The sequence below is a fragment of the Streptomyces sp. SS8 genome, assembly GCF_054072955.1.
The window spans coordinates 230,687-287,920 of the sequence record NZ_JBSVCZ010000002.1 but is presented as its reverse complement, the minus strand read 5'-3'; the positions used below and the strand labels follow the sequence as shown (position 1 = coordinate 287,920).

50 protein-coding genes, 1 tRNA gene and 1 other RNA gene (2 of these 52 only partly in view) are annotated in these 57,234 nt (G+C 72.5%); 16 read left to right on the top strand and 36 right to left on the bottom strand.

What is annotated here, in order from left to right:
* Positions 1–947, top strand: the 3' portion of a protein-coding gene (locus ACW69E_RS03170; RefSeq protein ID WP_457496618.1) for a hypothetical protein. The gene continues 508 nt to the left of window position 1, outside the view; 947 of the gene's 1,455 nt are visible here — the last part of the coding sequence; its start codon lies beyond the left edge, outside the window; it ends in the stop codon at positions 945–947.
* 23 nt (positions 948–970) lie between these two features.
* Here the strand turns inward: ACW69E_RS03170 and pglW are convergent, their stop codons facing one another.
* Positions 971–5,410 (bottom strand): BREX system serine/threonine kinase PglW, encoded by a 4,440-nt coding sequence (pglW, locus tag ACW69E_RS03165; protein WP_457496617.1) that lies wholly within the window; start codon positions 5,408–5,410, stop codon positions 971–973.
* A 181-nt stretch (positions 5,411–5,591) separates the two neighbouring features.
* Here pglW and ACW69E_RS03160 point away from each other — a divergent pair, with 181 nt between their 5' ends.
* Genes ACW69E_RS03160 through ACW69E_RS03145 form a run of 4 tightly spaced genes read left to right on the top strand, consistent with a single transcriptional unit; the run spans position 5,592 to position 14,078 of the window.
* On the top strand, positions 5,592–7,244 hold the full coding sequence (locus ACW69E_RS03160) for a TIGR02677 family protein (protein WP_457496616.1): 1,653 nt from the start codon (positions 5,592–5,594) through the stop codon (positions 7,242–7,244).
* Positions 7,241–8,566, top strand: coding sequence for a TIGR02678 family protein (locus tag ACW69E_RS03155; RefSeq protein WP_457496615.1), 1,326 nt, complete (start codon positions 7,241–7,243; stop codon positions 8,564–8,566). The genes ACW69E_RS03160 and ACW69E_RS03155 overlap by 4 nt, the downstream gene beginning before the upstream one ends.
* Positions 8,563–12,801, top strand: a complete 4,239-nt coding sequence (locus tag ACW69E_RS03150; RefSeq protein WP_457496614.1) for a TIGR02680 family protein — start codon at positions 8,563–8,565, stop codon at positions 12,799–12,801. The genes ACW69E_RS03155 and ACW69E_RS03150 overlap by 4 nt, the downstream gene beginning before the upstream one ends.
* Positions 12,798–14,078, top strand: a complete 1,281-nt coding sequence (locus tag ACW69E_RS03145; RefSeq protein ID WP_457496613.1) for a TIGR02679 family protein — start codon at positions 12,798–12,800, stop codon at positions 14,076–14,078. The genes ACW69E_RS03150 and ACW69E_RS03145 overlap by 4 nt, the downstream gene beginning before the upstream one ends.
* A gap of 53 nt (positions 14,079–14,131) precedes the next feature.
* Here ACW69E_RS03145 and ACW69E_RS03140 read toward each other — a convergent pair whose 3' ends face one another.
* From ACW69E_RS03140 to ACW69E_RS03085, 12 genes are all read right to left on the bottom strand, one after another.
* Entirely contained in the window at positions 14,132–14,539 is a 408-nt protein-coding gene (locus tag ACW69E_RS03140) for a PIN domain-containing protein (RefSeq protein WP_457496612.1), read from the bottom strand.
* Entirely contained in the window at positions 14,536–14,763 is a 228-nt protein-coding gene (locus tag ACW69E_RS03135; RefSeq protein WP_093851651.1) for a type II toxin-antitoxin system VapB family antitoxin, read from the bottom strand. Before ACW69E_RS03135 ends, ACW69E_RS03140 begins: the two co-directional genes overlap by 4 nt.
* A 185-nt stretch (positions 14,764–14,948) precedes the next feature.
* Positions 14,949–16,271: a 7-cyano-7-deazaguanine synthase gene (locus ACW69E_RS03130; RefSeq protein ID WP_457496611.1), complete on the bottom strand. Its 1,323-nt coding sequence runs from the start codon at positions 16,269–16,271 to the stop codon at positions 14,949–14,951.
* Positions 16,268–17,056, bottom strand: a complete 789-nt coding sequence (locus ACW69E_RS03125) for a hypothetical protein (RefSeq protein WP_457496610.1) — start codon at positions 17,054–17,056, stop codon at positions 16,268–16,270. The genes ACW69E_RS03130 and ACW69E_RS03125 overlap by 4 nt, the downstream gene beginning before the upstream one ends.
* Before the next feature lie 428 nt (positions 17,057–17,484).
* Complete coding sequence (locus ACW69E_RS03120) at positions 17,485–18,042, bottom strand: Pycsar system effector family protein (RefSeq protein WP_457496609.1); 558 nt, start codon at positions 18,040–18,042, stop codon at positions 17,485–17,487.
* Positions 18,043–18,130: 88 nt separating this feature from the next.
* A complete protein-coding gene (locus ACW69E_RS03115) occupies positions 18,131–19,552 on the bottom strand; it encodes a DUF4407 domain-containing protein (RefSeq protein ID WP_457496608.1) in 1,422 nt (473 codons plus the stop codon).
* Positions 19,545–20,618, bottom strand: coding sequence for a hypothetical protein (locus ACW69E_RS03110; protein WP_457496607.1), 1,074 nt, complete (start codon positions 20,616–20,618; stop codon positions 19,545–19,547). Before ACW69E_RS03110 ends, ACW69E_RS03115 begins: the two co-directional genes overlap by 8 nt.
* The gene (locus tag ACW69E_RS03105) at positions 20,615–22,909 is read right to left on the bottom strand and encodes a hypothetical protein (RefSeq protein WP_457496606.1); all 2,295 of its coding nucleotides are present in this window, start codon (positions 22,907–22,909) and stop codon (positions 20,615–20,617) included. Before ACW69E_RS03105 ends, ACW69E_RS03110 begins: the two co-directional genes overlap by 4 nt.
* Complete coding sequence (locus ACW69E_RS03100) at positions 22,902–23,696, bottom strand: hypothetical protein (protein WP_457496605.1); 795 nt, start codon at positions 23,694–23,696, stop codon at positions 22,902–22,904. Before ACW69E_RS03100 ends, ACW69E_RS03105 begins: the two co-directional genes overlap by 8 nt.
* A gap of 93 nt (positions 23,697–23,789) precedes the next feature.
* A complete protein-coding gene (locus ACW69E_RS03095; protein ID WP_457496604.1) occupies positions 23,790–24,497 on the bottom strand; it encodes a Crp/Fnr family transcriptional regulator in 708 nt (235 codons plus the stop codon).
* A 287-nt stretch (positions 24,498–24,784) separates the two neighbouring features.
* Positions 24,785–25,720 carry a hypothetical protein gene (locus tag ACW69E_RS03090; RefSeq protein WP_457496603.1) on the bottom strand — a complete coding sequence of 312 codons (936 nt, stop codon included), beginning with the start codon at positions 25,718–25,720 and terminating at the stop codon, positions 24,785–24,787.
* 98 nt (positions 25,721–25,818) lie between these two features.
* Positions 25,819–26,187: a peptidase inhibitor family I36 protein gene (locus ACW69E_RS03085; protein ID WP_457496602.1), complete on the bottom strand. Its 369-nt coding sequence runs from the start codon at positions 26,185–26,187 to the stop codon at positions 25,819–25,821.
* A 239-nt stretch (positions 26,188–26,426) separates the two neighbouring features.
* On the opposite strand from ACW69E_RS03085, the gene ACW69E_RS03080 reads away from it, so the two are divergent.
* Positions 26,427–27,470 carry a helix-turn-helix domain-containing protein gene (locus ACW69E_RS03080; RefSeq protein ID WP_457496601.1) on the top strand — a complete coding sequence of 348 codons (1,044 nt, stop codon included), beginning with the start codon at positions 26,427–26,429 and terminating at the stop codon, positions 27,468–27,470.
* A 263-nt stretch (positions 27,471–27,733) separates the two neighbouring features.
* On the top strand, positions 27,734–28,954 hold the full coding sequence (locus ACW69E_RS03075; protein ID WP_457496600.1) for a cytochrome P450: 1,221 nt from the start codon (positions 27,734–27,736) through the stop codon (positions 28,952–28,954).
* A gap of 133 nt (positions 28,955–29,087) precedes the next feature.
* On the opposite strand, the gene ACW69E_RS03070 is transcribed toward ACW69E_RS03075, so the two are convergent.
* The 5 genes from ACW69E_RS03070 to ACW69E_RS03050 all read right to left on the bottom strand — a co-directional run bounded on the left by ACW69E_RS03070 (position 29,088) and on the right by ACW69E_RS03050 (position 33,628).
* On the bottom strand, positions 29,088–30,398 hold the full coding sequence (locus ACW69E_RS03070) for a cytochrome P450 (protein WP_457496599.1): 1,311 nt from the start codon (positions 30,396–30,398) through the stop codon (positions 29,088–29,090).
* A complete protein-coding gene (locus tag ACW69E_RS03065) occupies positions 30,395–31,006 on the bottom strand; it encodes a GTP-binding protein (protein ID WP_457496598.1) in 612 nt (203 codons plus the stop codon). Before ACW69E_RS03065 ends, ACW69E_RS03070 begins: the two co-directional genes overlap by 4 nt.
* Positions 30,987–31,346, bottom strand: coding sequence for a DUF742 domain-containing protein (locus tag ACW69E_RS03060; RefSeq protein ID WP_457496597.1), 360 nt, complete (start codon positions 31,344–31,346; stop codon positions 30,987–30,989). Before ACW69E_RS03060 ends, ACW69E_RS03065 begins: the two co-directional genes overlap by 20 nt.
* Positions 31,343–31,762 carry a roadblock/LC7 domain-containing protein gene (locus ACW69E_RS03055; RefSeq protein WP_237877442.1) on the bottom strand — a complete coding sequence of 140 codons (420 nt, stop codon included), beginning with the start codon at positions 31,760–31,762 and terminating at the stop codon, positions 31,343–31,345. Before ACW69E_RS03055 ends, ACW69E_RS03060 begins: the two co-directional genes overlap by 4 nt.
* Before the next feature lie 129 nt (positions 31,763–31,891).
* Positions 31,892–33,628: a sensor histidine kinase gene (locus ACW69E_RS03050; RefSeq protein WP_457496596.1), complete on the bottom strand. Its 1,737-nt coding sequence runs from the start codon at positions 33,626–33,628 to the stop codon at positions 31,892–31,894.
* Between the two features lie 222 nt (positions 33,629–33,850).
* Here ACW69E_RS03050 and ACW69E_RS03045 point away from each other — a divergent pair, with 222 nt between their 5' ends.
* Positions 33,851–34,327 (top strand): hypothetical protein, encoded by a 477-nt coding sequence (locus tag ACW69E_RS03045; protein ID WP_457496595.1) that lies wholly within the window; start codon positions 33,851–33,853, stop codon positions 34,325–34,327.
* A 59-nt stretch (positions 34,328–34,386) separates the two neighbouring features.
* On the opposite strand, the gene ACW69E_RS03040 is transcribed toward ACW69E_RS03045, so the two are convergent.
* The 7 genes from ACW69E_RS03040 to ACW69E_RS03010 form a co-directional block, all read right to left on the bottom strand.
* On the bottom strand, positions 34,387–35,064 hold the full coding sequence (locus tag ACW69E_RS03040; protein WP_457496594.1) for a hypothetical protein: 678 nt from the start codon (positions 35,062–35,064) through the stop codon (positions 34,387–34,389).
* Positions 35,065–35,158: 94 nt separating this feature from the next.
* Positions 35,159–36,073, bottom strand: a complete 915-nt coding sequence (locus ACW69E_RS03035; RefSeq protein WP_457496593.1) for an SURF1 family protein — start codon at positions 36,071–36,073, stop codon at positions 35,159–35,161.
* 80 nt (positions 36,074–36,153) lie between these two features.
* On the bottom strand, positions 36,154–37,521 hold the full coding sequence (locus tag ACW69E_RS03030; protein ID WP_457496592.1) for a hypothetical protein: 1,368 nt from the start codon (positions 37,519–37,521) through the stop codon (positions 36,154–36,156).
* Positions 37,518–38,108 (bottom strand): SigE family RNA polymerase sigma factor, encoded by a 591-nt coding sequence (locus tag ACW69E_RS03025; protein ID WP_457496591.1) that lies wholly within the window; start codon positions 38,106–38,108, stop codon positions 37,518–37,520. The genes ACW69E_RS03030 and ACW69E_RS03025 overlap by 4 nt, the downstream gene beginning before the upstream one ends.
* Positions 38,109–38,645: 537 nt before the next feature.
* Positions 38,646–39,740, bottom strand: coding sequence for an aspartate-semialdehyde dehydrogenase (locus ACW69E_RS03020; protein ID WP_457496590.1), 1,095 nt, complete (start codon positions 39,738–39,740; stop codon positions 38,646–38,648).
* On the bottom strand, positions 39,737–41,008 hold the full coding sequence (locus ACW69E_RS03015) for an aspartate kinase (RefSeq protein ID WP_457496589.1): 1,272 nt from the start codon (positions 41,006–41,008) through the stop codon (positions 39,737–39,739). The genes ACW69E_RS03020 and ACW69E_RS03015 overlap by 4 nt, the downstream gene beginning before the upstream one ends.
* Positions 41,009–41,213: 205 nt before the next feature.
* The gene (locus tag ACW69E_RS03010; protein ID WP_457496588.1) at positions 41,214–41,813 is read right to left on the bottom strand and encodes a Uma2 family endonuclease; all 600 of its coding nucleotides are present in this window, start codon (positions 41,811–41,813) and stop codon (positions 41,214–41,216) included.
* A 206-nt stretch (positions 41,814–42,019) separates the two neighbouring features.
* On the opposite strand from ACW69E_RS03010, the gene ACW69E_RS03005 reads away from it, so the two are divergent.
* Positions 42,020–42,496 carry a hypothetical protein gene (locus tag ACW69E_RS03005; RefSeq protein WP_457496587.1) on the top strand — a complete coding sequence of 159 codons (477 nt, stop codon included), beginning with the start codon at positions 42,020–42,022 and terminating at the stop codon, positions 42,494–42,496.
* On the top strand, positions 42,493–43,662 hold the full coding sequence (locus tag ACW69E_RS03000; RefSeq protein WP_457496586.1) for a zinc-dependent alcohol dehydrogenase: 1,170 nt from the start codon (positions 42,493–42,495) through the stop codon (positions 43,660–43,662). Before ACW69E_RS03005 ends, ACW69E_RS03000 begins: the two co-directional genes overlap by 4 nt.
* Before the next feature lie 25 nt (positions 43,663–43,687).
* On the opposite strand, the gene ACW69E_RS02995 is transcribed toward ACW69E_RS03000, so the two are convergent.
* The 5 genes from ACW69E_RS02995 to ACW69E_RS02975 all read right to left on the bottom strand — a co-directional run bounded on the left by ACW69E_RS02995 (position 43,688) and on the right by ACW69E_RS02975 (position 47,667).
* Entirely contained in the window at positions 43,688–44,263 is a 576-nt protein-coding gene (locus tag ACW69E_RS02995; protein WP_457496736.1) for a Uma2 family endonuclease, read from the bottom strand.
* Positions 44,264–44,319: 56 nt separating this feature from the next.
* Complete coding sequence (locus tag ACW69E_RS02990; RefSeq protein WP_457496585.1) at positions 44,320–45,213, bottom strand: hypothetical protein; 894 nt, start codon at positions 45,211–45,213, stop codon at positions 44,320–44,322.
* A gap of 380 nt (positions 45,214–45,593) precedes the next feature.
* Positions 45,594–46,793 carry an RNA polymerase sigma factor gene (locus tag ACW69E_RS02985; RefSeq protein WP_457496735.1) on the bottom strand — a complete coding sequence of 400 codons (1,200 nt, stop codon included), beginning with the start codon at positions 46,791–46,793 and terminating at the stop codon, positions 45,594–45,596.
* A 121-nt stretch (positions 46,794–46,914) separates the two neighbouring features.
* On the bottom strand, positions 46,915–47,301 hold the full coding sequence (locus ACW69E_RS02980; protein WP_457496584.1) for a YciI family protein: 387 nt from the start codon (positions 47,299–47,301) through the stop codon (positions 46,915–46,917).
* Between the two features lie 183 nt (positions 47,302–47,484).
* Positions 47,485–47,667, bottom strand: a complete 183-nt coding sequence (locus ACW69E_RS02975; RefSeq protein WP_457496583.1) for a DUF397 domain-containing protein — start codon at positions 47,665–47,667, stop codon at positions 47,485–47,487.
* A gap of 124 nt (positions 47,668–47,791) precedes the next feature.
* Here ACW69E_RS02975 and ACW69E_RS02970 point away from each other — a divergent pair, with 124 nt between their 5' ends.
* The 4 genes from ACW69E_RS02970 to ACW69E_RS02955 all read left to right on the top strand — a co-directional run bounded on the left by ACW69E_RS02970 (position 47,792) and on the right by ACW69E_RS02955 (position 51,835).
* Positions 47,792–48,037 (top strand): hypothetical protein, encoded by a 246-nt coding sequence (locus ACW69E_RS02970; RefSeq protein ID WP_457496582.1) that lies wholly within the window; start codon positions 47,792–47,794, stop codon positions 48,035–48,037.
* On the top strand, positions 48,034–48,249 hold the full coding sequence (locus tag ACW69E_RS02965) for a hypothetical protein (RefSeq protein ID WP_457496746.1): 216 nt from the start codon (positions 48,034–48,036) through the stop codon (positions 48,247–48,249). The genes ACW69E_RS02970 and ACW69E_RS02965 overlap by 4 nt, the downstream gene beginning before the upstream one ends.
* Complete coding sequence (locus tag ACW69E_RS02960) at positions 48,246–48,479, top strand: DUF7848 domain-containing protein (protein WP_457496581.1); 234 nt, start codon at positions 48,246–48,248, stop codon at positions 48,477–48,479. Before ACW69E_RS02965 ends, ACW69E_RS02960 begins: the two co-directional genes overlap by 4 nt.
* A 245-nt stretch (positions 48,480–48,724) precedes the next feature.
* Positions 48,725–51,835 (top strand): FG-GAP repeat domain-containing protein, encoded by a 3,111-nt coding sequence (locus tag ACW69E_RS02955; protein WP_457496580.1) that lies wholly within the window; start codon positions 48,725–48,727, stop codon positions 51,833–51,835.
* 110 nt (positions 51,836–51,945) lie between these two features.
* Here the strand turns inward: ACW69E_RS02955 and ACW69E_RS02950 are convergent, their stop codons facing one another.
* From ACW69E_RS02950 to ffs, 5 genes are all read right to left on the bottom strand, one after another.
* A complete protein-coding gene (locus ACW69E_RS02950; protein ID WP_457496734.1) occupies positions 51,946–52,635 on the bottom strand; it encodes a DUF5063 domain-containing protein in 690 nt (229 codons plus the stop codon).
* A 4-nt stretch (positions 52,636–52,639) separates the two neighbouring features.
* A complete protein-coding gene (gene recR, locus ACW69E_RS02945; RefSeq protein ID WP_457496579.1) occupies positions 52,640–53,239 on the bottom strand; it encodes a recombination mediator RecR in 600 nt (199 codons plus the stop codon).
* A gap of 125 nt (positions 53,240–53,364) precedes the next feature.
* Positions 53,365–53,700: a YbaB/EbfC family nucleoid-associated protein gene (locus ACW69E_RS02940; RefSeq protein ID WP_093851813.1), complete on the bottom strand. Its 336-nt coding sequence runs from the start codon at positions 53,698–53,700 to the stop codon at positions 53,365–53,367.
* A 196-nt stretch (positions 53,701–53,896) separates the two neighbouring features.
* The gene (locus ACW69E_RS02935) at positions 53,897–56,224 is read right to left on the bottom strand and encodes a DNA polymerase III subunit gamma and tau (protein WP_457496578.1); all 2,328 of its coding nucleotides are present in this window, start codon (positions 56,222–56,224) and stop codon (positions 53,897–53,899) included.
* Positions 56,225–56,301: 77 nt separating this feature from the next.
* Positions 56,302–56,398, bottom strand: an RNA gene (ffs, locus tag ACW69E_RS02930) — signal recognition particle sRNA small type.
* A 106-nt stretch (positions 56,399–56,504) separates the two neighbouring features.
* On the opposite strand from ffs, the gene ACW69E_RS02925 reads away from it, so the two are divergent.
* Positions 56,505–56,589, top strand: a tRNA-Ser gene (locus tag ACW69E_RS02925).
* Between the two features lie 219 nt (positions 56,590–56,808).
* On the opposite strand, the gene ACW69E_RS02920 is transcribed toward ACW69E_RS02925, so the two are convergent.
* Positions 56,809–57,105: an aminotransferase class IV gene (locus ACW69E_RS02920; RefSeq protein WP_457496577.1), complete on the bottom strand. Its 297-nt coding sequence runs from the start codon at positions 57,103–57,105 to the stop codon at positions 56,809–56,811.
* A 32-nt stretch (positions 57,106–57,137) separates the two neighbouring features.
* Between ACW69E_RS02920 and ACW69E_RS02915 the strand changes: the two genes are divergently transcribed.
* A protein-coding gene (locus ACW69E_RS02915; protein WP_457496576.1) for a hypothetical protein crosses the window boundary here: on the top strand, positions 57,138–57,234 show its 5' end (the start). 638 nt of this gene lie beyond the right edge of the window; 97 of the gene's 735 nt are visible here — the first part of the coding sequence; it begins with the start codon at positions 57,138–57,140; its stop codon lies off the right edge, out of view.

Below are 57,234 nucleotides of genomic sequence, written 5' to 3'. Positions count from 1 at the left end.
CCCGGGACAGCGGCGAGACGCGCGTGCTGCTCTTCGACGCCCTGGACCACCTCCACGCCGACCGCAGGACCGCCGACCGGCTGGTGTCGGCGCTGTTCCAGGTGGCGCTGGAACTGCGACTGACCACAGGGGCGCTGCGCGCCAAGATCTTCGTACGCCCGGACATGTACGACAGCGCGCCCAAGACGTTCCCGGACGCCTCGAAACTGGGGGCCAACGCGGCTGATCTGACGTGGAGCCGAGAGAACCTCTACGGGCTGCTCTTCCACCGGCTGGGCAATCATCCGAGCAGCGAGGCCGAGAAGTTCCGGGCGCAGTACGGCACGTGGGAGGTGCAAGGTGAGGGGCGGTTCATCGCACCGGTCGACCTGATCGCCGACGAGAAGTGCCAGGAGCAGGCTTTCATCACCTTGGCCGGGCCCTACATGGGAACCGACCGGCGCAAGGGCCACACCTTCACCTGGGTGCCGAACCACCTCCAGGACGGCAAGGGACGGGTGAGCCCGAGGACGTGGCTGCTCGCCCTGCGCACGGCCGCGGACCTGACGGCGGAGCGATATGCCACACAGTCGTACCCGCTGCACTACGAGGCGCTCCGCGAGAGCCTGCACGAGGCGTCGCGGGTCCGGGTGGACGAGCTGAAGGAGGACATCGGCTGGGCCGCCACCGCCATAGAGCAGCTGGAGGGCGGACAGGTACCCATGGAGCCGTCTGTCGTCCGCCAGTACTGGGCGCAGGGCGGACTGGCGGAGATCCTGCGCCGTATGCGGGAGAACGACGACGAGAACAGCGGCCCCCGTGCCACCGACGATCCCTTCGCGCTGATAGAGGAACTGGTGGAACTCGGCGTCCTGACCAAACGCACCAGCGGCGCCCTGGACCTCCCCGACGTGTACCGGCTGGCGTTCAACATCGGCCGCAAGGGCGGGGTGCCCCGCAAGTCCTGAACCGGCGGCCTGGACCCGCTGCGTCAGCCGGTGGCTGCCGGCACCCGCAGCGAGTCCAGGAACTCCTTGTCCAAGTGCTCCCGTTCGCCATCGCCGCCGATCACCTCCACCGTCCGGCCGTCCAGTTTCGGCTCCTGGGCGCGTGTCTCGACCGTGCACAGCAGCCACAGGCCGTGCGGCGCGTCGGCGGGGCGGCGGGCCGCGTTCTGGAGCCGGACCAGGAAGGCGTGACCGCCCTCGTCCCAGTACCGGGCGACCAGGCCGGCGTCGTGGAGGAACAGCACGGTGCGCGGCACGTCGGCGCGGGCCAGCACCGCCTCCTCCACGTGCTGCCAGACCACCCGGACGAAGGACGCCAGCCCCGGCTTGATGTTGCCGGGAGCGGAGAGGCTGTCGGCGCGCAGGACCTTCTGCCAGTCCTGTCCCTTCTCGGCGGCCAGGGCGCGGAAGGCGGTGAGGAACACGGCCGACAGGTCGACGGCCTCGACGGGGAAGGCGGCTGCCACGGTCTCCGCCGCTCCCGCGAACGCCTTCGCCTTCACCGTGAGGGCGAGGAAACCGCCCCGCCCCGCCACGGCGGTGAGTCGCTCCCGTAGCGGGCCGTGCGGGTCCTCCCGGTCGGCCCGGGTGATGGGGGTGGGCGGCTGGTAGCTGGTGAGGGCGCCGGTGGAGCTCCACGGGCCCCGCGACTCCGGCACTCGGGGGAAGAACTTCTCCGCCTCGTCGTCGTAGACGAGGTCGAAGCGCGCCCCTTCCAGGGCGTCCAGCAGTTCCACATGGGTGGGTTCCCGGGAACCCGACACCAGGTCCAGGCCCGGGAAACGGGCGCGCAGCCGCGCCACCAGCTCGGCGACGGTGATCCCCCGGTCGCGGCGGACGCCCGCGCCCGCCTGGGAGATGCGCAGCGCCCGCTCCAGGCTCAGGTCACGCGGGTACAGCTCCAGCCGGGGCGTGGCCGCGACGCCGGGGGCCGTCGCGGCGGCCAGGGACACCAGACGGGTGTCGGCGAGCGGAGCGAGACCGTCGGGTGCGGCCACGGAGCGCAGGACGCGCAGGACCTCGCCGCGGCCGGGCAGCGGGTCCTGCCGTGCCAGTCGTTCGGCGGCCTGGCCGAGGAGCGCCGCGTAGTCCGCCAGCTCCCGCGGGCTGGGGTCGTCCGCGCCCGGCAGGGACTCGGCGGCGAGCAGAACCGTGTCACCCCGCCGGTGCACGGCGAACCGGGGCTCGTGCTGCCCGGCGGGATCCTCGTCCGGGCGCTCGGTGGTTTCCGCGTCGGCGGCGGCCCGGACGACGGCCAAGGCCCTGGCGAGCGTCCGCTCGGGCGTGTCCGCCCCCGCGCCGTGACGGGCCCGGAGTTCGACCGCGGCCTCATCTGCGGTCATCACCCGGCCCACGGACTGGATGATCTCGGTCAGCTCGGTGCGGACCGGGGGCAGCCAGTCCGCCTCCGCCCACTTCTTGATCTCATTGCGGTGGTGCCGGGAGACGGAGGTCTGCTTGATGCCCAGGTGGTCGGCGACACGGGCCTGCACGGGCCAGGCGCCGAGCGGCGAGAGTCCGCCGTCGTCCGGGGGCAGGCCCAGGGTGAGGCGTACGACGTCGGCACGGTGGGACCCCTTGCGGCCCGGCTCGGGGGCGAGGAGCGCGGCCATGTCGTCTATCGACAGGATGCGGGCCTCGTCGGCGCCGGGGGCGGACTGCTTCAGGGCGGCGTCGTCCGACGCCTGCCGACGGGGTGCGTACGGCGCCGCCGGGCGCAGCGCGGTGACCCACTGCTTGCGGCGCCGGTTGAGTTCCTTGCGGACGAGGGCGCCGGCGCCACGCGCCTTGGAGATGGCGTACGGCTGGATGTCCAGCAGTTGCCCGACCGTCGTCGCGCCCAGTCCGCCCGCCACCGATACGGCACGCGGGGACAGGCCGGCGGCGTCCAGCGGTGTCGTCAGGTCGGCCGCCGCCGCGGCGCGGTCGCGGGCCTCCTCCGGGTCGTCGGAGGGGTTGCCGACGGTGGAGGGGGTCGTGGCGGGCGCGGCCGCGTCGGCCGCGCGGAACACCGCCCGCCATGCGTCCCACATCTGCCGCAGCGTGTCGAAGCGCTGCTCGGTGTCGCGGTGCAGCGCACGCTGGAAGAAGGCGGCGAGTCCGTCGCGCAGTGCGGGCTCGAACAGCTCGGTGGCGACGTGAAGTTCGGCCGACTCGTTGGTCAGCGGATCGAGCTGCCCCTCGCCCCACAGCGGACGCTCCCCGCTCGCCATCTCGTGGAGGGTGACGGCGGCGGCGTACCGTTCCGCGTGGTCGTCGTAGTGGGCGCGGCGCATCGAGCCGAGGAACGGGTCGAGGTAGCCCCGCGTGCCGGCCTTCACGTCCCGGTCGGAGGCGTCCGTCAGGGAGAAGTCGAACAGCTTGAGCTGCCAGGTGCGGTCCTTGCGGCGCTGGATGCCGAAGTTGTCCGGTTTGATGTCGCGGTGACGGACGCCCTGCGCGGCGAGCTGGTCCAGGGCGTGGAACAGGTCGTCCGCGAAGCGCTCCAGCTCGTGGTAGGTGAGTTGCCCCTTGCCGCGCAGCCGCTCGCCGAGCGACTGCTCGCCGGCGTACTCCAGCTCCAGGACGGTCCGCCCGCCGAGCTCCCGCAGCCCCTCGCCGCGCAGTTGGGCGACGGAGCCGCCGCCGACCTTGCGGAGCGCCCGTTCCTCGGCGCGCAGCCGCCCCGCCTTCTCCTCGTCGAGGGCGACCTTGAAGACGTGCTCGTCGATCTGGGTGCGGCCGTCCTCGTCCTCGGTGGCCCGCTCCACGAGCAGTGCGCGGGCGGTGGCGCCGGTGCCGAGAACCCGGCGTACCGTCCACTCGGCGTCCAGCGCCTGCCCGGGCACCGCTTCGAGCGGGTCGACGCAGGTCGCCGTCGGTGAGTCGGGGAGGATGCTGGCGCGTTCCGCCTCGTCCAGCAGGTCCAGAAACGCCTCGGCCGAACCGAGCCGTTCGTTGACGTCGGCGCGGGTCGCCCGGAACACCAGGTCGTCGAGGGCGTCGGGCAGGCCGTCGGCCACCGCGAACAGGCGCAGCCCCCCGTCATTGCGGAGCCGTTCGGCGAGGTCGCTGCGCTGGGTGCCCGGCGGCCGACCGGTGAGGATCAGGTAGGCGAGTGCGCCGAGACCGAAGATGTCGAGGTCAGCAGGGTCGGCATACGGCTGATCCGATTCGGGGGCGAGGTAGATGCGGCCCGCGTCCTCGATGAGGGCGGCGTCGAGGGCGGAGCCGCCGATGGAGCGGAAGAACGTGGCGTTGCTGTCGAAGTCCCGCGCCGCCGTCTGCCAGTCGGTGATCCGCAGCTCGGGATTGGCCCCGTCGGCCCGGAACGACACGTAGACGGAGCGGGCCGCGAGCGCCCGGTGATAGAGGGAGCGGTTGTGCGCATAGCGGACCGCCTCGGCGAGCTGCCGGACCAGGTCCAGGCGGACCTCGGGCGTGAGCCTGCCGCCGTAGGTGTCCAGGTACTGGTCGAGGCGGAGATCGCCGTGGCGGTGGCGGAAGAGGATCGCCGGTCCGCCCTGGTGCTCGCGGTAGTCGAGCGCGTCGACGATGCCGCGGTGGGTGATGCCCTGCAGCACCTGGTACTCGCGGAGCGCGGCGCGTTCAGTGGCTCTGCGGGCCGCCTCCGTCGCCATCTGGCTCACCAGATAGATACGGACCCGGCCCTCCTCCTGCACGAGGCCGTCGTCCCGGGTGGCCAGGCGGTCCTCCCAGGACGGTCCGGCATCGAGCGGGTGCGCCTCCATCTTCCAGGCGTCACCGAAGCGGAGGTGGGCTGTGGACTGGCGGATCCCGATCGCCTTGAGCAGCTGCGGCAGGGTGTGCCGCGAGAACTCCGGCGTGATGCGCCGGTCGGGACGGTCCGGAGGCAGACCGAGGAAGTCCTGCCAGATCCGCTTCAGGCCGCTGCCGCCGTCGTCACGGCCGTAGACCTTGATCTGCTGGACCTCGTCCAGGTGGCTTTCCAGGTCGGGCGACGACAGGAACACGGCGGGCTCGACGCGCGGGACCACCCGCTCGGAGAGGCCCAGTTTGCGAGCCGCCCACTGGAGCTGGCTCTTCAGCTCCTTGGACTTCAGGTCGGTCAGGTGCAGGGGGTTGTTGATGGTCCGCATACGGTCGGGTCCCTGGAAGTTCCAGGTCGACCCGGTGTTGCGGAGCTGCCCCGGATGCCCCTTGATCTCGATGAGGAAGAGGCCGGCGGGAACGGCGACCAGCAGGTCGCACTCGTTGACGCGGCCGGACATCGCGGTGAAGGAGAACGTGGCCCAGGCGCGGAAGGGCTCGGCCTGCGGCATGAGAACACGCACATGCTCCAGCGCGTCCTGCTCCCACGGGTACGGCGAGGGACGCTCCTGAAACCACTGCCGGGCGGGGCGCGGCGGACCGGGCTTGGGCGCGCCGGGCCTCGGTGCCGACGTGCCTGACTGAGCTGTCACCGTCCGGCCTCCCCAGGCTTTCCTCACGGGCCACGATGCAAAAGTGCCTGGTCGAGCCTATCGCGAGAGGAAGCGGCCGAAACCGGTTTGTGGACGGGAGCGGAGCCCCTGCTGGGCAGGAGCCGGGGCATTTTCAGCCACTCACCGGTGGCAGGCGAACGCGCCGCGTAACCTCGCAGGCATGGAGCCACCCGCACCCGGGGCAACGCGGGACGCCGTACCGCAGGATCAGGCAGCGCAGGACGCTCACAGCGAAGCTCGTCGGCGGCTGGACGCGTACACCTACCTCAGCGCGCCCGAGCGGCTGGAGCACGTCGCGATCATGCGGGTCTTCTGTGGGACCCTGCTGGCGGACCTGGCCGTCCCGGACATCGTGGCGAAGCTGCGCGAGGCCGGTGGCCCTGGTGCGGGGCTCGACGCCGACACCCTCACGGACCGGCTGGAGAAGCTGGTGCAGTGGGGAAACCTGTTGCGCAGCAGCCACACGGTGAAGGCGTCCAGCATCAGCGAGTACCAGCGGTCCCGCTCGCGCTACCAGTTGTCGAAGCTGGGCGAGCGCATCCAGCGGGACGCCGACGGGGTCCTGGCCGAGGCCGACGCCGCCCGTGAGGTGAGCAACGAACTGCTGGCACTGGTCGAGCGCGGGCTCCGGGAGCTGGCCGAGCTGGTGACCGCGCCCGGCGGCATCGAACCGCAGGGCGGGCTGGAGCGAGTCAGCACACTGTTCGTGCAATTCGCCGAGTTCGCGGACTCCGTCCGGGACTTCTACGCCTACCTCGGCCAGGTGCTGGCCCGGTACGACCTGGACAGCGCCGAGTACCAGGGCTTCAAGGAGCTGCTCCTCGACTACGTCGAGGCGATCACGGAGGACGTGGCGTTCCGCGCACCCCGTATCTCGGGGGCGCTGGACACCCTGTGGCCGCACCTTCCGGGCCTGTTGGCCCGGCTGGACGCCCACGCGCAGGGTCTCGCCGGGCTGTCGCCTCAGGGCGACGGCCGTCCGGAGACGCGGATCCAGCGCAGCCGTGGGCGCGAACTGGCGGACTGGGAGGGCCTGCGCGGCTGGTTCAGCGACACCGACGGCCACGGCAGCCAGGTCGACCAGCTGCGGGACGCCACCCTGCGGGCGTTGCAGTCGCTGCTCGCCAACGCCAAGCGGATGCTGAGGTCGGCCACCGGGGAGATGTCCCGGCGCAGGGATCTGCTGCGGCTGGCCCGATGGTTCGACGAAGCGGCACCGCAGGATGCGCACGACATCGCCGTCGCCGCCTTCGGGCTGTACGGCGCCCGTCACCTGGGCATACCCCCGGCCACCGACGAGGTGGTGCCCGCTGCCACGAGCTGGTGGACCGGCCCGGTCGTCGAGGTGCCGGTGGCCCTGCGCGAAAGGGGCAGCCGCGCCCCGCGGGGCCGGACGTCCTCGGCGGAGGACCACTCCGCGCAGAAGCAGCGGCTGCGGGAGGCCGCCCGTCAGCGGGCCGCGGACCGGGCAGCGGCGGCGGACGAACTGCGCAGCGCCTCGGGCCGGTTCACCGAGGTGCGTCTCACCTCGGCAGCGCTCGGACTGCTCCTGGAGCTGCTGGCCACCGCACTCGGGAACGCTCAGCTCCGGCGTCACGCCGGCCCGGACGGGGAGCGGGCGACGGAATTCGACCTCGACGCGGCGCACAGCGAGGACGCCGAGCTGGGCATCCGGCTCACCGTGCGACGCACCGCGGGGACGCGGTGCGTCCTGCACTCGGCCGACGGCGATCTGCTGCTGGAGGATCTGGAGCTCGACATCGGCCGCATCTCCGCCACGGCCGACGGCGAAGCCGAGGTGAGCGTGTCATGACCCTCCCCTCGGCACACGACGTCGCCCTGGCCGCCGAGCGCCGCAGCGCCGCCCGGCTGCTGCTCGCCCACCCGCTGGTCACGTCGGACGGTCCCCACGCCGACCTCTTCCCGCTGATCCGCAGGCATGCCGACTGGCTGGGCAAGCGTTTCCAGCAGGTGCTCGGTTACCGTCTGCTGGTGGACAGCTCCTACGCCCGGCTGTTCAAGGCCGGCCTGGGGGCGGGCGCGGGACACCGGCTGGAGCGCTCCACCGGCACCCCCTTCACCCCTCACACGTACGCCTGCCTGGCGCTGGCCCTGTCAGTGCTGGTGACCGCCCCCGAGCAGATGCTGCTGTCACAGCTGGTGGCCGACATCAGGGCCGCTGCGGCAGACGCGGGCATCGAGCTGGAGGAGACGGGCCGGGCGGCCGGGAAGCGGACCTTGGTCGCGGCGCTGCGTCAGCTGGTCCAGTGGGGCGTCCTCATCGAGATCGAGGGCCATGTGGCCGCGCTTGTGCAGGAAGCGGGCGGAGAAGCCCTGATCACGGTCGATCGGGAGCTGGCCCGCGTCGTCGTCGCCGGGCCGCTCTCCCAATCACGCGACGGAGCCGATCTGGTCCGGCGGGCAGCGGACCCGGGGTTCGGCGGGCCGCGCACCTATGTGCGCCGGATGCTCGTCGAGACACCCGTCGTCCATCTCGACGAGCTGACCGATGCCGAACGCGACTGGCTGCGCACCCGGCAGCGCCGGGAGGCCCAGGCGTTCTCCGAACTCCTCGGTCTGGAGATGGAGATCCGCGCCGAGGGAGTGGCGCTGGTGGACCCCGAGGACGAGCTGACGGATCTGCACCTGCCGGGCACCGGGACCGTCGCGCAGGCCGCGCTGCTGGTGGTGGAGCGGCTCGTGGAGCGGCTTCGGCCGCAGGAGCCCGGACATCCGGCGACCGGAGGGACGCTCGTCATCGGAGTGGCTGTCCCGGACGGCCTGGTGGATGAGCTGCTGGCCGAGCTGATCGCCGAGTACGGGCGGCGCAGCAACTGGCAGCGCGGCTACCTGGAGGACATTCCCGCCCTGCGGGAGGCCGTGCTGGACCTGCTGGTCCGCATGCGGCTGATGGCCCGCGCCGGCCGGCTGCGCGCCGAGGGAGAAGGGCTGCCGGAGGGGTACGCCGAAGAGGCGCCGGAAGGGCGCACGGTGACCGATGTCCGCGGGGCGCGGCCCGGCGGCGATGGCTGGGTGCTGCTGGCCGCGGCGGCACGCTACGCCACCCACGTCACCGTGCGCCCGGCCACCGCAACCGGCAAGGGCGCCGACATCCAGGAGGAGTTGCCGCTATGACCGCCGATGCACGTGCCCCTGTCCCGCTGCCGCGTTCCGGCTCCGCGACGACCGCCGGCACCCGCTTCCGGTTGCACCGCGCGGGCATCCACAACGTCTGGCAGTACGACGAGCAGGAGTTCGCCTTCGGCGACGGGCGGCTGCTGCTGCGCGGCAAGAACGGCGCGGGGAAGTCCAAGGCCCTGGAGATGCTGCTCCCGTATCTGCTGGACGGCGACTCCCGGGCACTGGATGCCACGGGCACCGGCCGGACCACTCTCGCCTGGCTGATGCTGGACGGGTTCGAGCAGACCAACCGGCTCGGCTACCTGTGGGTGGAGTTCCGGGGCACGACCGACGACGGCGACCCCCGCCACCTCACGCTCGGTGCCGCCGTCCGTGCCTCGAAGTCGACGCAGAAGGCGCTGCCGACGTTCTTCGTCACCCCGCTGCGCGTCGGCGAGGACCTGCACCTGGTCGAAAACGGCAAGCCCCTGCCGGTCGACCGTCTCAAGGAGATCGTCGGCTCCGACAACACGACCGAACGCGCGGTCCTCCACCGCTCCCGGGTGGCCCGGGAACTGTTCGGCATCACCGACGCCACCCGCTACCGCAACCTCACCCAGCTCCTCCACCGGCTGCGGCGCCCCACCGTCGGGGACCGCATCGAGCACGGGGGCCTGGCCTTGCTGCTGAGCGAGACCCTGCCGGGACTCGACGAGGAGGTGGTCGAGAAGGTGGCGCGCAACCTCCACGACCTCGACACCGTACGCGACGAGCTCGGCCGCCTGGAGCGTACCGATGCGGCGCTGCGCACTTTCCTCACCAGTTACCGCGGCTACCTGGCCGGAGTCCTGCGCACCTTCGCGCAGGCGGTGAGCCGGGAACTGGACGTCCTCGCGCAGCGACGCCGGGCAGCCGGAGACGCCGCACAGCGGACCAGCGAGCTGAGGACACAGGAAGAGGAGTCGGAAGCCCGGCTGGAAACCCTGCGCGAGGAGGAGGAGGCCGCCCGGACCGATCTCGCCGCCCTGCACGCCAGCCGCGCCTACCGCAGCCTGCGCGAACTGTCGGAGCGCCGCAGCACGGTGGAGGCGCTGCACACCGCCGCCGTGGCCTCCTACACCGCCCTCGGCAACGCACATGGCGCAGAAGAAGGCGCGGCCGAGCGGCTGGCCGACGGTGTCGAGCACCTCGGGAGCCGGCTCACCGAACTGGGCACCGAACACCGGGAACTGCTGGCGCAGGCGGAGAAGGCCGGGCTTCCCACCGGCCATCTCGGCGAGGCAGTCGCTCTGCCCCGCACGGTCCGCTCCCAGGCCGTCGAGACCGAGCTGACCGCTCCGGACGGGGAGACGCACATCGTGCAGCACCGGCCGGTTGTCCGCGTGGACACGGCCACGGTGCGGGACGGACTGCGCTCCTGGCAGGCTCAACTGGAGGACGCCGAGACGGTCGTGAAGAACCGGACCCGGATGGTCCAGGAGGTGACGCGTCTCATCAAGCGGGCCGAGGAGGTCCGGATCCGGGCAGCGCAGGCCGATGCCGAGCGGGAACGGCTGGAGGGTGAGGCGGAAGAGGCCGCCGGCCGGCTTGAGGCCGGCCGCGAGAAGGTCGCCGAGGAGAGCGGTGCATATGCCCACCAGGTCGCCGAGTGGGTCACCCGCACGCAGGCCGCCGTCGGACCCGACTGCCCGTCGCTGGACGCCGTCCGCACCGCGGTCACCTGCGAGAGCTCCACCGACGCCCCGTTCGCGGACCGCACGCTCCCGCCCGACATCGACAGCCAGGTGCGGCAAGCCGCTCACGCCGCACTGGAGCCTTACGGCGAGGAACTCACCGGGCACCGGGACGCCCTGGCACTCGCCGCCGGCCGGCTCGGCGAAGAACTCGACCGCCTGGCGAGTCAGAAGCAGGACTGGGAGCGGCGTACCGATCCCGAGCCGCCGGTTCCCTACCACCGCGTCGCCGAAAGGACACCGGGCAGCGGAGCACCCTTCTACCGGCTGGTGGACTTCACGGATGACCTGAATCCCGCCGACCGGGCCGGTCTGGAGGCGGCGCTGGAGGCCGGCGGGATCCTGGACGCGTGGGTCGGCGCGGACGGCGCCCTTGTCGATCCCCGCACCCGTGACACTCTGCTGCGCCCCGGCCCCGCGTTGCCGGACGGGCCGACCCTCGCCTCGGCCCTGCGCCCTGCGCCCCAAGCGGGGTGCGGCGTCACATCCGAGCAGGTAGAACGCCTGCTGGTCGCCATCACGCTCGCACCTGCCGAGGAAACGAACGCTCACGACGCGGTGTACTACGACGGAAGCTGGCGTCTGGGCATCCTCAGCGGCCGGCACCACAAGAAGGTCGCCGAGTACGTGGGAGCCGCCGTACGCGCCGAGACCCGGCGACGCATCCTCGCCGAACTGGAGGAGCGGCTCACGCAGACGCGGCAGCGGCTGGCCGACGCCCGTCACGAACTCGCCGAGGCCGATGCCCGGCGCCGGGCCCTCAGGCGCGCGGAGCAGGACTTCCCCCGGGCACGAGGTCTCGCCGACGCCTGGAACAGAACCGACTCGGACGAGAGGGCACTGCACGACCTGACCGCCAAGGCGACCCGCGCGGCCCGGTCGGCCGAGGAAGCACGCGCTCTCGCCGTAGCGACGCGCGCCGAGGCGAATGCCACCGCCACCGCCCATGACCTGCCCAGCGACCCCGCCGAACTGGAACGCGTACGCACCGCGCTGGCCGCCCTGCTCACCGGCATCGGACATCTGCGCAGGGCAGTCGGCAGCACGGGCGAGCGGCTCGGCGCCCATCACGCCGATGCCGAGCGGTACGAACGCGCCCTTGACGACCGCCTGGCCGCGGAGGAGAACTACCGGCTCCGCCTCACCGGACTGCGTACCGCACAACAGGACCTGCACACCCGCGAGGAGGCCATCGGGGCGACCGAAGACGAGATCCTCACCCGCGAGCAGGAGACCAGGCAACGCATCGCACACGCTGTCCAGGCTGTCCCAGCGGCACGACGAACTCGCGACGAACTCCACGACCTGCGTGTGCGTGCGGAAGAGGAGGAGAAGCGCCTGCGTGGTGATCTGGCCGGCCAGGAGACGGCGGTCATCGGCACCGGCAGCATCCTTCGCGGCGCACTCGGCCGGCCGGAGGTGGTACGCGGCGCCGGACTGGACCGGTCCGCGCTGCCCGAGGACGTGGCGGACGATCCCGGCTCGGACGTCCGCAACCGTCTACGCGCGCTACAGGCTCTGGCCGACGCGGTGGAACAGGCCCTCGGCCGCCCGAAAGGCGAAGTGTCGGACAGCACCCTGCTCAACCGGCACACCGACCTGCGCGACCAACTGGCCGGCGGGTTCGACGCACAGCTGGAGGAACGCGACGGGATCAAGGTGTGCCGTCTGATCGACGACCACGGTTCCCACGATGTCGCGGCCGTGGGCGAGCGGATCGCCGTCCAGGCCGCCGAGGCCCGGGGGCGGCTCACCGAGCGCGAACGTGAGGTGTTCCAGCGGTTCCTGACCGGCGAGCTCGGCGACCACCTCTCGGCCCAGGTCGTCACCGCGGCGAATCTGGTCGCGGCTCTCAACGACACCCTGCGGACCGTACGCACCTCCCACGGTCTCGGTGTGGAACTACTGTGGAAGCTGGACGAGGACGTGGACGCGGACGTGAGGGCCGCCGTCGAGCTGCTGCGCAGCCCGTCGAGTCTGCGCACACGCGAGCAGACCGAACAGCTCCGCGAGGTACTGCAACGCCGGATCGAGGACGCCCGACGGGCCGATCCGTCGGCCGGTTACGCCGCCCATCTGCGGACCGCGCTGGACTACCGCGACTGGTTCCGCTTCCACACCTTCGTGGTCGAGGACGCCGCCCCGGGGCGCAGGCGCAAGCTCACCGGCCGCACCGGGCTCAGCCAGGGCGAGCAGCGAGTGCTCTCCTACCTCGTGCTCTTCGCCGCGGCCGCCGCCCACTTCACCAGTCTCGCGGAGTCGGCGCCGCAAGCACCGCGGCTGATCCTGCTCGACGACGCCTTCGCCAAGGTCGACGAACCCACCCACGGGCGACTGGGGCGCATCCTCGTCGACCTCGATCTCGACTTCGTCCTCACCAGTGAACGGCTCATGGGCAACTGGCCGGAGGTGCCGTCCCTGCACATCTACGAGTGCCTCCGTGATCCCCATGCGCGCGGGGTGGCCACTCTGCACTACACCTGGAACGGCCGGCATCGGCGTCTGGTGTCTGTATGAGCAAGCTGCCCGCCACGACACGGGACTGGCTGGCCGGTCCCGGGCTCACCCGGCTCTGGGAGTCGGTACGCAAGCGCCTGGAAGGCAACGGCCTACAGGCCACCGGTTCCCTCCGGCTGACCTCGGTGACCCCCCGGGAGCGCAACGACCTGTCCCTCCTGCTGGGCAAACCCCTCACGGGTGCCGCCGTGACCGTGCACCTCGACACGCTCGACGCCCGACTGCGCGCCTCGGCCGCCGGACTCGGGCTCACAGGAGTCCTTGAGGAACTGGGCCCGCCGCTCACCGACCGTCGTGCCGTCCGCGCGGGCATCGCGGCCCGGCGCGAGCACGTCTGGTCGTCGCTCACCTCGGCACTGGACGCCTCTCCGCTCGCCGACCAGGACTGGGCCCGGCAGTGGTACGGCCTGCTGCGCTGTACCGGCGTTCCGAGAGGAGTGCCGCCCGAAACGGCGGTACGAACGCTTCAGCAGGCGGTCCAAGTCCTGACCGTCCTGCTCGGCCCGGAGCGGGGTGGCACCCGAGGCCGAGGAGAACTCGCCGCCATGACGACCGGCTCCGCGCACGGCCTGGACGACGGCACCTGGCTCGCACGTCTCGTCCAGCGCGGCATCGCCCTCGCCCATGGCACCGAGTTCCCCGGCGACGCGGCCGGCCGGCGCGCACTGTGGCGGCTGGTGTCCGTCACACCGGACGAGGTCTCCAGCACAGTGCTGACCTACGGGCTGCGGCCCGTCGGCGGGGGCTGGCGGGAGCAGGCCCTGCGGGAGCGAGCCGCCCATCACGCCGAAACCCACCTCACACTGCGCGATCTGCACGGCCTGCGGCTGCGACTGCCCGCCGGAACAGCGATCCACGTCTGTGAGAATCCGCGCGTGGTGGAGGCCGCGGCCGACGCGGCTTGCGTCCGCCCCCTGGTGTGCACTTCCGGCAGCGCCACCACGGTGGTCCTCACACTCCTCGACGCCCTCGCCGCCACCGGCTGCCGTTTCGCGTACCACGGAGATTTCGACTGGCCGGGCATCGCTCTGGCGAACCGGATCATCCGCCGCTACGGAGCCCAGCCATGGCGCATGGGTGCCGAGGACTACGAGCACCTGGCCGCTCACAGCCAGACCGAGGGAATCCCTCAGCTGCCGCTCGACGGCCAGCCCGTCAACGCGACCTGGGATCCGGGTCTCGCCCCCGCCATGACCGCCTTCGGCGTCGCGCTCCACGAGGAGGCCACCCTCGACCTTCTGGTGGACGACCTGTCGGCCGGAGGCAGGAACGCCTGAAGGCGCACAGCAGATGCTCAGGGTGCGAGCCCGGGGCTCCGGAAGCCGGCCGCCTACCTGATGTCGATCATCCGGACCGGCTGCCCGGTGGTGCGGGCGATGGTTTCGAAGTCTCGGTCGTAGTGCAGCAGTGTGAGTCCTGCTTCTTCCGCGGCCGCGGCCACGAGAAGGTCGACGGCTCCGGCGCTGCGATGCTCCCCCTTGGCCGTGAGCCCGCGCTGGACGACGCGGGCGCGCCGGTAGACGCCGTCGGGCATGGGGCACCAGGTGAACTGGTTCAGTCGTCCCTGGACGGCTTCACGGTCCTTCTCGGAACGTGCGGAGTAGAGCACTTCCAGTTCGGTGAGGTCACACAGGGCGACCAGTCCGGCGCCCACCCGCTGCTCCCAGTCCTCGGTTGCCCGGCGCAGCAGGAGACGGACCAGGGCCGACGTGTCGATGAGGTAGTCGGCCACGCTCACCGGGCGGAACCACCTCGGTAGTTGCGCTTGTCGAGGAGGAGTTCGGCGTCAAGAGCGCCTTCGTCCGCGAGGTCCTGCAGTTCGTGCAGGGCCCGCAGGCGGCGGTTGCGGGCCACGATCTCCCGCAGGGCGGTGTTGATGGTGTCCCGCTTCGTGGAAGTGCCCAGCTCTTTTGCCGCTGCCTCCAAGGCGTCGTCGTCGAGGTCGATGACGGTTCTGCTCATGAGCGCCACCTTCATATACATCAATCAATGTATCAATATACATGACTCAATGTATCACGGGGCGGTCCAGGCCGGTCCGGACGTCTGCGGACCGGTGAGCACACCACTGACAGCAGGAGGCAAGGTCCCCCGCGGCCGAGGCGGACCGATTCCGGTCCGGTGCGAGCAGGTCTCGCCGGTGCCGTCTACGCCGCACCGGCTGCCTCGGCCGCAGCCGCCGGCTGAAGCAGCCGGGCCAGTTCCTCACGCCCGCGCCTGATGACATCGAGCGCCGATGCCGGATCCGTACCCGGCGGCAACGGAGTATCGGTGAGCACATCCGTAAGCGTGTACCGGCCGAGCAGCCACCGCTGCAGTGCACGCCAGTCGGTGCCCCGGTTGAAGGGAAAGTTGTTCGCCCATGGCGATGCCTCGTACCGGGTACCGTCGGTGCCGTTCGCGTGGAGCAGCCCGGAGCGGCGCACCAGGCACGGGAAGCAGACGCCGCAGTTGGCGATGGGAGGGCCACCGCTGCGGCGGGTGGGCGGCTTGCCGCAGCTCAGGGTGGACTCCAGGTCTGCCGGGGTGAGGCCCGCGTCGCGCCCTGCCCTGCACACCTCGCCTTTCGTCAGCTGAGCCAAGGGATTGACCACTCGTACCGCGCTCCCGGCGTCGCTCACGGCGGCAATCACAGCGTTCAGACCGGCCAGCGTCCGCGGGTGCACGGAACGGGTGGAGCAGGCGGCCGAACGCGCGGGCGTCAGAGGTGGATTGAGGGCGACCTGGCCGTTCTCGGGAATGTGGACGGTGGCCACTCCGTGCGCGGTGGCGGCACGGATCGCTCCCGCCGCGTACAGCAGGCCGCGGGTGCGGGAGGAGGTCTCCAGCCGCAGCCCGGAGCCGTCGCCCGCCGGGGTCTGGCTCATCGGTAGCAGTATCATCGGCCGTGGTCCGCCCAGTCGCTCGACGGCCTTGTACACCCGCTGCTGGAGACGCAGCAGGCCGATCTCACGGAACATGACGAGCAGCAGCGGCCGGGGGTCGTCGGCGCGCGAGCGGGTGGCGGCCCAGCTGAGGGAATCCAGCCCACCGGAGAACAGCGCGACTTCCGAGGCGCGAGAGTCACCGGGGAAGATCATCGCCTCCTCGACCCGATGACCGGCGAGAGGCCGGAAGTCCACATTCCAAAGGTCCCCGGTGAGGATCTGGAGGAGCGCGGTGAAGCGGGCGCGGACAGCCGCGCTCTGCCACCGCTCGTACTCCGTGACGGGCACGGTGAGGCTGATGCGGCGGGTCCACCGGTCCTGGACGCCGGTCCGGCGTACGTATTTGTCGGCGATGAACGCGGCCCTGGCGACGCGGAACAGGTCCTCGGCCCAGTCGGGGACTGGACCGGGCAGGTGGTGCCGGCCGGTGACGCGGCGCTCCTTCTCCTGGAAGGCTTCCTCGCCGATCTCCTTCCAGCGTGCATCGCGAGGCCGGTCCCCGCGGTGGCCGCGCCACCAGAGGAAATGGTCGGACCCGGTCATGCCGCGGCTCCCTCTTCTCCGGTGGCCTCGTCAGTGATCAAGCCGAGTACCCTGCCGACCGCCCGCGGTACCAGCGACGCGGCGATACTGGGGAGCACGGCTGACGGATCCTGTGCACCGCCCACTACCGGCTGCGCGGTGTCCACGGTCTCTGGGAGATCCGTCGCTTCAGCGGCCACCTCGCAGGGATTCGGCACCAGATCCACCGTCTTCTCCGCGACCCAGTCGGCGATCCTGCCTTCCGGATCGGTCGCGATGAGCACCGGCACTGCCATTTTGACGTGCTCGGCAACAACGGACCGGAGGAATTCCCCCACCAAATCGGCGAAGAACACCTGGTAGAGATCGCACAGGATGTCCCAGGCGAAGCCGCCGTGCGCGGCACCCGCGTCCATGGCGTCGTCCAGTTCGGGGTGCCTGTCGCGGACATCGCGGACCGCAGCGGCCACACCCCTGCGCACCGCGGCGTCGGCGAGTGTGCCGCCCTCTCCGCCGACCTCTAAGACGAGACGTGCGACGAGCGCGTCCGCCGACTCGGCGCCCTCAGTGGCCAGCGAGCTCAGGGCCCCGGCGAGCCGCTCACCGGCCGCACAGGCCGCGTCGTACAAGCCGAAAGCCGATCGATCGGCACGGAGCGTCTCGTGCAGGGCACGCAGATGGTCCGCGGCGATCTCCTCCAGACGCTGATCCGCGTTGCGCGAGTCCGCCCGCCAGCGCGCCAGCCGTCTCGCAGCGGAACTCCACCGGTCGCCATTCGGCCCCTTCCACCGCGTGGACGTCCCCACAGCACCCCCAGCCCGACAGTGTCCCTCCCTGCTCTTCCCGGTCATGGCATCAGACCGGACGATTCCCAGGTAGGGCGCGACTCGGCCAGGGCGGCGCGGACCGGACTGGGAGCCGCCTGGGAGCCGACCTGCCCCCGGAAACCCTCCGGAGCCACCCGAGACCACGACAGCCTGACGCCTTGACCAGGGGAAATGTCATCCGTGCTGGCACGGCTCGCCAACCGGACCTCGTTCGGGACGAAGAGGTCGTGGGTTCAAATCCCGCCACCCCGACAGCCGAAACACCAGGTCAGGGGCCTGATCCGCGAGAGCGGGTCGGGCCCCTGAACGGTTTCATGGGGCGCTCTCGGGAGCCGCTTGGGAGCTGGGCGAATCCCGCCCGAGCGCTTTGCGGTCGGGCGACCCGTCTTTGCCCGGCCGGTGCGCTGCTATGTCGACGCTCCCGCCACTATGCCCAGCAGTGTGAGCGTGTAGAAGGCCGTGCTCCAGGCCAGCGCGTGGCGTATGCAGCGGTATTTGGTCCAGGCGATCTGGGACAGGGCCGCCAGTTGGCTCAGGTCCCGGGACACCGGGTCGGTGCGGCGGACCGTACGCTCCAGGTGTGTGACCGACATCGCGAGCCTGACGTCACCGAAGTAGTGGGTGCGGAAGTGGTGGGACTTTCCGAGCCGCGGGGTCACGGCCAGGCCGAGCAGGACGATCGCCGGTACGCAGGCGGCGCAACCCACCCAGAGGAAGAGTTGCGGGACTACGGCGTACCCCCGTGGGGCGATGACGCCGCTGCCGATCGCGCCGAGCAGGGCGGTCAGGGACGCCCCGAGGGACGCCAGCATGAGGCCGGCCTTGTTGTCTGCCTTCACGAGTTCCTCACGGGCCTCGGCCAGCAGGATCCTGGCGAGTTCCGCGCCGCGGTCGGCAGCGGCTGCGGTGTCCGGATCCCTGGCGGCGTCCGGGGCTGCGTCGGCATCGCCTCCGGGTGTGGTCATGCTCTGCCCTTCCGTTCCGTCGGTGTCGGACGGCCGCCCCGGCGTGCGGGGCGGCCGTGGTGCTGTGCCCCCATTGGAGGCGGGCGCGTCAGACCGCCGACGAGCGGCGGATCTCCTCCTCCAAGGCGCTCACCGCCTGCCGGGTCCGGATGTTCATCGCTGCCGTGTGTTCGCGGAACGCGGCCTCCGACTCGGCCCGGTGGCGCCGGACCTCCTGCTCGATGGTGTCTTGGGCCATCTCGAGGTTCGCCACGGCCCGGCGCTCGGCGAGCCGGACCTCCTCCTCGTGGATCTTGACCGCGCTGTTGCTGGCGCTGGTGAGCATCCGGTCGTACGCGGACTCGCCGCTCAGGTACTTGACCAGCACAGGGAGTACGTCGAGGAGTACGAACAGCAGGCGGACCAGCCAGATGCCCACGAACAGCACCGGGTTCCCGGCCGCGAGACGGTCGAGCGCCCGCATCCGCTCCAGGACGCCGATCTCCTTCTGCTTGGCGCGCTCCTCTTCCAGCCGCCGCTCGACGCCTTCGGCTCGGGCCTTGAGGAAGTCGCCGCGTGACTCGGTCTGCTTGGCCTCCATCTTCGAGATGCGGCTGTTCATGCGGGCCAGTCGCTTCTCGTTCTCGTCGGTGCGGTGGGTCGTGCGGTAGTCCTGTGCCTTCTCGCGCAGGCGCAGGCACTCGGATGTCCGCTGGTACAGGCCGGTGGCGGCTATGCGGACCAGCCGACGGCACTCGTCCCGGACTTCGGAGTCGATGTCCTCCAGCCTGCTGGTGTCCCGGTCCACCCGCTCCTGGAGTGCTTCGGCGTCGGAGCGAAGGGTCGCCAGTTCCTCGGCCCGCTCCCCGGGCGTCTTGCCGAAGGAGAGAACGTAGGTCCCCTCGCAGCCCTTCGGCAAGACGGTCCGCGTCGTGGACGGCACGGGGTTGCAGCGGATCAGGTTCGTGCGCAACCGGTCGACGGCGTCCGTGCGTTCGTCGGCGACGTGTTCTTCGATGGCCGTCTGGAAGATGCGCAGCACCAGGGGTTCGGCGATCACCGCGCCGAGCATCAGGGCGACCAGCAGGCGTGTGAGGAGTGGCCCGACCCGTCGCCGCGCGTTCGGCTGGGGAGTGACCAGCCAGCGGTCGAGGTTGAGCACGAACAGCATCCAGATGACCGTCGGGACGATGGCTATGAGGGAAACCCTGCCCAGCGCCTCGGTCGCGAAGTTCCACATGGAGAAAGCCGCGATGGCCGAGGTGCCGAGCACCACTCCACCGAGGGCGGTGTACTTGCTCCGCTCGTACCTGACCCTGTCCAGCAGTTCCTCGTCGACGCCGGTCAGGACGCGCAGCCGTCGTGCGGCGTCGAAACCGCGGGAGCGTCGGGCGGTGCGGGCGGGGGCTCCGGTGCCGGTGGTGCGGGCGCCGGCCCGGTCGTCCGCTGTGCTCGCGGCGGCGTCCTCGCCCGGACCCTGGCCATCCGGCGTGCCGGGGGCCGTCACATGGCTCGTCAGGAGGTCAGTCAACGAGATCGTCCTCGTCCTTGACGAAACCGGTCTGCGGGTCGCGCGAGCCGTTCCGGTCCGCAGCCGTGCGGCCGGGGTACGCCGACCCTGGTTCGACCATGCGGGTGGCGCCGGCCGCGGCCCCGATGCCGGGCGCGGCGTTGCCGCCCGTCTCCCTCAGGACCTGTTCCAGGACCTGGTGGTAGTCGACGTACTCGCTCCCGCCCATCTGGCGCAGCAGCGTCAGCAGCATGTCGCGGCGCACCTGCGTCTCCGCGGTCTCGCGCGCCTGCGCGTGGGCCCGGTCCGAGGTCTCGGCCTTGTGGCGGCGGGCCGACTCCTCCTCGGCTGTCCGGTGGATGCGGGCCGCCGCCTCGGTGACGTCGATCTCCTTACGGGCGATGCCGAAGGCGTCCACGTGGTCGGACCCCTGGGAGAGCAGTTCCGCGATCCGCAGTGCGTCCTGGGTCTCGAAGTCGCGTTGCCCGCGCTGGAGTTCCCAGGACCTCCGCTCGTCGCGCAGCTTCTGCTCCCAGTCCCGCAGGTCGTCCGACGCGTGCACCTCGGCGCTGACGAACTCCACGCTCATGCCCGCGACCCGCGGCGGCACGATCGCGCTGTAGGCGGTCATGCGGTGACCGACCTCGGTCCGTACCGCGTTGACCTCCTCCACGCGGTGCCCGGCGCTCACCCTCGGCAGGTCGGCGTCGCCCATCAGGTAGGCACGCAGCGGAACGGTGACATCGATGACGCCCTGCCGGGCGACAACGGTCGGATCGGTCACCTGGCAGGTGAAGGACGCCCGCACCGTGAAGTTGTCCGCCTCGCTCACCGACGGGAGTGTGCGCTCCACCTCGACCAGGCGCGCCCGGGTGTCGATCAGGCTGACCGAGGAGGCGTCGAGTACGTCGGGGTGGGACGGATCGAACACCATGCCCTCGGGGAACGCGCGGTAGTTTCCGCCGACCCTGAAGACGTGGACCGCGCCGGGCGGCAGCTGCGGCACGTCGTCGCGGCGACGGCGCCGAGACCACCAGGCGCCCTGGACCGTGGCCAGGATGTGCTCGGCGATGACCGGGTAGTTCACTTGCTTCGGCCTCCTCGGACGGAAGTGAGAGCGGGGGTGGGCGGAGGAATGGGTGGGAGGGACGCGGTGGAGTGCCGGGAGTCCGCCGTCGCTCCACCGCGCAGTGACCCGATAAGCACCTGCGCCAGTCGGCGGGCGCCGGGTATCGCGTAGTCGGGGTGCTTCAGGGCGATGGACAGGTGGCGGCGGAGCGCGGCCCACCGGCGCTCGCTCATGGCGTTCCGCATGGCCTCGCCGAGCCCGCGTACGGCGTCGGTGACGGACGGGTCGTCCCGCAGCTGCACCAGCGTCCGGCACAGCTCGCCGACCGCCAGGCTCCGGTTGCCGCTGTGCAGGATGTCCGCCCACAGGAACCCCAGGTGGCGGGGGCTGTCCGGGACGGTGCGCACAAGTGCCGCGGTGAGGGGCTCGGCGCTGTCCAGCCGGTCGGCCGCGAGGAGCTGAACGGCGTTCCGCAGCGCGACCGACAGCTCCCTGGACCCCGGCGTCGCCTCTGCGATCATGGTCCGCACGTACCGGAGGATGAGCAGCGCGCGCTCCGGTTCCTGTTCGGCGGTCTGCAGCAGCAGGACCAGCGAGCGACGGGCCGAGAAAGCGATCCGCTCCCCGCGCTGCGTCAGGAACCACAGCCGGCCGAGCGCCTCCATGAGGTAGAGGGAGCCCAGGCGTCCCGTCAGCGCCATGGCCGCCGTCACGGCCCGGCCCGATCCGTTGTTGGCCGTCCAGCTCAGCGCGGTGCTCAGGGCCTGCGGTGCGAGATGCTCGACGTCGCACATGAACTGCAGCGTCAGCGCGGCGGTCACCCGCTGGTTGGCGGGCCCGTCGGACCAGACCCTCAGCAGGTTCTCGTCGACCTCGACGAGCGCGTGCCGGGCCAGGAACGCGACACCGCGGGCCACCTCCGTACGGGTGTCCAGGTCGCCCAGCAGGGCCAGCTCGGCCAGCCACCGGCGCAGCGGGTACCAGAGTTCGTAGCCGTACAGGTCGTGCAGCTCCGCGATGACGAACTCGCGGGCACGGGGTTCGGTGAAGACCAGGCACCGCTCGCTGCGTCCGGTGTTCCGTCCCGAGCCGGGCCGGTGCTCGGCCCTCACCAGCCCCGCCGCCCGGTCCCTCCAGCGGGCCCGGGACTGCTGGGTCACCGCGCCGCGCGACACCGTGCCGGCCTCGTCGCCCGGCTCCGCGGCCGGCGTCCCGCCGCTCTGCTCCCAGGTGCGGACATGGGTGGTGAGCGCGGCGCACTCCTTCTCGAACGTCCGCTCGGGGATGCCCTCCAGGAAGGCCAGAGCCGCGAGCGGGATCAGGTCCTCCGCGGGCGGTTGCTTGCGGAACAGTTCCTCGACCAGTTCCCGGCACCGGTCTCGCAGGGTGTCCAGCGCGCCCTCCGCGCCGTCCCGGGACAGGGCCACGGCCGCGGCGACGACATCCGCCGGCCGCCGCTGCTCGCCGACCCGCTCCCGCAGCTCCTGTTCGGTGTCCGGCGCAAGGGCGGTGCCGGGCAGTAGTCGCCGGCACCGCTCGAACAGCTCCACGGGGTCCGGGGCCCGCCATGCCACGCAGTGGTCCTGCAGCGCCAGCCGCCGGCTGGTCGCGCCGCCCGCCGTGATCACCAGGTACGAACCCTTGCGGCGCAGTTCCCCGCTCAGCCGCCCGATCTCGTACGCCTGCACGGCCGCGGCGTTCAGCTCGCCGACGTAGTCGAGGATGACGTACCCCTGCCCCGGCCTGAGGTCCCGCGCCGTGGCCAGGCCGGCGAGCGCGTTGGCGGGCGACAGGCTGCGCAGCCTGGCCCCCTGGCCCAGGACTTCCCTGAGCAGGGCCAGGGAGCCTGCGCCCCGGCCGCAGTCGTCCTGGCCGGTCAGCACGACGAGCGCTTCCTCTCGTAGTCTGCCGAGCGCGTCTTCGAAGCAGGGCTGCGGCGGGACGTAGAACCGCAGGGCGTCGTCCACCTCCTCGGGCTCGATGACGCCGGGGGCGAGACCGGGGGACGGGGCGGCGCCGAAGCCGAAGGCCGCGCCTGCGGCGTCGACGGTGCCGTAGAAGTTGTTGCTGACGAGCTGGTGGACGTGGCGCAGATCGGCGTATCCCCGTTCGTCCTCCTCGTGTTCGTCCGGCTCCCGGCGCCGCTCGGCGGCCGCGTCCGGGCCGGATGCGGCCGCTTCGGCCTCCGGCACGCCCCCGGCGCCGTCCGGTGCGGGCGGTCCGGACGGTTCGGATGGTTCGGTGTCCTGGTCGGGTGCGGGCACGGGCGGTATGGTCAGCCCGCCGTCCGGTTCCGGTCCGTCAACCACCTGCACTCCCGAAGCCGAAGACGGCGCCCCGTGCGTCCACGGCGCCGGCGATGTTGGTGACGCTGATGTTGTCGGCGCGGTACTCGTCGCCGGTCCCGCCCGCGCCGGCCGGTCCGGACCGGACCGCCGCGGGTTTCCTCCGCGCCGTCTCCCCGGACCCGGCCGCCTCCGCGGATCCGGGCCTGTGTGACGCGGTGGCCGGTATGCCGAGCACGGGCACGTGCAGCCAGGCCGCGGCCTCGTACTCCTTCACCCGGACGGTGACGCGGGTGAAGTCCTCCGGTGTCAGTACCGTGTGGCCGCCCGCCACCGTGGACCGGAAGACATCGTCGGACAGCAGCAGCACCAGATCGGCCTCGGGGTGTGCGGCCAGGGCCTCGTAGAGCGGGCGTGCGCTCAGCAGGCGCGCCGTGGCCACCACGGCTGTGCCGGCGAAGCCGTTGTCGGCCAGTTCCACCGGCCCCTGGTGGATGACGGCCCGCAGCCGCATGCGGGCCCGGGGGACCCGCTGGGCGTTGTACTCGCGCAGCCCGGCGGCGAGATGGCGGACGTAGTCGTCGACCAGGCGGGGTTCCCTGCCGTCGACGGGCCGTACGGCCAGTTGCTCGTCGCCCTTGTACTGGATCCTCCACTGCGCGCGGTCGAGACCGGCTCCCCTGGCTGCACGGTCGAGAAGCCGCGGCAGATCGTGCTGGATTTCGGACTGCCTACGGTCGTTGTTGCTTCCGTAGGCCTGCGCGTCCACGGCTATGCAGGCGCAGGGATGGAAGTCAGGCCACGTATCCACCCGGTCATTTCCTCTCTGGGCAGGCGGTGGGCAGAAACTGCCCACGAAGTGCTGTCCGAGAGGTTAGGAGAGGAGGCGCGGGGTGATTCCGTATCAGTACGGGTTGTCCGCAAGGACTTTGGCGAATTCGAGCAGCTTCGGAACGTCACAGATGGTTATGTTCCGGTAACTGCGTTCCACCAGTCCCTGGGCCGTCAGCGCGGCGAGCTTCTTCTCCGCCGTGTTGAGCTTCAGGCCTGCCAGTGAGGCGAGTTCCTTCTGCGTCAGCGTCACCCCGAGGTCGCACCGCCTGCCGTCGCCGTCCGGCGCAGGCTGGGCGTACGCCTGGCACAACTCGGCCAAGACCCGGGCCAGGCGGGTCAGCGCGTCGTAGGCCTGGAAGTCGATCCGGCGCCGATTGGCCCAGCGCAGCCGGGCGCACAGCATGTGGAGGACGGCCCGCATGGCGTCGGGATGACGGGAGAGGAACGCCTCCAGCGACCTCACCTGGATGATCCGCGCGGTCACGTCGCCGCACGCGACCACCGTGCCGGACCTGGGGCGCTCCTCGAAGGCCGCCATCTCTCCGACCAGGTCACCCGCCACGCGCACGGCGAGCAGCATGTCGTAGCCACTTTCCGAGCTGGCGACGACTTTCACGACACCGCTTGTGATCAGCAGGACGTGCCGGCTCTCGTCGCCCTGCTGGAGCAGGACACGGTTCGGCGGATAGGTCATCGGAGTGCCCTGGCGCAGGATTTCTTCCCGCGTCGTGTTCAGCAACCGGCCGAGAAATGCGGTCGGCGGCCACACGTGGTTCACCAGCCCTCCCCGGCGTTCTCGTTCCATGGCGCCGCACGCCGTTCAAGCCCGACCATGCTGCCGCCGGGCCGGGCGCCGGTGAACAGCCTGAACGGAATGTGGCCTGTTTTCGTTCTTCTCAGCCGGAATTGACCGAACACGCATTCTCTGTGAGAAGAGTTGACCAGACAGCGGGCTTTGCCGCGCCGGGCGCGCCGGAGGGCCGGGCGACCGAAGACCGCGATCCCACCGGGCGGGGCGGCAGTGGCCGCGTCCCCGTACGCGCCGGGGGTCGGGGGCCGGGACCGTCACAGTCGCCGTCTGGCCCTCTCCAGGGCTCCGGCGTAACCGGCCAGCTGCTTGCGGTACTTGTCGGCCATGGGTTGCTCGACCGTGCGCTGGGCGGCGGAGACCGCCTCCCACAGCTCGCCCTCCCGCTGGCAGCGGGCGTCGTCCCGTGCCATGGCGAGCTCGTACTCGGCCGCCGACCGCAGTGCCCGGCCGTCGCCCTCCCCGGCCCGGTCCTTCGCGGTGTCCGTCCGCTTCCCGACCAGTTCCGCGGCGGCGGAGCCGTCGGGGACGGAGTGCCCGGCGCCGGCCATGCACTCGGCCCACCGCTTCCTGGCCCGCTTGACCTCATCGGTCCGTTCGACGTCCTCGACGACCCGGTTGGCGAGGAACTGGTACGTGTACATCAGCCGGTCCCAGTCCTTGCCGTACAGCTTCTCGCCGGCCCGGAACTGGCATCCGTCGGTGTTCACCGTGAAGGACTCGCCCGTGGGGAGACGGACCGTCTTCCGGTGCTCCTCGGTGCCGGTCAGCGCCTTCTCGAACGCCTCCTCGTCCTCGCCGGTGTCCCGGGCGGGCTCCGCCCCGGAAGGGGGTTCGCCCCGGAGCACCGGTCCGGTGATGCCGTACCCCTCCTTGGCCGCGAAGTCCTCGGTGAGCAGCCCGTACGGGTTCCAGGCGGGCGTCTCGTCGCCGGTGACGGGCGGCGACGGGAGGTTCAGCGGCTCGACGTCGACGCCTCTTTCGGCCAGGCAGTCGTCCACCAGCCGGCGTTCCATGCGGTCCAGCCGGCTCTGCTCGCCGTTCGTCAGGGCCGGTACGCGGTCCCCGAAGGGGATCACGGCGTCCGTCTGCGAAGCGGCCGGGGGTGTGGGGGAGTCGCCGTCGCCGCAGGCCGTGGTCGTGGCGCCCGTCAGGACGAGCAGGAGCACGACCGCGCCGGTCCGGGTCCTCATACAGGTCTCCTCGGGGTACTCGATGCGGCGGTGCCCGGCCCGGCCGCCCCCGTTGCGCGTCCGGGCCGGGCACCGTCAGATCTGCGGATGCGACCGGGTCAGCACCAGCGGTTCGAACCCGCGCCGTTCCTGAGAACGCTGTTCGAGGTGTCGTGCAGCTGGTAGCCGATCTTGAAGACCACGGAGGAGCCCGTGTAGTTGGTCCCCGCCCAGACGCGCACGCTGCAGCTCGTGCCGTTGTTGTACATGGAGCGGGAGTTGGCGAACTTGTAGTACTGCCGCAGGTTGGAGTTGTCGTAGGCCACCTTTCCGGGGAGGCCCGAGAAGTTCGTGGTGGACCACGAGCACAGGTACGTCTGGGGGCAGTCCGACTTCGCCGCCTGCGCGGTACCGGCCGTGGCCAGCATTCCGCCCCCGGCGAGGGCGACGGCGGAAGCGACTGCGGCAATTCGGGTGCTGAACCGCATGCGTGATTCCTCTCCTGTGATCTGGGAATTGCCCCGGACCGGTCGGCCGGCGGCACGGAACGAAGCTATGGGCCCCGCCTGCGGCTTTGGAAGCGTCTTCCGGTGTCCCGGGCGGGAACGGGACGTCCCGGGACACGTCACGTCCATGACCTCGGTACCCGTTGGAGCGGCGGCCGGGCCTGGGAAAGAATGAGGGTCCCCGTCTCGCCCCACCTTCAGACAAGGGGAATTCCCATTCCATGACAGACATTCACGAAAAGGACGAGCCCCACCACGAGGAACACGGCTCCCTGGCGGAGCGGTTGCGCTTCCTGCGTACGCACAGCGGTCTGACCATCAGCGCTCTGGCCGAGCGGACCTCCTACAGCCGGTCCTCCTGGGAGCGGTACCTCAACGGCAAGTCCCTGCCGCCGAGGACGGCGATCACCGAGTTCGCGGCGGTCGTCGGAGTCGCTCCGCATCCTCTGCTGCGCCTGAGGGCGCAGGAGGGGTACCGGGGACCGGCGGCGCACAGGAGACCCGGGGACACCCCGCCGCGCGGCAGCCCGGCGCCCGGGGGAGAGCCGGCCGGGGACAGACCCGTTCCGGTGGACGCCGCGGCAGGCCCCTCCCGGATTCCGGAGGAATCACAGGCCGCGACACCGGAGAAAACAGCCGCAGCGGACCGCGGCCATCGGACGAGAACGAATCTGTTCTCCGCGCTTCTCGCTTTCGTGGCGCTGGTCACCGGAATATTGATCGGAGGCTGGTTCTTCGGCGGGAACGGAACGGAAATCCGGGAACGGCAGGAAGCGGGGGGCGAACCCGGATGTACGGAATATGAATGCCGGGACAAGGATTCCCAGCGACTGGGTTGCCACATAGGGGCGTGGACCGCGGCGGCGACCTGGTCCGGTCGCACCTACATCGAACTGCGTTACAGCCCGCGGTGCCGGGCCGCCTGGGCCCGGATCACGGACGCGGAGGTCGGTGACACCGCCAGGGTGGAGGGGCCCAAGGGTGTGCACAACCAGCGCTCGGTGACCTACGAGAACGACACCTACTCACCCATGGTCGAGGCGCCCTACCCGGCTGCCGCGCGTGCCTGCGGGGTGGTGGGGGGCAAGGAGGTCTGCACTCCGCAGGGTGGTTCCTCGCCTCTGCCTCCCGCGCTCACCGACGAACGCGAGCCGGCCCGCAGGGCCGCGCCGACGGAGAGCGGCACGGGGACAGGCGCGGGGACGGACTCGGGGACAGGCGTGGAGACGGGAACGGAGGCGGGCACGGAAACGGAGGCGGGCTGACAACCGTCGCCGGGCGGGCGGTCCGCCGGGAGGAGTCGCCGCCTCCGCGATACGCCGGGCCGCCCTCGTGTCCGGGCCACCGGTCGGCGGGTGTTCGGGGGAGCAACGGTCGCACGTTGCGGCAGGTGGCTTGAAATCGCCGCTCTCACAAGGATTCTGACGCTGCATATGTGATGTGCATGTGCTTTGGCAAGGCTGTTCCAGTCGCCGGATGATCAATACCCTGAGCCTGTCTGCCCGTCACGTCTTCGATGGAGCTCGCCTTGGCCAGCACACAGCAGTTCCCCGACATACTCTCGCCCGAGTTCGCCGCCGACCCCTACAGCGCCTACCGCGTGATGCGCGACAGCGCGCCGCTGATCTGGCACGAAGCCACCCGCAGCTACATCGTCTCCCGTTACGAGGACGTGGAGCGGGCGTTCAAGGACGGCACGTCGTTCACCACCGACAACTACGAGTGGCAGATCGAGCCGGTGCACGGGAAGACGATCCTCCAGCTCAGCGGACGCGAACACGCGGTACGCCGGGCCCTGGTGGCCCCCGCCTTCCGCGGCAGCGACCTGCGGGACAAGTTCCTGCCGGTCATCGAGCGCAACTCGCGCGAGCTCATCGACGTCTTCCGCCACACCGGCAGGGTGGATCTGGTGGACGCCTACGCCACCCGCTTCCCCGTCAACGTCATCGCCGACATGCTGGGGCTGGACAAGGCCGACCACCCCAGGTTCCACCGCTGGTACACCTCGGTGATCGCCTTCCTGGGCAATCTCTCCGGCGACCCGGAGGTGACCGCGGACGGCGAGCGCACCCGGGTGGAGTTCGCCGAGTACATGATCCCCATCATCCGGGAGCGCCGCGAGAACCTGGGCGACGACCTGCTGTCCACGCTGTGCGCCGCCGAGGTGGACGGTGTGCGGATGAGCGACGAGGACATCAAGGCGTTCTGCAGCCTGCTGCTGGCCGCCGGCGGGGAGACCACCGACAAGGCGATCGCCGCCATCTTCGCCAATCTGCTGGCCCACCCCGAGCAGCTCGCCGCCGTACGGGAGGACCGCTCCCTGATCGACCGGGCGTTCGCCGAGACCCTGCGCTACACCCCGCCCGTCCACATGATCATGCGGCAGACCGCGCAGGACGTGGAGGTCAGCGGGGGCACGATCCCGGCCGGTGCGACCGTCACCTGCCTGATCGGCGCCGCCAACCGCGACCCGGGCCACTACAAGGAGCCCGACTCCTTCGACATCTTCCGCGACGACCTGACGTCCACCACCGCGTTCTCCGCCGCCGCCGACCACCTGGCCTTCGCGCTGGGCCGGCACTTCTGCGTCGGGGCGCTGCTGGCCAAGGCCGAGGTCGAGATCGGCGTCAACCAGCTGCTGGACGCCATGCCGGACATGCGGCTGGCCGACGGCGCCGAGGTCGCCGAGCAGGGCGTGTTCACCCGCGGCCCCAGGGAGGTGCCGGTGGTGTTCACCCCGGTGTCCTGACCGGCCGGGACGGGACCGGGTACGGACACGGACACGGCCGTGCCGCCGCCGGAACGGGGAGTCCCGGCGGCGGCACGATCGGCTCGCAGGAGTTCGGCCCGTACGGGTCCGGCCCGCACGGCCCGGCGCGGGGCTACACCACGGGCGTGAAGGCAACCGGCAGCGAGGTCAGACCCCGCATCCAGATGGACGGCCGCCAGGTCAGCTCCTCCGGCTCCACCGCCAGGACGATGTCCGGCAGCCGCTCCAGCAGCGTCTCCACCGCGGTTCGGGCGATGACGTCGGCCAGCAGGGGGGCGGGGTAGGGGCAGCGGTGCTCGCCGTTGCTGAAGCTCAGATGGGCGGAGTTGACCTGCGCCCCGACGTGCCCCTCGGGCCAGATCTGCGGGTCGGTGTTGGCCGCGGCCAGCCCCAGCACCAGGCAGTCGCCCGCCCTGATCTGCCGCCCGCCGAGCTGGATGTCGCGGACCGCCCAGCGGCCGACGAAGTTCTGTGTGGGGGTGTCCAGCCACAGCACCTCGTTGAGTGCCTGGCCCACGCTCACCCGGCCGCCGGAGACGTTGACGGCGAAGCGGTCGTCGGTGAGCAGCAGCCGCAGGGTGTTGCCGATCCAGTTGCCGGTGGGCTGCTGGGCGGCGGCGATGACGGAGATCAGGTCCTGCACGATCTCCTCGTCGGTCAGCCCGGCCGGGTCGGCGATCATGCGGGAGGTGACGTCCGGGCCGGGGTCCTCGCGCTTCTCCGCGACCAGCCGCTGGATGCGCTCCTGGACGCGCACGTAGGCGGCGACCGGGTCGTCGCCCTCCGAGGCGTCCAGGGACATCCGCAGGTCCTCCACCAGTTCGTCGGTGTCGGCCCCCTCCAGCGGCATGCCGCACATGCGGACCGCGGCGCGCATCGGCAGGGCGTGGGCGTACGCGGACATCAGCTCCGCCTGCCCGCTGCCCGCGAACTCCGCGAGGAGCTGTCCGGCGATCTCCTGGCAGTCCTGGGAGAACTCCAGCTGGTCGATCTCCTCCAGGGCCGCGCTGATGACGCCCGCCCGGCGCTGGTGCTCGGCCCCTTCGGTGAACAGCACCGACGGCTGGTAGCCGACGAACGGCATCAGCGGCCAGTCGGCGGGGATGGCGGGCCACTGGTTCCAGCGCCGCGAGTCCCGGGCGAACAACTCGTCGTGGCTGGTGACGTAGGAGACCTCGGCGTATCCGAGCACCAGCCAGGCGGGGATGCCGCCGTCCAGCAGCACGGGGGCGACCGTGCCGTGGTCGCGGCGCAGCGCCCGGTAGAGCTGGAAGGGGCTCTGCTGGTACTCCAGGCCGCTGAGCGGGACGGCGTCGGGGTGGGCCGCGGGACAGGCGGCCGGCGGGGCGGCGGTGCCCTGTGCGGACTGGCCGGGCTGGCCGGCCTGTGCGGACTGGTCGGCCTGTGCGGACTGGTCGGTCATACGGTCATCTCCCGTGCCAGTGCCTGCTGGTAGAGGTGGTCGACGAGGGTGATCAGCACGTTCTTGCCGGAGTCGCGCAGCCGGGCGTCGCAGTCGACCAGCGGCACGTCCTCCGGCAGGTCCAGCGCCTGGCGGATCTCCTCCAGCGAGAAGCGCGAACCGTCGTCGAACCGGTTGACGGCCACCACGAACGGCGTCCCGTGGTGCTCCAGCCGGTCGATCGCGTACCAGGAGTCGGCCATCCGCCGGGTGTCCACCAGCACCACCGCGCCGAGCGTCCCGGAGAACAGCCGGTCCCACAGGAACCAGAAGCGCTCCTGCCCGGGCGCCCCGAACAGGTACAGCACGGTCTGCTCGTTGAGGCTGATCCGGCCGAAGTCGAACGCCACCGTGGTGGTGTTCTTGTTCCGCAGACCGGCGACATCGTCCACCCCGGCGCCGGCCTGGGTCATGACCTCCTCGGTGTTCAGGGGGCGGATCTCGCTGACGGATCTGACCAGCGTCGTCTTTCCGACGCCGAAGCCGCCCACTATGACGATCTTCAGTCCGGTCTCGGCGGCGTCCGCGAGCGGCGTGCGCGCCGGGGCCTCAGAGGTTGCGGAGTCCAATGAGCACCTCCTTCAACAGGGCGGATTCGGGCGCGTCGCCGTGCGCTGCGGACGGACGCGGGTTCCGTGCGGTGATGCGTCCGGCGGCGAGCAGATCGCCGAGGAGGATCTTCACCACGGTGATGGGCAGGCGCAGATCGGCCGCGACCTCGACCACCGCGGTGGGGTGCTCGCACAGCTCCAGGATGCGTACGTGCTCCGACTGCATGCCCTCCGTCGGCCGGCACTCGCTGACGATGAGCGTGACCAGGTCCAGCCCGGCCTCCCCGCCCCGGCTGCGTCCGCCGGTGACGGTGTAGAGCCGGTGGGGGTCGCCGATGTCGACGGGTTTGCGGATCATGACGGGACGCCGCCCTCGGCCGGCTTGCGGGGCTCGGCGCGCAGGTGCTCGCCGATCTGCTCGACCAGCTCGTCCATCTGGTGGCCGACCACGCCGGGGTCCGCGCCGTCGTCGGCGACGACGGCCAGATGGGCGCCCTCCCCCGCCTCGACGATGAACAGCAGGCCCCCGTGGAACTCCGTCATCGAGTGCCGCACCCCTCCGCTGCCGTCGCCGAACTCCACGGAGGCTCCCTGTGCCAGGGCCTGCATGCCGGAGGAGATGGCCGCGAGCTGGTCGGCCCGGTCCAGGGTGAGGCTGCTGCTCCAGCACAGTTTGAGCCCGTCGCGGGAGAGCACCAGGGCGTGTCGGGTCCCGGGAGTGCGGTTGAGCAGGCTCTCGAGAAGCCAGGTCAGGCTGTTGTCGGTGGTCTCCATGATCTGCATCGGGCTTCTCGGGCCGACTGTCCGGCCACCGGCCCGTGCCTCCAATCTCGCGGTCTTCGCTGGGGGATGGGGCGCCCGCTGGTCGGGCGGGCGCCCCGGGGGGTGTCGGAGGGGGCGCGCCTACTCGGAGGGGTTCTCGGGGCGCCTGGAGCGGTGGAACGCCCCGAAGCTCGCTCCGGCGTCACGGGCGGAGCGCTTCCGCTGCGGAAGACCGGCGGAGGCGTCGGCCGCCCGCTCGCGGGCGCGGTCGGCCCGGGCCAGGGTGCGGCCCCGGGGGCGCACCGGCAGTCCGTGGGTGGTCTCCCCCGCCGCGGGCGCCGGGGTCCCGGCGGTGTCCGGCGGTGCGGAGGCGGACGCGGGTTCGCCCGTACCGGACGGGAGCGCCGTACCGGCCCGGGTCACCGTGCCGGTCGTGGCGGCCGGGGCGGCGGGGAGGGCGGGCCCGGTGACGGGGGCCTGGGACTGCCGCGGGGCCCTGGCGGCCGGCACCACGGCCGCGGGCGGTGCCTCGGCGCGCTGCTGTGCCAGCAGGTGCGGCGGCAGCAGGACCACCACACCGGTGCCGCCCCGGGAGGAGGGCCGGTAGCTCACGGAGATGCCGTACTTGTGGGCCAGCAGCCCGACCACGGCCAGGCCGAGCCGGGTGCCCTGGAGGTGGGCGAGGTCGGTCGAGTCGCCGGAGACGGCCTTCTCCGCGCGGCGCATCGCGGCGTCGGACATGCGCAGCCCGCTGTCCTCGATGGTCACCACGAGGCCGGCGGTGCGCTCCTCGACGTAGACGTTGACCTCGTCGATGGGCGGGGAGAAGTTCGCCGCGTTGTCGATGAGTTCGGCGAGCAGGTGCATCACGCCCTCGGCGGCGAACCCGGCGATCGCGGTGGAGCTGGCACAGTGCATGCGGACCCGCTGGTAGGCGGCGATGCGTCCCACCGCGCCGCGCAGGATGCTCTCCATGACGATCGGCTTGTTCCAGGCCCGGCTGGCGCGGCCGCCCATCAGCAGGGCCAGGCGGTCGGTGAGCAGCCCGATCTGCGAGGTGCTGTGGTCCAGCCTGAGCAGGTCTCCGAAGACCTCCTCGCCGTGGCGCTCCTGCATCTCGCGCAGGTCCGCCAGCATGCCCACGGCGGCCGCCTGCACCCGGCTGAGGGCCTTGGTGCCGGCCGTCCGGGCGGCGGCGGACCGCCGCTCGCTGGTCGCGTACTCCCGGATCACGAACTCCGTCAGGGCGGCCAGCCGGTCGTCGTCGGGGCGCGGCACCTTCGCCAGGACCGTACCCGCCGAGGCGCCGCCGCGCAGCCGCCCGAAGGCCCCGGGCAGGACCTCGGCCATGAGGGTGTCCACCCCGCCCGCCAGCGCCTGTGCCCACCGGACCGCCTCGTCCCGCTCCGCCTGCGCGGACAGCCGCTGCCCGGTGGCGGAGGAGACCTCGTGCGCGAAGGAGTGGAGGAGGCGCTGGAGCGGGAGGTCCTCCGGAAGGGGCACACCGGCCAGCGCGTCCTCGGGCCGCGCGCCGGCCCGCAGCCGCTCGGCGACCGCCGGCAGCACGGAGTCGGCCAGGTGCGCGGTGTACGCCTGCCGCTGCTCGGCCCGGTGGCGCAGGGCCGCGATCTCGGCCGCCGCGTTCGCGGACGCCGTGGTCATCCGCTGCACCGTCAGGAAGACGGCGAGGAAGCACCCGACGGCCACCACCGCGGCCACCGCGATCACCCCCAGCACCCAGGGGCGCGTGCTGTCGGGGGCGGCGGCGGCGCCCGCCGCGCCGCCCGCCACGAGCGCCGTCAGGCAGACGGCGAGCAGGACGAGGGGCAGGCGTCCTCGGGGCACTCGGGGCTGGCCGGGGGCGGCAGGATCTGACATCGCGCAATCCCTGTGGCTGTGTGGGGCGAGTGATGCGGTTCGGAAGACAAACGGCGGCCGAAAGCCCGCTGAAGGAAGGGGAGTTGCCTTCTCGTGCGATTGCCTTCGTCATAGTAACCATGCATCACGCAGCGCGTGTGCCGAGTCTGTGGAGAGGCGCCCCCGCCGCGCCGGACCGCGCCGGGCATGATGGGGTGCGACCACGACCTTCCGGGGGGATCCATGCGTGTACGCGGTACGGCCGCCGTCTTACCGGCCGTCACCACCGCCCTGTTACTGGCCACCACCGCGTGCGGCGGGGGTGGGGGAGGCCCGGGTGGCGGCGAGGGCCCGCCGCCGCCCTCCTCCGTACCGCCCGCGCCCCTTCCCCCGGACCCGGAAGACGTCGCCGCGCTGAAGGAGGCGGTGAGCCGCTACGTCGACGCCTACTTCGAGCCGGACGCCGGGGCCGCGTACGCGATGTACTCGGACCGCTGCCGCCAGAAGGTGACCGAGGAGGTGGTCGCCGGATCCCTGGAGCGGGCGGCGCGGGCGAACACCGAGGGCAGGCGGTACGCCCTGGAGCGCTTCTCCGCCGACGAGTTCTGGGGTGAGGACACCGCGTACGTGACGTACGGCGTGGGCGACGAGCCGAGGTTCGACCACCGCAAGCAGCAGTGGGTCCGCGAGAAGGGCGACTGGCGGTACGACGGCTGCTGAGCCGGGCGCCGGGCCCGGCCCGTCCCCGGCCGCCCCCGTGACGCGGCCGGGGACGGGGGTCAGCGGGCGGAGTCCGTGCCGTCGTCACGGGTTCCGCCGCCGGCTTCGCCGCGGGTCCCGCCTCCGGCGTCGCTGCGCGCCAGGACGGTGCCGTCGGGGCCGTACGCGGTGACGGTGACGCGGGTGCCGGGCCCGGTGCGGCCGGCGTCGACGTGGTACACGCCCCAGCCCGGGTCGCCGGGCAGCCGCACCATCCCCGCCTCCCAGGTGCGGCCGCCGGCCGTCACCGTGATGCGGGCCGGTTCGGTCTCCGTGCGGAAGGCACCCGTGTAGAGGACGCCTCCCTCCGGGGTGGAGCTGTGCCCGAGGCTGAGGCCGCCGGGGCGGACGCTGTCGCCCACCATGTCCCTGGCGGACTCGACGCTCTCCCGGAAGGCCTCCGGGCCGCCCCAGGACACCACGTAGTTCTGCCTGCCCTCCGGCAGCAGGCCCATCAGCGCGCCCCGGCCGATCTCCACCGGCTCGTACGGCTCCACCACCCGCACCACCGAGGACGCCCGCGGGCCGGTGGTCTCCTTGCCGGCCGGGCGCTCGGGGGCGGCGGCGGGACGGGCCGCCGCCCGGTCCCCACCCGGCCCATGGCCCTGGCCCTGGCCCTGGAGGGCGAAGGCGGTGCCGCCCAGGCCCGCCAGTGCGACGGCGGCGACCCCGGCCGCTACGAACCGCTGCTTGCTCATGTTTCCTCCACATCGTGGGCGTACGCGTCCGAGCGGGGGCGTACGCCGTTCCTCGTCGTCATGACTCAGACGTGGGGGGAGGGCGGAATCTATGTCAGGGAGCGGATTTCTCCGCGGACGCGGCACCGGCGCCCGCCGCGGCGGCGGTCTCCTCCCGTACCGGGACCGGTTCCGAGGCGGCCTCGGACGGCTCGGCGGCGGGCCCGGCGGTGGACCCGGCGGTGGACCCGGCGGTGGACCCGGCGGGCGCCTCGATGCCGAGCGCGAGATCGCGGGCGGTCTCCGCCTCGCGGAGGAACAGCCGGTACCACATGAAGACCACGAAGCCCGCGAAGACGAACCACTGCGCGGTGTAGCCCAGGTTCTGGAACGCCTTCAGGTCCAGTCCGGTGCCCGCCGCCGCGACCGGCGGCACCGCCTCCATCGGCTCCTGCGCTCGCTGGACGGTGATCCACACGTCGTACACCTCGTACGGCACCAGGTTGACCAGCGTGGCCGCGCCGATGATGCCGACCTGGCCCTTCGGCAGGGCACCGCCGACGGCGCCCGGTGAGCTCTGGCTCTCCGGCGCCTGGAGCACTCCGGTGACGCTCACCTCGCCGGCCGGCGGCGCGGGCACCCGCGCGGGGTCGGCCTCGCCCGGCAGCCAGCCGCGTACGACGGGCAGTGCCCGGCCGTCGCCGGTGCGCAGCGGGGTCAGCACGTAGAAGCCCTCGCGGTCGCCGAGACGGCGGCCGGGCACCAGGAACTCGTGGTCCGCGTCGTACCGGCCGGTGGTGCGGGCGGCCTGCCCGGCGGTCTCCTGGGTGAGGGGCAGCAGATCGTCCAGCGGCCTGGCGTCGGCCTCGGCTGTCCCCCGCGCCGAGCGCTCCTGGCGGGCCTGGTGGGAGTCCACGCGGTCCTCGAAGCGGCTCAGCTGCCAGCTCCCCATGAACAGGCAGACGGGGATCGACAGCAGCACGAAGAGGTTGATCACCCACCAGCGCGGGGTCAGCAGGAACCGGTACACGCCCTCAACGGTACGGGGGCGGGGCGGGAGCGGCCCACCCGCCCCCGCCCCGCGTGCCGCTCGCGCCGCCCGCCGTGCGTTCAGCCCACCGGGACGGGTCCGGTGCGGTACACCGTCCCGGCGCAGGCCCCGGCGATCTCGATCTTGCCGATGCGCGGTTCGCCCGCCGCCGGCACGTAGCGCAGGACGACCGAGGCCGCCGCGGCGCCCGAGCCGGAGCCCGAGCCGCCGGTGTCGTACGCGAGCTGGGGGCTGACGCCGCTGCCGCTGCTCTCGGTGGGCTCCTCGACGGTGTCGCCGCCCTCGCCGCCCTGGCCGCCGTCGGGGGGCGCCGTGCCGCCTCCGGTGTCGGTGCCGCCGGAGGAGTCCGTGCCGCCGCTTCCGCCACTCCCGCCGCCCGTATCGCCGCCGGTGCCGCCGGAGTCCGTGCCTCCGGAGGAGTCGCCGGGGGCCGTCGGACCGGGGCCGGGGCTCGCCGGGCAGCCGGTGGCGCCGCCGCCCTCGCGGGGCACCCAGGCGAACCGCACCGTGTACGACTTGCCCGGTTCCAGGACGAACGAGCCGGGTTCGAGCCGCGGGTCGGGCAGTTTGGCGGCCCTGCCGCCGGAGGTGTGGTCGACGACGCCGAAACTGGTCGGATCGGCGGCGCCCGCCGGGGTGGCGGTGACGGTGTCGGAGCCGTCCACCAGGCAGGAGGCGTCCGAGATGTTGGTGATCTTGAAGGCCCCGTACACGTGGCCGTCCGCGTCGGCGGGGCTCACCGTGGAGCCGCCGTCGCCGATCTGGGAGCGCAGGCAGCTCGGCGAGGTGGGGCCGAGGGTGTCGTCGGTCGCGGGGGACGACGCGGAGCCGCTCCTGCCGGAGTTCTCGCGCGAACCCGACACGTCCTGCCGCCCGCCGCCCTCGGAGTTCTGGTCGGCGCCCTGGTCGGCGGCGTCGCCGCTCTGGCCGCCCGTACCGGCCCCCTCCCGCCGTTCCAGGGCGCTGGCGGCGTTGGTGGTGTCGCCGTCCATGACCCGGGTGATGACACCGCTCGTCATCAGGGCGGGGGTGGCCACACCGATGACGAGGGCGGCGGCGGCCGCCCCGACCGTCAGCTGCCTGCGGCGGGCACGGCGGGCGGGTACGGCGTGGTGGAGGCGTTCGAGGGCGTCCGGGGACGGCGCGACGTCCTCGACCGCGCCGTGCAGCATCAGCCGCAGCGACCGCTCGTCCAGACCGGCCGGATCCACCGGGGCGTCCGGACCTGCCGGAGCGTCCGGGCCGGCCGCCGGGGTACCCGGATCCGCCGGGGCGTCCGCCCGGCCCGCCGGAGTACCCGCCGGGTCCTCGCCCGCCGGGCCGCTCACGTCCGGCTCCCGCCCCTCCCGCCCGCCGCCCTCGCCGTGTCCGGCTCCGGTCTCCCCGTGCGGGTCGCGCTGTTCCTCGTGCCGTCCGTCGCCGCTCATGCGGGCGCCTCCATCGCGACCCGCAGGGCGGCGATGCCCCGGGAGCCGTACGCCTTCACCGAACCGAGCGAGATGCCGAGCGTCTCGGCGACCTGCGCCTCGGTCATGTCCGCGAAGTACCGCAGGACCAGCACCTCCCGCTGGCGGCGCTGAAGCCTGCGCAGCGCCGCCTTCAGCTCGTCCTGCTCGATGCGCGCGTACGCGCCCTCCTCCGCGCTGGCCATGTCCGGCATCGGCTTGGAGAGCAGCTTCAGCCCCAGGATGCGGCGGCGCAGTGTGGAGCGGGAGAGGTTGACGACGGTCTGGCGCAGGTAGGCCAGGGTCTTCTCCGGCTCCCGCACCCGTCTGCGCGCCGAGTGCACGCGGATGAACGCCTCCTGCACCACGTCCTCGCAGGACGCGGTGTCGTCGAGCAGCAGGGCTGCGAGCCCGAGCAGGGAGCGGTAGTGGGCCTGGTAGGTCTCGGTGAGGTGGTCGACGGTGGTGCCCGCCACTGTGGTGCCCGCTGCCATCGCGCCGTCAGCGTCCCTCGCCTGCGAGGGGAGCCGTCCGGGACGGGAAGCCGACCAGGGAGCGATCACGGGCATGCCCCTGCCGGACGTGCCGCCGCCCGCGGGGGCCCGTACGGGCGCCGTTGCGATTCCGAGTGCCTCTGCCACGCCTGTTGGACACGCTTCCCCCCGTCAGGGTTGTACGCGCGGAGCGTCGTTCTTTCCGGCGAGCCGGACGACCGCATGCGTACCACCTCTTCCTCTCCGCCGCCGAACAGGCGCCTTCGGCTTCCGGCAGTGGAACGGGAGACGCCCGCGCCCGGATCGCGGTTCCGGGCGTGCGAAGGAAAATCCTCTTCCAGAAGGCTGGTCTGGATCAAGCGGTTACCAGGTATGACTTCATTACAAGTCCTTCACAACCGGTGCCGCCCTGTCCGGATCCGGCCACCGGCGCCAGGGTCCACGGCCCGTCCTCCGCAGCGCCCGGACCGCCGGGGCGGGGCGTTCCGCCGCCCGCCGGAAGCCCTCGGCGGCGCGGCGCCGGGCCGCCACCCCGCCGGGAGCATGTCGGGTCCGCGGCGGGGCCGTGTCAGGTCCGCGGCGGATCGGCCGCGGACCGACGGCGATTTCCGGTCATTCCCCGGCCCGCTCGGCCGCGACCAGTTCGCCGGTCTGCGCCATGTTGAGCGCGGCGCCCTTGCGGAGGTTGTCGCCGCACACGAACAGCTCCAGCGCCCGCGGGTCGTCCGGCGAGCGCCGCACCCGCCCCACCCAGGCGGGATCGGTGCCGACCGCGTCGGCGGGGGTGGGGAACTCGCCCGTCGCGGGGTCGTCGCACACCACCACACCCGGCGCGTTCGCCAGGATCTCGTGCGCCTCGCCCACCGAGACCTCGTTCTCGAAGCGCGCGTGCACCGACGCCGAGTGGGTGGTGAGGACGGGTACGCGCACACAGGTGGCGGTGGCGCGCAGCCCCGGCAGGCCCAGGACCCTGCGGGTCTCCTCGCGGACCGCCAGCTCCTCGCTCGTCCAGCCGTCCTCGGCCGGCGAGCCGGAGAAGGGCACCACGTTGAGCGCGACCGGCGCCGCGTACGGGCCGGTGTCGCCCACCGCGCGCCGTACGTCGCCGGGGTGGACGCCCAGCTCGGTGCCGGCCACGGCCGCGAGCTGGGCGCGCAGGGTCTCCACGCCCCGCCGCCCGGACTCGGAGACGGCCTGGTAGGTGGAGACGACCAGCTCCTCCAGTCCCCACTCGGCGTGCAGGGCGCCCAGCGCCACGATCACCGTCAGGGTGGCGCAGCCGGGGTTGGCGACGATGCCGCGGGGCCTGGCCCGCACCGCGTGGGCGTTGACCTCGGGGACGACCATCGGTACGTCCGGATCAGCCCGGAAGACGCCGGAGTTGTCCACCACCACCGCGCCCCGGGCCGCCGCCACCGGTGCCCAGTGGGCCGCGACGTCGGCGGGCACGTCGAACATCGCGACGTCCACACCGTCGAAGACCTCCTCGCCCAGCGCGAGGACCTCGATCTCCTCACCGCGCACCGCCAGCTTGCGGCCGGCCGAGCGCTCCGAGGCGACCAGGCGGATCTCCCCCCAGACGTCCGCGCGCTCCGACAGCAGTCCCAGCAGCACGGTGCCGACGGCCCCGGTCGCGCCGACCACGGCCAGGGTGGGCCGGTCGGCGCGACCGATCGGGGCTCGGGGGAAACCCCCGGCGGGGGTCATCGCCCGGTGCCCCCGTAGACGACCGCCTCGTCGCTCTCGCTGTCCAGGCCGAACGCGGTGTGCACCGCGCGGACGGCCTCGTTGACGTCGTCCTTGCGGGTGACGACCGAGATGCGGATCTCGGAGGTCGAGATCAGCTCGATGTTGACCCCGGCGCCCGACAGCGCCTCGAAGAAGGTGGCGGTGACGCCCGGGTTGGTCTTCATACCCGCGCCGACCAGGGAGATCTTGGCGATCTGGTCGTCGTAGCGCAGGGAGTCGAAGCCGATGGAGGCCTTCGCCCGCTCCAGCGCCTCGATGGCCCGGCGGCCGTCGGTCTTGGGCAGGGTGAAGGAGATGTCGGTCAGACCGGTGGACGCGGCGGAGACGTTCTGCACCACCATGTCGATGTTCAGCTCGCCGTCCGCGATGGCCCGGAAGATCTTCGCGGCCTCGCCCGGCTTGTCCGGCACTCCGACGACCGTGATCTTCGCCTCGGAGGTGTCGTGTGCGACACCGGAGATGAGCGCCTGCTCCATCGGCTGGTCCCCTTGCGGCTGGTTGCTGACCCACGTGCCCCGCAGCCCGGAGAAGGAGGAGCGGACGTGGATCGGGATGTTGTAACGGCGTGCGTACTCCACGCACCGGTGCAGCAGCACCTTGGAGCCGGAGCTGGCCAGCTCCAGCATGTCCTCGAACGAGATCCAGTCGATCTTGCGGGCCTTCTTCACGACCCGCGGGTCGGCGGTGAAGACGCCGTCGACGTCGGTGTAGATCTCGCAGACCTCGGCGTCCAGCGCGGCGGCCAGCGCCACCGCGGTGGTGTCCGAGCCGCCCCGGCCCAGGGTGGTGATGTCCTTCTTGTCCTGGGACACGCCCTGGAAACCGGCGACGATGGCGATGTTGCCCTCGTCCAGCGCGGTCTTGATGCGGCCCGGCGTGACGTCGATGATGCGGGCCTTGTTGTGGACGGAGTCGGTGATGACGCCCGCCTGGCTACCGGTGAACGACTGCGCCTCGTGGCCGAGGGATTTGATCGCCATCGCCAGCAGGGCCATGGAGATCCGCTCCCCGGCGGTCAGCAGCATGTCGAACTCGCGCCCCGATGTGACCGGGGACACCTCTCCAGCGAGATCGATCAGCTCGTCCGTCGTGTCACCCATCGCCGAAACCACGACGACCACCTGGTGGCCGTTCTTCTTGGCTTCGATGATTCGCTTGGCAACGCGCTTGATGCCCTCGGCATCGGCAACGGAGGAGCCGCCGTACTTCTGCACGACAAGGCCCACGTGCGCTCCTCGTAATCTGTCTTCCGGGGCCCCCGTACAGGAGCCCAGCGGTCGGTTCAGTTTACCGAGCAGGCCTTTCCGACCCCGCCTTTACCACATCGTGAGATGTACCGCCCACAAGCAGCGCGGCGCGGCGCCACGTCGCACCGGCTCAGCGGGCACCCCTGCCCGCCCGCGGCCTCTTCACACGGGAACGTTGCGCACCTCACACCCGCCGCGCGACCGCGGTCAGGTCGATATCCACCGGAAACGGGACATCCGTCTTCAGCCGCTCGTGGTGGATGCCGGTCACGGCGTAGGTGCGGGTGGCGGGCTCCAGCTCGAAGACGTACGCGACGGGGCTCCAGCCGTCCTTCCCCGCCTCCACCCGCCAGAAGTGCGGGATGCCGGCCGCGGCGTACTTGCGCGGCTTGGTCTCGCGGTCGCGCGCCTCGGAGTCGTCCGACACCACCTCGACGGCCAGCACGACGTCCTCGGGGCGGTAGCCGGTCTGCCGCGGGCCGGTGTCGGCGTCCGCGCGTGCGACCAGAACGTCCGGTTCCGGACGGTCCCGTTTCCCGAGAGTGACGGTCATCTCGCGGACGACCTCCAGCTCGGGCGGGGCGGCCTGGAGAAGGCGGTTCTCCAGCAGGCGCATCGCGCGCATGTGGAACTTGGTCTGCGGACTCACGAAGACGAGGCTCCCGTCGATCAGCTCCGTGTGCGGGGGCAGATCGGGGATCCGGTCCAGGTCCTCGGCGGTGTACCCGCCCGCCGGCGGTCGCGGCCACGCGTACTCGGGCTCGACACTCATCACTGCTCCCATGAGCCGTATCCTCGCCGACTTCGTCAGCCTACCCAGCGGCTTCCCCGTTCCATCGCCCGTACGGGTGAACACCGGCCCGCCCGGCCGCCCTGTCCCGTCCCGCTCCCACCCCGCGCATGGCCGCCGCCGTCCGGGGGTACCCCGGACAGCCCTGCAACGACGGTACGGACGGCAACCACGGCAGACGGAGCGGGAGGCGGAAGGCCATGAACCGACTGGCACGCACGGCGCTGGTCCTCGCGGGCGCCGGGGCCGGCGCGGCGGCCCTGCGCGGGGCCGCGTCCGCACGGCGCAGGGCGCGGGAGAACGGCCGCCGCTGGCTGGTCGTGACCATCGACCGCGCACCGACCGACGTGATGCCCCACGGCGGCCCGCCACACCCGCTGGACGAGTTCGGCGACGCGCTGGAGATCACCGTGCGGCCCGCCCCCGGCGACCGCGGCACCGAGCTGGCCGCCCGGCTGCGCGAACCCGCGCCGCCCGCCTCCGCCACACCACCGGCCCGGCTCGCGGGCAAGGACCCCCGCCAGCAGGTGCGGCGCGCGCTGCGCGAGGCCAAGTCCCTGCTGGAGGCCGGCGAGGTGATGCTGCCGGACACGCCGCCGACCGGACGCGGCGACACCGCCGGGGGCAGGGCCGTCGGACTGGCGTCGAAGCGCGCGGGCGGGGAGGGAGTGCTGTGAGGGCTCTGTGCTGGGAAGGCGTCAACAAGCTGTCGGTCGAGCAGATCCCCGAGCCGGAGATCCGCAACGACCAGGACATCGTCGTGCGGCTGCTGCTGAGCACCACCTGCGGCTCGGACCTGCACATCATCGGCGGCTACATCCCCGCCATGCGGCCCGGCGACGTGATCGGGCACGAGTTCGTCGGCGAGGTGGTCGAGACCGGCTCCGGGGTGCGCCGCCACCGGGTCGGCGACCGGGTCGTGGTGTGCTCCTTCATCGGCTGCGGGCGCTGCTGGTACTGCCGCAACGACATGTGGTCGCTGTGCGACAACACCAACACCAACCCCGGCATCGGCCAGGCCCTCTTCGGCTACGAGACCGCCGGGATCTTCGGCTACTCGCACGCCATGGGCGGCATCCGCGGCAGCCACGCCGAGTACGTGCGCGTCCCCTTCGCCGACTACGGCGCCTTCCCCGTCCCCGAGGGCGTCGACGACCTCAGCGCGCTGTTCGCCTCCGACGCCGTGCCCACCGGCTGGATGGGCGCCGACCTCGGCGGGGTGAGGCCCGGCGACGTGGTGGCGGTGTGGGGCTGCGGCGCGGTCGGCCAGATGGCGGCGCGCGCCTCCGTCATCAAGGGCGCCGAACGCGTCATCTGCATCGACCGCTACCCCGAGCGGCTGGCGATGGCCGAGACGTACACCGGCGCCGAGACCATCGACTACACCTCCACCGACGTCGCCGCCGAACTGCGGACGCGCACCGGCGGCCGGGGCCCGGACGTGTGCATCGAGGCCGTCGGCATGGAGGCCCACAGCACCGGTCCCGGCCACCTGTACGACCAGGCCAAGCACCAGCTCCGCCTCCAGACCGACCGCCCCACCGCCGTGCGCCAGGCGATCCACGCCTGCCGCAAGGGCGGCACCGTCTTCGTGCTGGGCGTCTTCGCCGGAGCGGTCGACAAGTTCCCGCTCGGCATGGTCGTCAACAAGGGGCTGACGCTGCGCGGCGCGCAGATGCACGGCCAGCGGTACATCCCGATGCTGCTGGAGCGCATCGCCGCCGGCGAGATCAGCACCGCCCACCTGGCCACCCACACCATGTCCCTGGACCGGGCGGCCAAGGGCTACGACATGTTCAAGCACAAGAAGGACGGCTGCGTACGCGCGGTCTTCCACCCGTAGCCCGCCGGGCGCTCCGGCGACCGCGTCAGGCGTAGTCCTTGAGCTTCTCCGTCCGCAGCGTGATCCCGACCGGGTCGGGGATCTCCACCACGGCCCCGTACGGCCGTGTCGTCCGGCTCCGGTACGTGCCGCCCTCCGGCTCGGAGTGCACGGTGACGCTGTGGTCGTCGCGGTCGACGAGGAGGTGGACGGGGATGCCCGCCGCCGCGTAGGCGTCTCGCTTCTCCACCCGGTCACGCCGACCCGTGTCCTGGTCGTACGACGTGACCTCGACGGTCATCAACACACCGTCGGGCTCGGCCCACTCACCCTGGCCCGCGAAATGGTCCTCGGGTACGAGGGCGCCGTCGGGGCGGGCACGGCCGCCCCGGTACTTCTCAACCTTGATTCCCTGTTCCGGGTACAAGGCCAACTCGGGACGCTGCCGCATGCACTGTTTGAGAAGCCACATGACGATCGCCCCGTGATCTCCATCCGGCACCGGCTTGACCTCTAGCTTTCCGTTGATGAACTCCAGCCGCACGGTCTCCGGCGCCGTGCGGGCGATCTGCTCGAACTCCTCGGCGAGCATCTGCGGCCGGTCAGCGGTCCTGGGGGTCATGGCGTCGCCTCCTCGACTCCATGGTGCCCCGGCGACGGCCATCTCGACCTGAGCAGTCATGTACAACTCCGTTCAGATGTGCGAGCGGCGGCGCGCAGGCGGTCGACGTACGCTCTGACCTCGGCGGGCGGGGGACCGGCCGGGCCGGCCGGTGGCAGGCCTCGGCAGTCGCGGCACAGGCCGCCGGGAAGGGCCTCGGGGCGGCCCGGGACGCCGCACACCGTGCACTCCGCCATCCGCAGCACGCCCGGACCCGGCGATCCGGAGGCGGGGCCGGGCGCGGGCGCCGAATCGGCTGCGGGCTCGGGCGGGAGCTTGTCCGTCAGACGCCTGCGGGCGAGGGCGGCCGGGTGGTGGACCTCCCTCGGCAGCCCGGCGAGCAGCGCGCCGGTGAGCTGCCGCTCGTCGGCCCCGCGCTCCAACCACTGCCCGGCCAGCTCCTCCAGGGCCGCGCAGTCGGCGGCCGAGAGCGTCATGCGCGGCTCGGCGCGGCCGAGCCCGGCCAGCACGCCGTACGCCCGCGAACGCGACGGCCGTACGGGCTCGGGCGCGGGTGCGGTTCCGGCGGCGGGTACGGGTACAGGTTCGGATGCGGGCTCGTCCTGCGGGTGCTCACCCGCCAGGAACGCCGCCCACCAGGCGTCGCCGCGCGCCGTCCGCGAGAAGTACGTGCGCGTCACCCAGCGCGGGCTGCCGCCGCCGGTGATGTGCTCGCGCCCGCGCCGCAGGTGCCCGGCCTCCGACAGCCGCCGCAGCACCGTGCCCAGCGCGCACTGGCCGTAGTCCGGCAGCACCCTGGCCAGGGTCTTCACGGAGACGTCGGCGCCGTCGGGCAGCCGGTCGAGGTAGGCGGCGACGGACGCCTCGCGCCGGGGCAGGTGTGCGAAGTCGGCCGCCGTACGCGGTCGTTGGCCGGGCGCGGTGCGCTTTCCGTAGCCCGGTGACGCCATGGGGTGCTTGTGCGCGGGCACGCCGGCGCTAAGGTCTTGTGCAGCCACAGGATCGTCCTTACCGATCTGGGTGGTCAGACCCCCGACCGGTGTTGGCGCACCGCCGGGGGTCGAGTTCTTTGATCGGCACGCTACACCGGCACAACCGATCGTCGCGACCCGGTCACCTCAGGTCATCCCCGCAGGCACGGTTGTTGTACGCGCGCTGTACGCGCGCCGCAGGGAGGGTGGGCGGGTTGTACCAACCCGCCCATTCCTCACAAGCAGCGCTCGAATCCCGGAACTTGAGACCCGGGCCCCGCAACGGCCCCGAACACCCCTGGTGAAATCCCCGCTCCCCAACGGACTTCCCGCGCACGCACCCGTGTCCGGGTCTCGGGTCACGAGCGCCGGGCGCGTCCCAGCAGCAGTTCCCGCTCGCGCTCGTTCTGCGTCAGGGACGCGGCGCGTTCGAACTCCGCGCGCGCCTCCTCCCCGCGCCCCAGGCGCTCCAGCAGATCGCCCCGGACGCTGGGCAGCAGGTGGTACCCGCGCAGTGCGGGCTCGCCGGTGAGGGCGTCCACCAGCCTCAGCCCGGCCTCGGGCCCCTCGGCCATGGAGACGGCCACCGCCCGGTTCAGCTCCACCACCGGCGAGGGCGTCAGCGCCGCCAGCCGCCCGTACAGCGCGGCGATCACCGCCCAGTCGGTGTCCTCGTACCGCACCGCCCGCGCGTGGCAGGCGGCGATCGCGGCCTGGAGGCAGTAGGGGCCGTACGGGCCCTCCCCCGCGCGCCGCAGGGCCTCCAGGCCGCGCAGGATCAGCATGCGGTTCCACTTGGCGCGGTTCTGGTCGGCGAGCAGCACCGGCTCGCCGCCGGGGCCGGTGCGCGCCGGGACGCGGGACGCCTGGAGCTCCAGCAGCGCCGCCAGCCCGTGCACCTCGGGCTCACCCGGCATCAGCCCCTCCAGGACACGCGCCAGGCGCAGCGCGTCCTCGCACAGCGCCGGGCGGCACAGGTCGTCGCCGGCCGTCGCCGAGTAACCCTCGTTGAAGATCAGGTAGACGACCTCCAGGACGGACGACAGCCGCCCGGCCCGGTCCTCGCCGTACGGCACCTCGAAGGGCACCCCGGCCGCCGCCAGCTTCCGCTTGGCCCGCACGATCCGCTGGGCGACGGTCGCCTCCGAGGTCAGGAACGCGCGGGCGACCTCCTGCGTCGTCAGCCCGCCCAGCAGCCGCAGGGTGAGGGCGGTGCGGGCCTCCGTGGAGAGGACGGGATGGCAGGCGGTGAAGACCAGCCGCAGCAGGTCGTCGTCGATGTCGTCCGGATCGGCGGGCTCGGGCGGCGGGGTGTCCTCCAGTGTCCGCCCGACCTCGGCCAGCTTGCGCGCGTACGTCTCCCCGCGGCGCACGAGGTCGATCGCGCGCCGCTTGGCGACGGCCGTGAGCCAGGCGCCCGGCCGCTCCGGTACGCCTGTCTCCGGCCACTGCTCCAACGCCGCCACCAGGGCGTCCTGTGCGATCTCCTCCGCCAGTCCGACGTCCCGCACGACGCGGGCCACGGCGGCGATGATCCGCGCGGACTCGATCCTGAACACCGTCTCGACCGTCTCGGCCGTCGTACCGCCGGTGCTGCCAGTGCCGGCCGCGCTGCCCGCACCGGTCGTGTCGATCTCGTCCGTTCCCGTCACGGCCACCCATCAGAGCAGCCGCGCGGCCTCAGGGGCAAGGAAGTTCGGACGGGTCGGACGGACCCTCCTGGATCTCGCGGACCTCGGCGGTGACGTTCCAGTGCTCCGGGTGGACCTCCAGGAACCGCCTGGCCCACTCCAGGGCCTCGGCCCTGTCCTTGACCTGGAGGAGCGCGTAGCCGCCGACGACCTCCTTGGTCTCGGTGAAGGGGCCGTCGGTCTGGCTGATCCTCCCGCCCGACCAGTGGAGCCGGGTGGCCTGGGAGGTCGGGGCGAGCCCGGCCGTGTCCAGCATGACCCCGGCCTTGGTGATCTCCTCGAACAGCGCGCCCATGCGCTTCTCGAAGTCGGGGTCGGGTGCCTGGGTGGCGATGCTCTGCTCATCGACCTGGATCAGCGAAATGAAGCGCGGCATGGTGGCTCCTCTGCTCGGTTCGGGTGGCGGAGGCGGGCTCTCTTCCCGCCTCTCACCCATGCGTCGATCGGAAGACGACCGGATCGACAGCTCCCCGGATTTTTCCCAGGAATTTTTTCCGGCCCGCTCCCGTCCCGGCCCGGTCCCGACCCGGTCCCGACCCGGTCCCGGCGAGGCTCCGGCTCAGAGCCGGCCGCCCCGGACGGCCGCCACGAACGGCCCCCAGCCCTCGGCGGAGAACACCACCACCGGGCCGGACGGCCGCTTGGAGTCGCGCACGGGTATCAGGCCGGGGAGGTCGTCGGCGACCTCAACACAGTTGTTGTCCGATCTTCGGCCGCCCTGGACGGCCCGGTCCGCTGCCACCGACGGCCATGGCGTCACTCCCCCAACAAGGTTCACCGCATCGGTCTAACTCTGGCGAGCGTAGCTTTCGGCCGCCACTGTGGGTATCCATTCGGAAACTCTCGGCATGCACAGGAGGCCAGGCGTGGTCGTGACAGGACGGCAGCCCGATCGTGAACGGCTCGGCGTCGCGGAGGAGGCGGTGGAGGAGCTGCGGAAGGCGCTGCTCGGTGCGGGTGTCACGCTCCCCTCGCTGCGCGTGGACCTCGTCTCGTACGCGGGCGAGACGGCCGATCCGCCGCTGGTGGAGCTGGGCCGCTGCACCCCCGCCACGGCGCGGCGGCTGGCCGCCGCGCTCGTGCGGTCGGTCACGGAGGGTGAGGAGAGGTGAACCCCGTCGTCGGCTCGTACGTCGTGGACAACCGCAGCGACCGGGTGGGGCAGGTGATGGGGACGGTGGGCGGGCTGGTGCAGCTGCGGCCGCCCGGCGGAGGGCTGGAGTGGGACTGCCCGGCCGACGCGCTGCGGCCGGCCGGGACGTGCGAAGAGCTGCGCGCCCGGGTGACCGAGATCAACCGCGACCGCACCAGGAGGCTGCCGTGAGCGCGCGCAGTGTGATCCGTTTCGCGAGCTGGACGCTGGAGCCCGACCGCGAGCCCGACGCCGAGCCCGTCACGTACGCGATGGAGTGCGCGGTGTGCGGGCGGCGGTCGGGGGCGGGCGTCGACTACCAGGACGCTCAGCGCTGGGCGCTCGTCCACGCGGGCCGCAACCCCTCCCACCACACCTACCGCGAGATCGTCCACCGCCCCTGGCGGGCCTGGATGCGCTGACGCCCGCCCTGCCTGTGGAAAGGCGGAAAGGCGGTGCGACGGCGTGTCAGCACACGGCGCACCGCCGGCGCGGTGCGCCCCTGCGGCACTCCCGTACAACCCTCAGACCCCTTCGTTGGTCTCCCAATGGCCGCACGTCCGGCAATCCCTGCGTCAAATGCCTTTCAGAGCAGGGAATCCGGGCGGAAAGCCCCCCTATCGATCGGGCCGCACCACGCCCCCGCAGGCAGCAGGAGTGTTCCCGTATGCAGCAGCACGCCCGTCTCGCCCTGGCGACGGCCACCGCGCTCTCGCTGGCGACCGGTCTGCTCGCCCTCGCCCCGGCACCGGCGGCGGCGGACGCCCCGCAGGAGACGGTGGTCCCGGCCACGCAGCGCTCCGCGGACCTGTCCGTGTCGCTGTTCCCGGCGAGCAGCCCGTCGGACCTGGACGGCGCCGGCGCTCTGGGCGCCTTCCACCGCCTGGAAGGCCACTCCGGCCTGGTGTGGACCCGCTATTCCGACGGCAGGACCTTACCCGTGTCCGCACCGGAGGGGGACACCGCCGACGCTCGGGCGACCGGCGGCGACACCCTCGCCTACCGGCTGGGCGACCAGATCGTCCTGTGGGACGCGGCCGGGCAGAGCACCCGCACCGTGCGGATACCCGAGGGGCACTCCTACTACCGGACCCTCGGAAGCACGGTCGTCACCCGCCACACGGTCACGGCCGAGGACGGCACGGACGTCCGCGTGATGCACCTGCTGACGGCAGAACCCGACGGCACCACGCGGAACGTGGCCATCACCGGCCTGCCCGCGGGTTCCCTCGTCGGCAACCCGCTGGCGGCCGACGAGCGAACGCTGGTGTTCAGCGCGCAGATCGACGGGCAGCGGCGGATGGTCCTCGCCGACCGCGTGACCGGCCGGGTCGAGGACTGGACCGCACCGCTGCCCGGCGGCTACCACTACGCGGCCCTCACCGAGGACCGCCTCGTGATGTACAGCACCTCCGTTCCGGCCGTCCTGTCGGTCGCCCGCACCGCCCCGGCCGCCGCCCCGGCCGAGACCCTGATCGAGGGTGGGGACGTCCAGCCGTCGCTCGACCTGGCCGCGGCGGGCGACTGGCTGGTCTACACACAGAGCGCGGGGCCGAACCTCGTGGTGGTCAAGGCCGCGCCCATGGCGGGAGGCGAGCCGGTCACGCTCCTGGAGCAGGCACGCCCCCGGGTCTCCGCAGGCCCCGGCGGGACCGCCGTCGTCGTCGCCCGGGACACCACGGGCGAGTGGGCCCTGCAGCGCCTGGCCGCGGACGGCGGCGGCCGGCCCTCCGCCACCGTGTTCAAACCGCTGCCCCGCCCGCCCCTGGACGTCCAGGGGCTGACGCTGTCCCACGGCCGCCTGGTCGTCGCCGACAGCGCCGCGGGCCACAACCGGCGGCAGAGCTGGGCGCGTACGCTGCCCACGACCGGCGCCCCCGAGGCGGGAGAGCGCACCCGGTTCCTCGGCGACGGCTCGTTCATCCCCGTCTGCCCCACACAGGAGATCGGCTGCGAGCGGATCCTGAGCCCCGCGGACGGACGGATCGCCTGGCTGCTCCGGGCCGACGAGGACACCGACACCCTCCGCACCAACAGCGGCTGGCCGTCCGTCCACAACGACTACTCCGAACAGCGCGTCCCCTCCGGCGGGCGGATCACGGACGTGTCCGGCCACTACCTCGTCCACACCGCGCCCGGACGGCAGACCGTGCTCAGGATCGGACACCACGGGCCCCCCGCACTCACCCGCGATCCGGGCCCGGCGGCGGTGTGGGGCGATGTGCTGTGGACCCCGGGCGCTGAGCCGGGCACCGTCACCGGCTACGACCTGGCCGCGAGGAGGACGGCCGCGACCGTGGACACCGGGGCCCACTGCGCTCCGGAGGAGCTACAGGCCGTGGGCCGGTGGCTGTACGTCGACTGCTCCGGCACCGCGCCGTCGGTGGTCCACGACCGCGCGGCGGGGACGACGGTGGTCGTGCCGGCCGGTGAGGCGCTGCTGGGCGACGGCTACGTCGTCACCCACGACCGCGCGTCCGGCGACCTGACGCTGACCACCGTGACCGGCACAGCGGCCACCGGCCGGGTCATCGGCCACCTGCCCGACACCGGGCGCTCGCAGCGCCATGTGCGCTGGACGGTGGACGAGTTCGGCGGCCACGCCGCCTGGGTGGACGACCGGGAGCGCGTCCACCTGGTGCCCTCCGGCGCGCCCACCGGCGCGCTGACCGCCGTCGGCGCGCCGAGGAAGTCCCCCGAGGTGTGGGCGGCCACCGCCGAGGCCGCTCCCACCCCGCTGACCACGGTGCTGCTGTCCAAGCCGGCCGCCGGCTGGACGCTGACCGTGCGGGACGCGGTGACCGGCCGGACGGTGGGCACGTCCACCGGCAGCGCGATCCGCGGCCGGCTGGAGGTGGGCTGGCGCGGCCTCCACCCGGGCGGCTCCCAGGACGTGTTCCTGCCCGACGGCCGGTACGACTGGACGCTGGCGGTCACCCCGGCCGACGGCCACGGCCCCGCCCTGACCTACGGCGGCACGACCGTGCTGCGCGGCGCCGGCAAGATACGCCACGACCACGCCGGGCCCAAGCAGCCGGACGGGGTGGGCGATCTGGTGACCGTCAGCTCGGGCGGCTGGCTGACCTTCCAGCACGGCGACGGATCGGGCGGCTTCTCCGGCAAGAACGGCGCCTACGGCTGGTCCAACCGGATCACCCCGGTCTCCTTCGGCGACCTCGACGGCGACCGCTGCAACGACCTGCTGGTGCGGATGCCGGACGGGGAACTGCGCGGCTACCGGCCCGAGTGCGGGGAGGCGGTCGCCCCCGACACCCCCTACACCGCCCTGGGCACCGGCTGGGGTGCCTACGACATGCTGACCTCGCCCGGCGACCTGACCGGCGACGGGCGCGCCGACCTGCTGGCGCGCCGGACCTCCACCGGTGACATCCACCTGTTCGCCGCCAAGGCCGACGGGACGCTGGCGGCGGGCAGGAAGATCCGCTCGGGGTGGACGTACACGAAGATCGTCGGCGTCGGCGACCTGAACGGCGACGGCCACGGCGATCTGCTGGCCCACCGCAAGGACGGCGCCCTCTTCCGCTACGACGGCACCGGCACCGGCCTGCTGAAGAGCCGCGTCCAGCTCTCCGCGAAGTGGGGGCTGTCCTACGACACTGTGGTCGGCGTCGGCGACATCACCGGCGACGGCCACGCCGACATCGTCGTGCGGAACACCGACGGCGTGCTCTACCGCAACCACGGCAAGGGCGACGGCACCTTCCGCGGACGCCAGCAGATCGGCACCGGCTGGGGCGGTTACAAGGGCCTGTTCTGACCGCTGCCGGCCCCGGGGCCCCTGCCGCGCGGAACCACCACGGCCGCCGCCGCGGTGGCCACCGGAGGACACCCCGGGACCGGTTTCTGTACGAGGCCGTCGGGCCCGGATCAGTCGCGCGCCGGCTTGATGCCCAGCGGGGCGGCGATCTCCGCCGCCATCACCGCGCCGGCCTCCCGCTCCAGCTGGAGGTCGTCGGCGTCGGTGTCCGTGTCCAGGCCCTCCAGCTCGTCGAGGGGGGTGTCGAGGCGGACGTGGGCCACCAGCGACTGCAGGGCACGCAGGGACGCGGAGGCGGTGGGACCCCAGTTGGACAGGTAGGAGAACTGCCACCACCACAGCGCCTCGCTGATCCGCCCGGCCCGGTAGTGGGCCATGCCGTGGCGCAGGTCGGTGACCACGTCGGCGATGTCGTCGGAGATGCGGCAGGCGACCGGAGCGCTGCGCGCGTACGGGTCGAAGACCTCCGAGTAGACGTCCACCGGGTCCAGCAGCCGGGCGAGCCGCATGCGCAACTCGTCGACGTCCGGCTCCGGGCCGGTGTCCGGCTCGTACCGCTCCTCCGGGACGATGTCCTCGTGGGCGCCGAGGCGACCGCCCGCGAGCATCAGCTGGGACACCTCCAGCAGCAGGTACGGGACGGCGCTGTCCGGCTCGTCCCCCTTGGCCACCTCGGTGACCGCCACGAGGAAGCTCTCGACCTGATCCGCGATCTGCACCGCGAAGTCGTCCGGGCTGCGGTCCTGGCCGCGGTCCCGGCCGAGGTCCTGGTTGCGGTCCTGGCCGCGGTTCTCGGGCATGGCTTCAGACATCGAGCAGTCTTCTCCCCTCGAAGGCACGTCCCAGCGTGACCTCGTCGGCGTACTCCAGGTCTCCTCCGACGGGGAGACCGCTGGCCAGCCTGGTCACGCGCAGGCCCATGGAGGACACCATGCGCGCGAGGTAGGTGGCCGTGGCCTCCCCTTCGAGGTTCGGGTCGGTGGCCAGGATCAGCTCGGTGACGGTGCCGTCGGCGAGCCTGGCCAGCAGTTCCCTGATCCGCAGATCGTCCGGGCCCACGCCCTCGATCGGGCTGATCGCACCGCCGAGGACGTGGTAGCGCCCCCGGAACTCGCGCGTCCGCTCGATGGCCACGACGTCCTTGGGCTCCTCCACGACGCAGATGACCGACGGATCGCGGCGCGGGTCCAGACAGACCCTGCACCGCTCGGCCTCCGCGACGTTGCCGCAGACCTCGCAGAACCGGACTTTCTCCTTCACCTCGGTCAGCGCGTGGGCGAGCCGGCGGACGTCCGCCGGCTCGGCCTGCAGGATGTGGAAGGCGATCCGCTGCGCGCTCTTGGGACCGACGCCGGGCAGCCTGCCCAACTCGTCGATGAGGTCCTGAACCACGCCTTCGTACACGGCCGCCTACTCCACTCTTCCCGCTCTGCCCTTGTCGCTCCCGTACGGTCCCCGCGCCGACCGTACGCTCATTTCCGCTTTCCGGTGCACCATGCACCCGGCGCGCGGTCCGTGCCCGGCCTTTCTCAGAAAGGCAGGCCCGGCATGCCGCCCAGCCCCTGGGCGAGGGGGCCGAGCTTCTGCTGCTGGAGCTCCTGCGCGGCGGCGTTCGCGTCGCGGACGGCAGCCAGGACCAGGTCGGCGAGGGTCTCGGTGTCCTCCGGGTCCACCGCCTTGGGGTCGATCACCAGGCCCTTGAGCTCACCGGAACCGGAGACCGTGGCCTTCACCAGGCCGCCTCCCGCCGATCCCTCGACGTCGGTGTCGGCCAGCTCCTGCTGGGCGGCGGCGAGGTCCTGCTGCATCTTCTGGGCCTGCTGAAGCAACTGCTGCATGTTGGGCTGGCCACCACCGGGGATCACGGGATTCGCTCCTGGCTCGCTCGACGACGTGTGCGTGTGCGTACACGTGCTCGTCGCGTACGCGCCCGCCTTGTACTCCGTATACCCCTGAGCGTACGCGTTTCCCCTGCCTCTTGGCCTCGCCGGGCCGGGACCGTTTCCGTCCCCGGCGGACACGCGTACGCACCGGACGGGCGGGCGCACGGGCGGGCGGGCGTCACTCGTGGTAGAGCTCCTCCAGCACCGTCGCACCCAGCTCGCGCACGATCAGGTCGTGGCCGGACAGGGCGGTCTCGTCCAGATCCGGGTCGTCCTCGGCGGGCATGTCGTCCTCCGGCGCCACGGGCGGCGGGGGCGGCGGCTCGGCGTCGCCGCGCGGCGCGGGCGCCTGGGGTGCCTGCGGCCGGGAGGACTGCGGCTGCGACTGCTGGGGCTGCGGCCGGGCCGGCGCCGGCTGCTGCTGTCCGTACGGCGCGGAGGACGGAGGCTGCGCGGCCGGGGCGGAGGGCGCCGCGGCCGCGGCGGGGCGGAAGCCTCCCGCGCCCCCGGGGGAGTACGGGGCCTGCCCCTGCGGCGGCGCGGAGCCACCGGAGGGATCGACGACGGACTCGATCCGCCACTGCACACCGAACGCGTCGGCCAGCGCCGCGCGCAGCACCTCCTCGCTGCCGCCGTTGGCGAAGCTGTCGCGGGCCCCCTGGTTGGAGAAGCCGAGCCGGAGCGTCGTCCCGTCGAATCCGGCGACGTGCGCGTTCTGGCTGAGCAGGATCCAGGTGAACCGGCGGCGGCCCTTGACGGCCTCCAGGACGTCGGGCCACATCTGCCGCACCTGCGCGGCCCCCTGCCCGGCGTCGGCGCCGCCCTGGGGCGGCGCGGGGGCCTGGACCGGGGAGGCGGGGGCCGGGGGAGCAGGGGACTGCGGCTGCGGCGCGGGGGCCGCCGGGGACTGGGTCCGCGCGGGGGCGGACGCCGGAGTGGGCCAGGCGCCGGGGCGCCGGCCGTCGTCCTGCGGCCGGTCGGGCTGCTGCGCCTGTTGCTGCCCGGGCCACGCCCCGGGGCGGGCCTGCGGCTCCGCCTGGCCGCCGCCGTCCGGTGCCGCCCCCGGCCAGGCGCCGGGCCGGGGGCCGGCGTCCGGTGCGGGCCCGTTGTCCGACCGCCCCACGGGCGCGGAGGGCTGGGCGGGCGGAGCGGGCTGTACGGGCGGAGCGGGCTGCGCGGGCGCCGGGGCCTGCGGCGCGGGTGCGTCCTGCTGACCGGCCAGGGCCGTACGGGCCGCCGCCGGGCCGCCGCCCGGCGCGGGGGGCGTCGGGGGCGTCGCCACGGGGGCTCCCCCCGCCAGACCCGCGCCCATCGGCCCCGCACCCGCCGCCGGGCCGCCCGCGAGGCTCGCGCCCCGCTCCAGACGGTCCAGACGGGCCTGGAGTGACCGCTCGTCGCTGTACGCCGCGGGCAGCAGCACCCGGGCGCAGATCAGCTCCAGCTGCAGCCGCGGCGAGGTCGCGCCGCGCATGTCCGTCAGGCCCTCGTTGACGATGTCCGCCGCCCGGCTCAGCTCGGCCGGACCGAAGACCGAGGCCTGGGCCGTCATCTTCTCCACCACGTCGGCGGGGGCGTCGATCAGGCCCTTCTCCCCGGCGTCCGGCACGGCGGCCAGGATCACCAGATCGCGCAGCCGCTCCAGCAGGTCGGCGACGAAGCGCCGCGGGTCGTGCCCGCCCTCGATCACCCGGTCGACCACCTCGAAGGCCGCCGCGCCGTCACCGGCCGCGAAGGCGTCCACCACCGAGTCCAGCAGCGCGCCGTCGGTGTAGCCCAGCAGCGCCGTGGCCATGGCGTACGTCACGCCGTCCGGGCCGGCGCCCGCCAGCAGCTGGTCCATCACCGACATCGAGTCACGCACGGACCCGGCCCCGGCGCGCACCACCAGCGGAAGCACCCCGTCCTCGACGGGGATGGCCTCGCGCTCGCACACCTCGGCGAGGTAGTCGCGCAGGGTGCCCGGCGGCACCAGGCGGAACGGGTAGTGGTGGGTGCGCGACCGGATCGTGCCGATGACCTTCTCCGGCTCGGTCGTCGCGAAGATGAACTTCAGGTGCTCCGGCGGCTCCTCGACCACCTTCAGCAGGGCGTTGAAGCCCGCCGAGGTGACCATGTGCGCCTCGTCGATGATGTAGATCTTGTACCGGCTGGAGGCCGGGCCGAAGAACGCCTTCTCACGCAGCTCGCGGGCGTCGTCCACGCCTCCGTGCGACGCGGCGTCGATCTCGATGACGTCGATCGAGCCGGGCCCGTTGCGCGCCAGGTCCCGGCAGGAACGGCACTCCCCGCACGGATCCGGCGTCGGACCCTCCTCGCAGTTCAGGCAGCGGGCGAGGATACGGGCGCTGGTCGTCTTGCCGCAGCCGCGCGGCCCGCTGAAGAGGTACGCGTGGTTGACCCGGTTGTTGCGGAGGGCCTGCTGGAGGGGGTCGGTGACATGCTCCTGCCCGATGACCTCGGAGAAGGCCTCGGGGCGGTAGCGGCGGTACAGCGCGAGGGACGACACGCCTCCGACGATATAGGCCGCCGCCGACAACCGTGCCTCCCGTGGAAGTGGGGGGCACACTTGTCGGCGGGAGGAAAATCAGGCGCCCCCCACGCACCCGCCAGAGCTCACCTACCCTTGCTGCCTTCCGGCCCTGGGGGAGTTCAGCGAGATAGCGCCACGTGAGGGGCTGCGCCAAGCCTACCGGATACCGGAGGGTGCTCGGGCCCGGGAGGGGGACGGGGACGGCCCCGGGGATCGGGTTCGCAACCACTGCCCCGCGTCATGTAATGTTTCCGGCGGAGGATTCGCCTAGAGGCCTAGGGCGCACGCTTGGAAAGCGTGTTGGGGGCAACCCCTCACGAGTTCGAATCTCGTATCCTCCGCATCCGCCCGCCAGGGCACGACGAAGGCCCCGACCGCCCAGCGGTCGGGGCCTTCGTGGTCGCGTGGCCGCGGTTCTGGTCGCAGTCGGTGCGAAGCGACGCGCGGCGGCTCTTTGGCAAGGGTCACGCACGGCCCATCGTCCGACGGGCGCCACCTCGGCCTCTCCCCTTATGAGCTGCGGTTTCCGCACCGTCCCGGGACCATCCCCGGCGACACCGCTACAGGGGGTCCCCGGGAATCCCGGTGTACTGCTTGCGCAGCTCATCGATCAGGGGGTGTGTGTCCGGGAGTGGGAGGTCGTCCAGGCGGCCGATGGCCCGGACACCGATGGCGGCGTTGGTGGCGAAGGCCGCGTCGAACCCGGTGACGTCGGCGAGTCCCACCGGGGCCGAGACCGAGGTGTGGATCTGCTGGAGCAGCCGCATGGTGGTGCCGGCCAGACACTCCGCCTCCGGCCACACCACCTGCCCGCCCCGGACGAAGCCGATGTTCCAGGTGCCGCCCCCGGAGATCATGGACCGGCCGTCCACGAACAGCGCGTCGTCGAATGGCTGAAGAACCCGACCTTCGCGACACCGCCCTGTACCTGTCCGTCCTGGCCGCCGTCGCCGACGGCAACGCCACACGCGGGGGCATGGCCGGCT

What these genes read in the sequence shown, in the direction of transcription:
- ACW69E_RS03130 (WP_457496611.1), bottom strand. Translation starts at nt 16,271, where the DNA reads ATGACCGGGTCCGACCATTTCCTCTGGTGGCGCGGCCACCGCGGGGAC.
- ACW69E_RS03025 (WP_457496591.1), bottom strand. Translation starts at nt 38,108, where the DNA reads ATGCCCGTGATCGCTCCCTGGTCGGCTTCCCGTCCCGGACGGCTCCCC.
- ACW69E_RS03045 (WP_457496595.1), top strand. Translation starts at nt 33,851, where the DNA reads ATGCGTGTACGCGGTACGGCCGCCGTCTTACCGGCCGTCACCACCGCC.
- ACW69E_RS03040 (WP_457496594.1), bottom strand. Translation starts at nt 35,064, where the DNA reads ATGAGCAAGCAGCGGTTCGTAGCGGCCGGGGTCGCCGCCGTCGCACTG.
- ACW69E_RS03055 (WP_237877442.1), bottom strand. Translation starts at nt 31,762, where the DNA reads ATGGAGACCACCGACAACAGCCTGACCTGGCTTCTCGAGAGCCTGCTC.
- ACW69E_RS02955 (WP_457496580.1), top strand. Translation starts at nt 48,725, where the DNA reads ATGCAGCAGCACGCCCGTCTCGCCCTGGCGACGGCCACCGCGCTCTCG.
- ACW69E_RS03090 (WP_457496603.1), bottom strand. Translation starts at nt 25,720, where the DNA reads ATGAGGACCCGGACCGGCGCGGTCGTGCTCCTGCTCGTCCTGACGGGC.
- ACW69E_RS03005 (WP_457496587.1), top strand. Translation starts at nt 42,020, where the DNA reads ATGAACCGACTGGCACGCACGGCGCTGGTCCTCGCGGGCGCCGGGGCC.
- ACW69E_RS03160 (WP_457496616.1), top strand. Translation starts at nt 5,592, where the DNA reads ATGGAGCCACCCGCACCCGGGGCAACGCGGGACGCCGTACCGCAGGAT.
- ACW69E_RS03050 (WP_457496596.1), bottom strand. Translation starts at nt 33,628, where the DNA reads ATGTCAGATCCTGCCGCCCCCGGCCAGCCCCGAGTGCCCCGAGGACGC.
- ACW69E_RS03010 (WP_457496588.1), bottom strand. Translation starts at nt 41,813, where the DNA reads ATGGGAGCAGTGATGAGTGTCGAGCCCGAGTACGCGTGGCCGCGACCG.
- ACW69E_RS03070 (WP_457496599.1), bottom strand. Translation starts at nt 30,398, where the DNA reads ATGACCGACCAGTCCGCACAGGCCGACCAGTCCGCACAGGCCGGCCAG.
- ACW69E_RS03135 (WP_093851651.1), bottom strand. Translation starts at nt 14,763, where the DNA reads ATGAGCAGAACCGTCATCGACCTCGACGACGACGCCTTGGAGGCAGCG.
- ACW69E_RS03085 (WP_457496602.1), bottom strand. Translation starts at nt 26,187, where the DNA reads ATGCGGTTCAGCACCCGAATTGCCGCAGTCGCTTCCGCCGTCGCCCTC.
- ACW69E_RS03155 (WP_457496615.1), top strand. Translation starts at nt 7,241, where the DNA reads ATGACCCTCCCCTCGGCACACGACGTCGCCCTGGCCGCCGAGCGCCGC.
- ACW69E_RS02980 (WP_457496584.1), bottom strand. Translation starts at nt 47,301, where the DNA reads ATGCCGCGCTTCATTTCGCTGATCCAGGTCGATGAGCAGAGCATCGCC.
- ACW69E_RS03120 (WP_457496609.1), bottom strand. Translation starts at nt 18,042, where the DNA reads ATGACCACACCCGGAGGCGATGCCGACGCAGCCCCGGACGCCGCCAGG.
- ACW69E_RS02950 (WP_457496734.1), bottom strand. Translation starts at nt 52,635, where the DNA reads ATGCCCGAGAACCGCGGCCAGGACCGCAACCAGGACCTCGGCCGGGAC.
- ACW69E_RS02995 (WP_457496736.1), bottom strand. Translation starts at nt 44,263, where the DNA reads ATGACCCCCAGGACCGCTGACCGGCCGCAGATGCTCGCCGAGGAGTTC.
- ACW69E_RS03080 (WP_457496601.1), top strand. Translation starts at nt 26,427, where the DNA reads ATGACAGACATTCACGAAAAGGACGAGCCCCACCACGAGGAACACGGC.
- ACW69E_RS03020 (WP_457496590.1), bottom strand. Translation starts at nt 39,740, where the DNA reads ATGACCCCCGCCGGGGGTTTCCCCCGAGCCCCGATCGGTCGCGCCGAC.
- ACW69E_RS03145 (WP_457496613.1), top strand. Translation starts at nt 12,798, where the DNA reads ATGAGCAAGCTGCCCGCCACGACACGGGACTGGCTGGCCGGTCCCGGG.
- ACW69E_RS03150 (WP_457496614.1), top strand. Translation starts at nt 8,563, where the DNA reads ATGACCGCCGATGCACGTGCCCCTGTCCCGCTGCCGCGTTCCGGCTCC.
- ACW69E_RS03060 (WP_457496597.1), bottom strand. Translation starts at nt 31,346, where the DNA reads ATGATCCGCAAACCCGTCGACATCGGCGACCCCCACCGGCTCTACACC.
- ACW69E_RS02990 (WP_457496585.1), bottom strand. Translation starts at nt 45,213, where the DNA reads ATGGCGTCACCGGGCTACGGAAAGCGCACCGCGCCCGGCCAACGACCG.
- ACW69E_RS02920 (WP_457496577.1), bottom strand. Translation starts at nt 57,105, where the DNA reads ATGATCTCCGGGGGCGGCACCTGGAACATCGGCTTCGTCCGGGGCGGG.
- ACW69E_RS03030 (WP_457496592.1), bottom strand. Translation starts at nt 37,521, where the DNA reads ATGAGCGGCGACGGACGGCACGAGGAACAGCGCGACCCGCACGGGGAG.